This window comes from Muricoccus vinaceus, assembly GCF_042433125.1.
Classification (GTDB): domain Bacteria; phylum Pseudomonadota; class Alphaproteobacteria; order Acetobacterales; family Acetobacteraceae; genus Roseomonas; species Roseomonas vinacea.
The window spans coordinates 1-55,324 of the sequence record NZ_JBHLVZ010000036.1 but is presented as its reverse complement, the minus strand read 5'-3'; the positions used below and the strand labels follow the sequence as shown (position 1 = coordinate 55,324).

Annotated in this window: 54 protein-coding genes and 1 pseudogene (1 of these 55 cut by a window edge); 22 read left to right on the top strand and 33 right to left on the bottom strand. The window is 69.3% G+C overall.

What is annotated here, in order from left to right; all coding sequences use genetic code 11:
- The 5 genes from ACFFIC_RS14035 to fliK form a co-directional block, all read right to left on the bottom strand.
- Nucleotides 1–575, bottom strand: the 5' portion of a protein-coding gene (locus ACFFIC_RS14035; protein ID WP_377051334.1) for a hypothetical protein. The gene continues 157 nt to the left of window position 1, outside the view; 575 of the gene's 732 nt are visible here — the first part of the coding sequence; its start codon is at nucleotides 573–575; the stop codon falls past the left edge of the window.
- Complete coding sequence (gene fliG / locus ACFFIC_RS14030; protein WP_377051332.1) at nucleotides 572–1,591, bottom strand: flagellar motor switch protein FliG; 1,020 nt, start codon at nucleotides 1,589–1,591, stop codon at nucleotides 572–574. Before fliG ends, ACFFIC_RS14035 begins: the two co-directional genes overlap by 4 nt.
- A complete protein-coding gene (gene fliF / locus ACFFIC_RS14025; RefSeq protein WP_377051330.1) occupies nucleotides 1,588–3,261 on the bottom strand; it encodes a flagellar basal-body MS-ring/collar protein FliF in 1,674 nt (557 codons plus the stop codon). The genes fliG and fliF overlap by 4 nt, the downstream gene beginning before the upstream one ends.
- Nucleotides 3,262–3,441: 180 nt before the next feature.
- Nucleotides 3,442–4,125 (bottom strand): flagellar hook assembly protein FlgD, encoded by a 684-nt coding sequence (locus tag ACFFIC_RS14020; protein ID WP_377051328.1) that lies wholly within the window; start codon nucleotides 4,123–4,125, stop codon nucleotides 3,442–3,444.
- Nucleotides 4,126–4,146: 21 nt separating this feature from the next.
- Nucleotides 4,147–5,661 (bottom strand): flagellar hook-length control protein FliK, encoded by a 1,515-nt coding sequence (gene fliK, locus ACFFIC_RS14015; protein ID WP_377051326.1) that lies wholly within the window; start codon nucleotides 5,659–5,661, stop codon nucleotides 4,147–4,149.
- Here fliK and ACFFIC_RS14010 point away from each other — a divergent pair.
- Nucleotides 5,621–6,832 (top strand): flagellar hook protein FlgE, encoded by a 1,212-nt coding sequence (locus ACFFIC_RS14010; RefSeq protein ID WP_377051324.1) that lies wholly within the window; start codon nucleotides 5,621–5,623, stop codon nucleotides 6,830–6,832. The genes fliK and ACFFIC_RS14010 overlap by 41 nt on opposite strands.
- 74 nt (nucleotides 6,833–6,906) lie before the next feature.
- Here ACFFIC_RS14010 and motA read toward each other — a convergent pair whose 3' ends face one another.
- From motA to ACFFIC_RS13990, 4 genes are all read right to left on the bottom strand, one after another.
- Nucleotides 6,907–7,776, bottom strand: coding sequence for a flagellar motor stator protein MotA (motA, locus tag ACFFIC_RS14005; RefSeq protein ID WP_377051322.1), 870 nt, complete (start codon nucleotides 7,774–7,776; stop codon nucleotides 6,907–6,909).
- The gene (locus ACFFIC_RS14000) at nucleotides 7,773–8,816 is read right to left on the bottom strand and encodes a flagellar motor protein MotB (RefSeq protein ID WP_456306935.1); all 1,044 of its coding nucleotides are present in this window, start codon (nucleotides 8,814–8,816) and stop codon (nucleotides 7,773–7,775) included. Before ACFFIC_RS14000 ends, motA begins: the two co-directional genes overlap by 4 nt.
- Nucleotides 8,817–8,904: 88 nt before the next feature.
- Nucleotides 8,905–9,657 carry a response regulator transcription factor gene (locus ACFFIC_RS13995; RefSeq protein ID WP_377051318.1) on the bottom strand — a complete coding sequence of 251 codons (753 nt, stop codon included), beginning with the start codon at nucleotides 9,655–9,657 and terminating at the stop codon, nucleotides 8,905–8,907.
- Between the two features lie 197 nt (nucleotides 9,658–9,854).
- The gene (locus ACFFIC_RS13990; protein ID WP_377051316.1) at nucleotides 9,855–10,271 is read right to left on the bottom strand and encodes a hypothetical protein; all 417 of its coding nucleotides are present in this window, start codon (nucleotides 10,269–10,271) and stop codon (nucleotides 9,855–9,857) included.
- A 202-nt stretch (nucleotides 10,272–10,473) separates the two neighbouring features.
- Here ACFFIC_RS13990 and ACFFIC_RS13985 point away from each other — a divergent pair, with 202 nt between their 5' ends.
- The gene (locus ACFFIC_RS13985; RefSeq protein ID WP_377051314.1) at nucleotides 10,474–11,331 is read left to right on the top strand and encodes a lytic transglycosylase domain-containing protein; all 858 of its coding nucleotides are present in this window, start codon (nucleotides 10,474–10,476) and stop codon (nucleotides 11,329–11,331) included.
- A gap of 195 nt (nucleotides 11,332–11,526) precedes the next feature.
- On the opposite strand, the gene ACFFIC_RS13980 is transcribed toward ACFFIC_RS13985, so the two are convergent.
- From ACFFIC_RS13980 to ACFFIC_RS13955, 6 genes are all read right to left on the bottom strand, one after another.
- Entirely contained in the window at nucleotides 11,527–12,597 is a 1,071-nt protein-coding gene (locus tag ACFFIC_RS13980) for a flagellin (protein ID WP_377051312.1), read from the bottom strand.
- A 12-nt stretch (nucleotides 12,598–12,609) separates the two neighbouring features.
- The gene (locus tag ACFFIC_RS13975; protein ID WP_377051310.1) at nucleotides 12,610–14,115 is read right to left on the bottom strand and encodes a flagellar hook-associated protein FlgK; all 1,506 of its coding nucleotides are present in this window, start codon (nucleotides 14,113–14,115) and stop codon (nucleotides 12,610–12,612) included.
- Nucleotides 14,116–14,224: 109 nt separating this feature from the next.
- On the bottom strand, nucleotides 14,225–14,983 hold the full coding sequence (locus tag ACFFIC_RS13970) for a DUF1217 domain-containing protein (RefSeq protein WP_377051308.1): 759 nt from the start codon (nucleotides 14,981–14,983) through the stop codon (nucleotides 14,225–14,227).
- Nucleotides 14,984–14,995: 12 nt separating this feature from the next.
- Nucleotides 14,996–15,433 (bottom strand): flagellar biosynthesis repressor FlbT, encoded by a 438-nt coding sequence (locus ACFFIC_RS13965; RefSeq protein WP_377051306.1) that lies wholly within the window; start codon nucleotides 15,431–15,433, stop codon nucleotides 14,996–14,998.
- Nucleotides 15,430–15,819, bottom strand: coding sequence for a flagellar biosynthesis regulator FlaF (locus ACFFIC_RS13960; protein ID WP_377051304.1), 390 nt, complete (start codon nucleotides 15,817–15,819; stop codon nucleotides 15,430–15,432). Before ACFFIC_RS13960 ends, ACFFIC_RS13965 begins: the two co-directional genes overlap by 4 nt.
- A 113-nt stretch (nucleotides 15,820–15,932) precedes the next feature.
- The gene (locus tag ACFFIC_RS13955; RefSeq protein WP_377051302.1) at nucleotides 15,933–16,826 is read right to left on the bottom strand and encodes a flagellin; all 894 of its coding nucleotides are present in this window, start codon (nucleotides 16,824–16,826) and stop codon (nucleotides 15,933–15,935) included.
- Between the two features lie 332 nt (nucleotides 16,827–17,158).
- Here ACFFIC_RS13955 and ACFFIC_RS13950 point away from each other — a divergent pair, with 332 nt between their 5' ends.
- Genes ACFFIC_RS13950 through ACFFIC_RS13925 form a run of 6 tightly spaced genes read left to right on the top strand, consistent with a single transcriptional unit; the run spans nucleotide 17,159 to nucleotide 23,956 of the window.
- Nucleotides 17,159–19,732 (top strand): hybrid sensor histidine kinase/response regulator, encoded by a 2,574-nt coding sequence (locus tag ACFFIC_RS13950; protein ID WP_377051301.1) that lies wholly within the window; start codon nucleotides 17,159–17,161, stop codon nucleotides 19,730–19,732.
- Nucleotides 19,729–20,223, top strand: a complete 495-nt coding sequence (locus tag ACFFIC_RS13945) for a chemotaxis protein CheW (protein WP_377051299.1) — start codon at nucleotides 19,729–19,731, stop codon at nucleotides 20,221–20,223. The genes ACFFIC_RS13950 and ACFFIC_RS13945 overlap by 4 nt, the downstream gene beginning before the upstream one ends.
- A complete protein-coding gene (gene cheB / locus ACFFIC_RS13940; protein ID WP_377051297.1) occupies nucleotides 20,220–21,332 on the top strand; it encodes a chemotaxis-specific protein-glutamate methyltransferase CheB in 1,113 nt (370 codons plus the stop codon). The genes ACFFIC_RS13945 and cheB overlap by 4 nt, the downstream gene beginning before the upstream one ends.
- Nucleotides 21,329–22,162, top strand: coding sequence for a CheR family methyltransferase (locus ACFFIC_RS13935; protein WP_377051295.1), 834 nt, complete (start codon nucleotides 21,329–21,331; stop codon nucleotides 22,160–22,162). Before cheB ends, ACFFIC_RS13935 begins: the two co-directional genes overlap by 4 nt.
- The gene (locus ACFFIC_RS13930) at nucleotides 22,159–23,532 is read left to right on the top strand and encodes a FliI/YscN family ATPase (protein ID WP_377051293.1); all 1,374 of its coding nucleotides are present in this window, start codon (nucleotides 22,159–22,161) and stop codon (nucleotides 23,530–23,532) included. The genes ACFFIC_RS13935 and ACFFIC_RS13930 overlap by 4 nt, the downstream gene beginning before the upstream one ends.
- A gap of 58 nt (nucleotides 23,533–23,590) precedes the next feature.
- Nucleotides 23,591–23,956 (top strand): flagellar FliJ family protein, encoded by a 366-nt coding sequence (locus ACFFIC_RS13925; RefSeq protein ID WP_377051289.1) that lies wholly within the window; start codon nucleotides 23,591–23,593, stop codon nucleotides 23,954–23,956.
- Nucleotides 23,957–23,996: 40 nt separating this feature from the next.
- Here the strand turns inward: ACFFIC_RS13925 and ACFFIC_RS13920 are convergent, their stop codons facing one another.
- From ACFFIC_RS13920 to ACFFIC_RS13860, 13 genes are all read right to left on the bottom strand, one after another.
- Nucleotides 23,997–25,058 (bottom strand): EscU/YscU/HrcU family type III secretion system export apparatus switch protein, encoded by a 1,062-nt coding sequence (locus ACFFIC_RS13920; RefSeq protein WP_377051287.1) that lies wholly within the window; start codon nucleotides 25,056–25,058, stop codon nucleotides 23,997–23,999.
- A gap of 3 nt (nucleotides 25,059–25,061) precedes the next feature.
- Complete coding sequence (locus ACFFIC_RS13915) at nucleotides 25,062–25,835, bottom strand: flagellar biosynthetic protein FliR (RefSeq protein WP_377051285.1); 774 nt, start codon at nucleotides 25,833–25,835, stop codon at nucleotides 25,062–25,064.
- Entirely contained in the window at nucleotides 25,835–26,113 is a 279-nt protein-coding gene (locus tag ACFFIC_RS13910) for a flagellar biosynthetic protein FliQ (RefSeq protein WP_377051283.1), read from the bottom strand. Before ACFFIC_RS13910 ends, ACFFIC_RS13915 begins: the two co-directional genes overlap by 1 nt.
- A 57-nt stretch (nucleotides 26,114–26,170) precedes the next feature.
- The gene (locus ACFFIC_RS13905; protein ID WP_377051281.1) at nucleotides 26,171–26,485 is read right to left on the bottom strand and encodes a flagellar hook-basal body complex protein FliE; all 315 of its coding nucleotides are present in this window, start codon (nucleotides 26,483–26,485) and stop codon (nucleotides 26,171–26,173) included.
- Entirely contained in the window at nucleotides 26,482–26,892 is a 411-nt protein-coding gene (flgC, locus tag ACFFIC_RS13900) for a flagellar basal body rod protein FlgC (protein ID WP_377051279.1), read from the bottom strand. The genes ACFFIC_RS13905 and flgC overlap by 4 nt, the downstream gene beginning before the upstream one ends.
- A 14-nt stretch (nucleotides 26,893–26,906) precedes the next feature.
- Complete coding sequence (locus ACFFIC_RS13895) at nucleotides 26,907–27,287, bottom strand: flagellar basal body rod protein FlgB (protein WP_377051277.1); 381 nt, start codon at nucleotides 27,285–27,287, stop codon at nucleotides 26,907–26,909.
- A gap of 68 nt (nucleotides 27,288–27,355) precedes the next feature.
- A complete protein-coding gene (locus ACFFIC_RS13890) occupies nucleotides 27,356–30,544 on the bottom strand; it encodes a hypothetical protein (protein WP_377051275.1) in 3,189 nt (1,062 codons plus the stop codon).
- 13 nt (nucleotides 30,545–30,557) lie between these two features.
- Nucleotides 30,558–31,088, bottom strand: a complete 531-nt coding sequence (locus ACFFIC_RS13885) for a hypothetical protein (protein ID WP_377051273.1) — start codon at nucleotides 31,086–31,088, stop codon at nucleotides 30,558–30,560.
- Complete coding sequence (locus ACFFIC_RS13880; RefSeq protein ID WP_377051271.1) at nucleotides 31,081–31,467, bottom strand: chemotaxis response regulator CheY; 387 nt, start codon at nucleotides 31,465–31,467, stop codon at nucleotides 31,081–31,083. The genes ACFFIC_RS13885 and ACFFIC_RS13880 overlap by 8 nt, the downstream gene beginning before the upstream one ends.
- 38 nt (nucleotides 31,468–31,505) lie before the next feature.
- Complete coding sequence (locus ACFFIC_RS13875; protein ID WP_377051269.1) at nucleotides 31,506–32,030, bottom strand: MotE family protein; 525 nt, start codon at nucleotides 32,028–32,030, stop codon at nucleotides 31,506–31,508.
- A gap of 182 nt (nucleotides 32,031–32,212) precedes the next feature.
- Entirely contained in the window at nucleotides 32,213–32,674 is a 462-nt protein-coding gene (locus tag ACFFIC_RS13870) for a DUF6468 domain-containing protein (protein WP_377051267.1), read from the bottom strand.
- The gene (fliM, locus tag ACFFIC_RS13865) at nucleotides 32,674–33,954 is read right to left on the bottom strand and encodes a flagellar motor switch protein FliM (RefSeq protein ID WP_456306934.1); all 1,281 of its coding nucleotides are present in this window, start codon (nucleotides 33,952–33,954) and stop codon (nucleotides 32,674–32,676) included. The genes ACFFIC_RS13870 and fliM overlap by 1 nt, the downstream gene beginning before the upstream one ends.
- Entirely contained in the window at nucleotides 33,951–34,460 is a 510-nt protein-coding gene (locus ACFFIC_RS13860) for a flagellar basal body-associated FliL family protein (RefSeq protein ID WP_377051265.1), read from the bottom strand. Before ACFFIC_RS13860 ends, fliM begins: the two co-directional genes overlap by 4 nt.
- Before the next feature lie 259 nt (nucleotides 34,461–34,719).
- Between ACFFIC_RS13860 and flgF the strand changes: the two genes are divergently transcribed.
- The 11 genes from flgF (at nucleotide 34,720) to ACFFIC_RS13805 (ending at nucleotide 44,919) form a co-directional block, all read left to right on the top strand.
- On the top strand, nucleotides 34,720–35,457 hold the full coding sequence (gene flgF, locus ACFFIC_RS13855; protein ID WP_377051263.1) for a flagellar basal-body rod protein FlgF: 738 nt from the start codon (nucleotides 34,720–34,722) through the stop codon (nucleotides 35,455–35,457).
- 60 nt (nucleotides 35,458–35,517) lie between these two features.
- Nucleotides 35,518–36,303, top strand: coding sequence for a flagellar basal-body rod protein FlgG (gene flgG, locus ACFFIC_RS13850; protein WP_377051261.1), 786 nt, complete (start codon nucleotides 35,518–35,520; stop codon nucleotides 36,301–36,303).
- A gap of 2 nt (nucleotides 36,304–36,305) precedes the next feature.
- Complete coding sequence (gene flgA / locus ACFFIC_RS13845) at nucleotides 36,306–37,301, top strand: flagellar basal body P-ring formation chaperone FlgA (RefSeq protein WP_377051259.1); 996 nt, start codon at nucleotides 36,306–36,308, stop codon at nucleotides 37,299–37,301.
- A 31-nt stretch (nucleotides 37,302–37,332) separates the two neighbouring features.
- Nucleotides 37,333–38,076, top strand: a complete 744-nt coding sequence (gene flgH, locus ACFFIC_RS13840; RefSeq protein WP_377051257.1) for a flagellar basal body L-ring protein FlgH — start codon at nucleotides 37,333–37,335, stop codon at nucleotides 38,074–38,076.
- Nucleotides 38,077–38,085: 9 nt separating this feature from the next.
- Complete coding sequence (locus ACFFIC_RS13835; protein WP_377051255.1) at nucleotides 38,086–39,219, top strand: flagellar basal body P-ring protein FlgI; 1,134 nt, start codon at nucleotides 38,086–38,088, stop codon at nucleotides 39,217–39,219.
- Between the two features lie 45 nt (nucleotides 39,220–39,264).
- Nucleotides 39,265–39,612, top strand: a complete 348-nt coding sequence (locus tag ACFFIC_RS13830) for a rod-binding protein (protein ID WP_377051253.1) — start codon at nucleotides 39,265–39,267, stop codon at nucleotides 39,610–39,612.
- A complete protein-coding gene (locus tag ACFFIC_RS13825; protein WP_377051251.1) occupies nucleotides 39,609–39,995 on the top strand; it encodes a hypothetical protein in 387 nt (128 codons plus the stop codon). The genes ACFFIC_RS13830 and ACFFIC_RS13825 overlap by 4 nt, the downstream gene beginning before the upstream one ends.
- A 111-nt stretch (nucleotides 39,996–40,106) precedes the next feature.
- Complete coding sequence (locus ACFFIC_RS13820; RefSeq protein WP_377051249.1) at nucleotides 40,107–40,388, top strand: flagellar biosynthetic protein FliO; 282 nt, start codon at nucleotides 40,107–40,109, stop codon at nucleotides 40,386–40,388.
- Nucleotides 40,388–41,131 (top strand): flagellar type III secretion system pore protein FliP, encoded by a 744-nt coding sequence (gene fliP / locus ACFFIC_RS13815; protein ID WP_377051247.1) that lies wholly within the window; start codon nucleotides 40,388–40,390, stop codon nucleotides 41,129–41,131. The genes ACFFIC_RS13820 and fliP overlap by 1 nt, the downstream gene beginning before the upstream one ends.
- Nucleotides 41,132–41,480: 349 nt before the next feature.
- Nucleotides 41,481–43,715 (top strand): PBP1A family penicillin-binding protein, encoded by a 2,235-nt coding sequence (locus tag ACFFIC_RS13810; protein WP_377051245.1) that lies wholly within the window; start codon nucleotides 41,481–41,483, stop codon nucleotides 43,713–43,715.
- 688 nt (nucleotides 43,716–44,403) lie between these two features.
- Entirely contained in the window at nucleotides 44,404–44,919 is a 516-nt protein-coding gene (locus ACFFIC_RS13805; RefSeq protein ID WP_377051243.1) for a DDE-type integrase/transposase/recombinase, read from the top strand.
- A gap of 447 nt (nucleotides 44,920–45,366) precedes the next feature.
- On the opposite strand, the gene ACFFIC_RS13800 is transcribed toward ACFFIC_RS13805, so the two are convergent.
- The 5 genes and pseudogenes from ACFFIC_RS13800 to ACFFIC_RS13780 form a co-directional block, all read right to left on the bottom strand.
- The gene (locus ACFFIC_RS13800; RefSeq protein ID WP_377051241.1) at nucleotides 45,367–47,400 is read right to left on the bottom strand and encodes a methyl-accepting chemotaxis protein; all 2,034 of its coding nucleotides are present in this window, start codon (nucleotides 47,398–47,400) and stop codon (nucleotides 45,367–45,369) included.
- An 851-nt stretch (nucleotides 47,401–48,251) separates the two neighbouring features.
- The gene (locus ACFFIC_RS13795) at nucleotides 48,252–50,153 is read right to left on the bottom strand and encodes a methyl-accepting chemotaxis protein (protein WP_377051239.1); all 1,902 of its coding nucleotides are present in this window, start codon (nucleotides 50,151–50,153) and stop codon (nucleotides 48,252–48,254) included.
- A gap of 509 nt (nucleotides 50,154–50,662) precedes the next feature.
- Complete coding sequence (locus ACFFIC_RS13790) at nucleotides 50,663–51,109, bottom strand: transposase (protein WP_377051237.1); 447 nt, start codon at nucleotides 51,107–51,109, stop codon at nucleotides 50,663–50,665.
- A 74-nt stretch (nucleotides 51,110–51,183) separates the two neighbouring features.
- A pseudogene (locus tag ACFFIC_RS13785) lies at nucleotides 51,184–51,367 on the bottom strand (transposase); the annotation flags it as partial.
- A 233-nt stretch (nucleotides 51,368–51,600) separates the two neighbouring features.
- Entirely contained in the window at nucleotides 51,601–52,398 is a 798-nt protein-coding gene (locus tag ACFFIC_RS13780; RefSeq protein ID WP_377051235.1) for a GntR family transcriptional regulator, read from the bottom strand.
- Between the two features lie 106 nt (nucleotides 52,399–52,504).
- Between ACFFIC_RS13780 and ACFFIC_RS13775 the strand changes: the two genes are divergently transcribed.
- The 3 genes from ACFFIC_RS13775 to ACFFIC_RS13765 all read left to right on the top strand — a co-directional run.
- On the top strand, nucleotides 52,505–53,494 hold the full coding sequence (locus ACFFIC_RS13775; protein WP_377051233.1) for a Bug family tripartite tricarboxylate transporter substrate binding protein: 990 nt from the start codon (nucleotides 52,505–52,507) through the stop codon (nucleotides 53,492–53,494).
- 14 nt (nucleotides 53,495–53,508) lie between these two features.
- Nucleotides 53,509–54,867 carry a 3-carboxy-cis,cis-muconate cycloisomerase gene (pcaB, locus tag ACFFIC_RS13770; protein ID WP_377051231.1) on the top strand — a complete coding sequence of 453 codons (1,359 nt, stop codon included), beginning with the start codon at nucleotides 53,509–53,511 and terminating at the stop codon, nucleotides 54,865–54,867.
- Nucleotides 54,868–54,966: 99 nt separating this feature from the next.
- Nucleotides 54,967–55,324, top strand: a 358-nt coding sequence (locus ACFFIC_RS13765; protein WP_377051229.1) for an alpha/beta fold hydrolase, incomplete at its 3' end; no start/stop codon positions are given.

Here is a 55,324-nt window from a genome sequence, read left to right as displayed (position 1 = left end):
GCCGACAGCGAGGCGAAGCGCGCGGCCAGCGGCGCCACCAGCCCCGGGCAGACGCGCAGCTCGACTCGCGGCTCCTCGACCAGAAAGGGCAGGATGCGCGCGGCGAAGGCGGCCACTTCCTCCTCGGCGAGCTGCGACGCCATCGCGGGCAGGGCCGCGGTCAGCGCGGCAACCATCAGCCCGGCGACCGCCGAGGCGGACTGCTCGGCCACAACACGCGCGGCCGGCGCCGCATCGGCCAGATGCGCGGCGGCAAGGCGAAGCGTCGCCAGCGCCATCTCCTCGCGCTCCGCTGCCGCGGCCGCGCGGCCGGCCGCCTGGCCCTCGGCGAACCCCGCCGCCCTCTCGGCCGCGAGCAGGTCGGGCAGAGGATCGGGCTGGGAAACCAGCGGCGCCGCTGGACGGGGATCGAGGTCGAGCGCGGCGAAGACGTGCCGTTGCGGAACGGCCTGGATCGGCCGGGCGGGGATCGGTGCCGCCGGCATCGGCGCGCCCTGCGGCGGCCGGCGCAGCAGCAGCGCGTGGTGGCGGGGGGGAGCCTGGCTCAGCAGATCCGTGGAGGCCGTCGCGCTCAATAGATCATCTCCTCGGCATCGCCCTCGGCGAGGCGGATCTCGCCCTGGAGCGCGAGTTCCTTGGCCAGCGCCACCATGGCCATCTGAGCCTCTTCCACATCCTTCAGCCGGACCGGGCCGAGCGAGGCGATGTCGTCGCGCAGCATCCTGCTGGCGCGTTCGGACATGCTCTTCATGAAGTAGTCGCGCAGCGTGTCGGAGCTGCCCTTCAGCGCCACGATCAGCCGCTCCTTCTCCACCGCGCGGAGCAGCACGGCCACGCCGGCCGCATCGAGGCGCTTGAGATCCTCGAAGGTGAACATCAGGGAGCGGATACGAGATGCCGACGTTGCAGCGCGCTCCTCCAGGCCTGCCATGATCCGCCCCTCCGCGCCGCGATCGAGATGGTTCATGATTTCCGCCATCATCTCGTGCGAGTCCCGGCGCGTGGAGCGGGCGAGATTGGACATGAACTCGGCCTTGAGCGTCCGCTCCACGCCCTCGAGCGCCTCGGCCTGCGGGCTCTCCATGCGCAGCATGCGCATGACGACCTCCATGGCGAAGCCATCCGGCAGCAGCGTCAGGACGCGGGCCGCGTGATCCGGACGGATCTTGGTCAGCACCACGGCGACCGTCTGCGGGTACTCGTTCTTGAGGTAGTTCGCGAGCACGCCCTCGTTCACGTTGCCCAGCTTGTCCCACATGGTGCGGCCCGCCGGGCCACGCAGCTCCTCCATGATCTGCGCGACCCTGTCCCGGGGAAGGCTGCGGAGGAGCATGCGCTCGGTCGTTTCCCAGCTCCCGACAAGGGAGCCCGCCGTTCCGATCTGCTCGGTGAACTCCTTGCAGAGATCCTCGACCGTGCTGGCGGAGATGTTTCCGAGCTGCGCCATGGCGGCCGAGACGTCGCGCAGTTCGTCCTCGTGCATGCGCGCCAGCAGCCGGCCCGCTCTTTCCTCACCGATGGCCAGCATCAGAGCCGCGGCCTTCTGCGCACCGGTCAGGACGGCCAGAGGCCTGATCTGGGTCATGCTCATGCGCTGGCGTCCTGCGGTGCCAGCCAGCGGCGAAGAACGGCCAGCGTCTCGTCCGGGTTCTTTTCGATGATCTGGGTGATGTTGTGCAGGCTGGAGGCCCGGATCGAGCCGTTGACCATGGCAAGGTCGATCATCGCCTGGTCATCCTCCGCATCGATCACCGCGAGGCTGTTTGCCGGGCCCGCCACGGCTTCCGCCGGCCCCGAGGCGATGAGCGCCGACGCGGTGCCGGCCGGCAGCTTGTTCTGGCGGAGCGCCACGTCGCGCATCAGGGACTTGGACAACGGACGGGCCACCAGCAGCAGGGCGATCAGCGCCACGAGGGCAAAGAGGCTGCTCTCGATCAGCCGGGCCGTCAGGCTCGGGGTCAGCGACGGCATGCCCAGGAAGCCGGCCGCACCCGCCTCGCCCTCCTGGGCCAGGCCGGGATCGACGAAGCGGAGGGAGACGACCTCCAGACGGTCGCCGCGGGCCTCGTTGAAGCCGATGGCGCCCCGCACCAGGGCGGTGATGCGCGCCAGCTCGTCCTGCGTCCGCTCACGGTAGCGGGGGGGGGCGCCGGCCGTCTCGGGAGCTTCGCGCACATCGTCCACCAGCACCGCGACGGAGAGGCGGCGGACCGCCGGCTGCTCGCGCAGGGTATTCCGGGTCGTGCGGCCGATCTCGAAGTTGGTTGTCTCCTCCTGCCGCGATTCCTGGCTCTGCGGCCCATTGTTCTGAGGGGCCGGGGCGCCGGGAAGCTGGTTGGCGACGCTCACGTTCTGGGGTTCGCCCGAGCGGTTGCTGGCGTTGACCGAGTTCTGGCTGCGCGCGACCTGGTTCTCGGGGTCGAAGCGCTCCTCCGTCACCTGGACCCGGTCGTGGTCCATCTCGATGGTGGCCTCGGCCCGCACGCGGCCGGCACCCAGGATGCGCTCCAGCATCTCCTCGATGCTGCGCGACATGCGCATCTCCTGCGCGCGCCGCATCTCCTCCTGGGTCTGGGCCAGCCCGCCCGCACCGCCGGTGGCGGCGCCGCGGGAAAGCAGCTCGCCCCGGCCGTCGACCACCGCGATGTTCTGCGGCTTGAGGCCCGGGACGGCCGAGGCGACGAGGTGCAGGACGGCCTGGACACCCTCGCGGTCGAGCCGCTGCACGCCGCGCATCTGCAGCACCACGCTGGCCTGCGCTTCGCTGCGCTCGCGCGAGAAGGCCTCGCGGCGGGGCATGGCGAGATGAACCCGCGCGGCGGACACGCCGTCGAGGGCGCGGATGCTGCGCGCCAGCTCGCCTTCCATCGCCCGCAGCCGGTTCACGTCCTGCTGGAACGGCGTGGTGGTCAGGCTGTTCTGCCGGTCGAAGATTTCGTAGCCGATGCTGCCGCCGGCGGGCAGCCCGTCCCGCGCCAGCATCAGGCGCAGCCGCGGGATCTGGTCCTCCGCAACCAGGATCTCGCTGCCGCCGCCGCCGAGCCGGTACGGCACGCGGGCGCGGTCCAGCGCCGCGACGACCTGCCCCGCGTCGCGCTGCTCCAGCCCGCCATAAAGCAGCCCCATCGGGACCGAGCTTGTCCGCAGCGCCAGAAAGGAGAGGATACCCAGCGTCAGTGCGCCGATCAGGCCAAGAACAGCCAAGCGGACCGGGCCCAGGGCGCGAAGGGAGGCCACGAGGCGCGCCAAACCGCCGTTCATGCGGGCCGGACCTGGCCCGGGAACCGGAGCATCGTCGCCCGTTCTGGGCTGTTGCGTCGGCGCATTGGTGGGTGTCTCCGCGCGCAGGATCCTCCTGCGCCCCCGGAATTTTTCCGAAGGGCGTTTCCTGAATGTTAACGAAGACGTGATGGGGTCGCTGAGCGGCCCCGGGCGATGGAGCTACAGGCGGCGGAGGTTCCCGAACCCGACGGACAGCGAGCCAAGGCTGAGCCTGGGCTCGTCGCCGCTGCGGCTGACGCTGTCCACCGTGCCCCGCAGCGTGAAGTCCAGCGGGCCGGTGGCCGCGCCAGAGGAGTCGATGCCGGTCACCGCGACCTTGTAGGTGCCGTCCACAACCCGCTTGCCCCGGCTGTCCACCCCGTCCCACCGCCAGGACGTGGCATCGCTCCCGAGCGAGGTGGTGGCCTGCCGAAGGACGGTGCCGCTGGCATCGGTGACGGTGACGAGCGCCTGCCGGGCGGTGCCGGCCTGGCCCAGCGCCGGAAGCTGCATCTGCTGCGCCGTTCCGCTCCGGAGGGTGACGCTGTCCGACGCGACCTCGACCTGCTGCCCCACCAGCGAGGTGGCCGAGAGCATGGAGTTGGCCCGCTGCACGTCCAGCAGCGACTCCATGTTCTTGTTTGTCGCGATCTGCTGCTCAATGGACGAGTACTGGGCGAGCTGCGCCGTGAAGGCGTTGGCGTCCATCGGTGCGAGGGGGTCCTGGTTCTGCAGTTGAGCGGTGAGCAGCTTGAGAAAGCTGTTCATGTCCGCGCCGAGCTTGGCGGCGGCGCCGCTGCTCGTGGCCTGCGACACCGGGGTCGCGGCGGTGGTGCTGGAGAGGAGGTTGGTGGCAAGGGTCACGGGCTGGGTCTCCGCCTTGGATCAGAGCGCAAGATCGATTCGGCCGAGGGGGAGGCTGCGCTCCACCTTGGCGGCGAGGGATTGGCCGAGGGCGTCATCGCGCTGGCCAAGGTGGCGCTGCTGGTGCTGCGGCCTGGACTCCCGCTCGCGCGAGGGCTGGCCATTGCTCCCCCCGTCCGAGAGGCTGAAGCTCAGGTTGCGGCCGTTCTCCGTTCCGACACCGGCCTGCTGCAGCAGGGCCTGGATCGCGTCCGTGTCGCGCATCAGCATTCGAAGCGTTTCGGGCCGGTCCGCCGAAAGACGGATCTCGGCTGGCGCGTCTGGCGCCTGCTCCACGGCGATCTCCACCCGCCCCAGATCGTCCGGGCGGAGGGCCACCACGAGCCGGGACGGAGCGTTCCCCGTCCCCGACTGCGCCGAGAGGGACAGAACGGCGGGCGAGATCTGACGGGCGGGAGGAGGCGGTGCGACGGCACCGGCGTAGCCCCGCAGATCGGCGGGCGGCGCGGCCGGTGCCGCTGCGGCAAGGCCTGCGGCGCCTGGCAGGGGAATGGCCGCATCTGCCGTCGCACCGCCGGTGGAGGGTGCCACCGCTCGGGTGTCATTCACCTCGGGCTTCCGCTCCATGGCGGCATCGGCCGGAAAGGCGGCTTGCACACCCTCAACGGTCGCGCCGGCACCGGCCGCGCCCTTGGCTTCGGGTGTGATCTGTGACGCCGGCACCTCGACCGGGGATTTGGCCTGCGGTTTGGCGCCTGCCTCGGCCACCTCCATGCCATTGGCCTGGACCGGGCCCACCTGCTGGCCTGTTGCGGCAGCTGCCTGAGCGGGAGGAGGAAGCGGCGGTGCGGCGCGCAGATCCACGATCTGCGGAAACACCACGCCATCCGGCGAGGGCTGCTCCTGCTCCGGATCGAGAGGTTCGGCCTGCTCCTCGCCAGCGGGCTCCCCGACCACCATGGTGGAGGTCGGCGCGATCGGACTAGGCACTTCCTGCAGCGCTGCGAGAACCGCAGGCTTGTCCGCCAGCATCGCCGCGTCCCCGTCCTGCTGTGCGGCAACGGCCTGGTTCGCGCCGTGCGGAGCGTGCGGCGCCGTTGCGGCAGCCGTCCCGTTCACCGGCGCAGACATCTGCATCGCGCTATTCAGAGTGTCCGCGAAGGCTCCGTTCTCGCCGCCGCAGGCGGCGCGGCTGTCGGCGGCGCCTTGAGCCGGCGGTGGCGCGGAGGATGGGGCGACGATGTTGGCGAGCATGTCTTTGTCACGGTGATGGAGCTGGTGCGGGACCACACCCACATCGCGCCACGCATGAACTGCGCCACAACAAAACCGAGAAAAATCAAGGAGCGGCCGTGAAGGCTGCAGGATTTGCCGGGTTGGCGATGAGCATGTCTGAAAAAAGGGTGAAAGGCTGGCACGAGCGTTGCTCAACGCATCACATCCGGGGCCAGTTCCGATGCGAGGGCCCTTATCGCTCCACCGAGGACACCCGCCGATGTCGCTCTTCAACTCCATGACAACCGCCATCTCCGGCATGAACGCGCAATCCCGCGCGCTTGGCCACATCTCCGACAACGTGGCCAACAGCCAGACGGTCGGCTTCAAGCGGACGGACACCAACTTCGAGGATCTGCTGACGCAATCCAGCAGCCGCATCCACACGCCCGGCGCCGTTTCCGCGACGCCGGAAGCAACGGTTTCGCTGCAGGGCTCCCTGGAGATGGTGGACAACCCGCTCTCCATCGCGTTGAGCGGCAACGGCCTGCTGAGCGTCGCGCAACCCGCGGGCCGCAATCCCGACGGCTCCGTCGCTTTCGAGAACCAGCAGCTTTTCACCCGCGCGGGCGATTTCCGGAAGGATAGCTCGGGCTATCTCGTCAACGGGTCGGGCTATGCCCTCCAGGGCTGGAGCGCGGACGCCAATGGGGTGGTGAACCAGGGTCCCCTCTCCCCGATCCACGTGGATGAGACGCCGATCGCCGCGCAGCCGACAACCAAGGCGGCGCTCACGGCCAACCTGCCGAAGACGCCTGCCAGCACGGACCCGATCAAAACCCAGTTCCAGATCTACAACCCGGCCGGAGACCTGAAGACGGTTCAGCTCTCCTGGGCAGCCGGCGGGGCTCCCAACACCTGGACCGCCACCGCCAGCGACGGGACCACCAACCTGTCCTCGCAGACCCTGACCTTCGATCCCGTTACGGGTGCCGCGGCGCCCGGGAGCGCCCTGACCTTCACGGGAGACTTCGGCCAGGGCAGCCAGACCGTCACGCTGGACCTGTCGGACGTCACCCAGCATGCCGGCACGGTCTATGAGCAGAGCAAGATCACCGTGGACGGTGAAACGAGCGGGGCCTTCCGCGCCGTCGCCATCCGCGACAGCGGGGACGTGGTTGTCAGCTACGACAACGGCGCCAGCCGCACGATCGCCAAGGTGCCCGTTGTAACCTTCAGCAACCCCGACGCCCTGCAACGGATGGATGGCCAGGCCTTCGGCCTCTCGTCGGAAGCCGGGCCGATGCAGGTGCAGTCCGCCGGGACCAAGGGGGCCGGCACCCTCTCGGCCGGCGCGGTGGAGCATTCGAACGTCGATATCGCGGCGGAGTTCACCAAGCTGATCGTGGCCCAGCGCGCCTACACCGCGAACACCCGCATCGTCACGACCACCGACCAGATGCTGGAGGAGACCATCAACATGCGCCGCTGAGGCGGCGGCAAGCGAAAGGGCGGGGGATGGATCCATCCCCCGCCCTTTCTGTTTCCTGCGGCCGCCGCGCTGCGTCAGGCAGCGGCAGGAGCCTCGTTCAGGACGCCTTCGAGCGACTGGAAGGTCGGCATCAGGTCCGAAGGAACGGTCTTGCGGCCGATCTCCACGGCCACCTGGGGCGCGTTGCCGTGCAGATGCGCGATCAGCACGGCGCGCACGACCTCCAGGTACTTCGCTTCCTCGTCCACGACGGCCTTCAGGCGTGCCGCCAGGGGGCCGACCATGCCATAGGCCAGCAGAACGCCAAGAAAGGTGCCGACGAGCGCACCGCCGATCATGCCGCCGAGAACGGCGGGGGGTTGATCGATCGCGCCCATGGTCTTGATGACGCCGAGCACGGCCGCGACGATCCCGAGCGCCGGCAGGGCATCGGCGACGCTCTGCAACGCATGGGCCGAATGCATCTCCTCGTCACGGACCTTCCGGAGCTCGCGCAGCATCACGTCCTCGAGCTGGTGCGGATCGTCGGCGTTCATGCCGATCATGCGCAGGTAGTCGCAGATCAGCAGCACCACGTGGTGGTCGGCGAGGATCTTCGGGAAGGCGAGGAAGATGGTGCTTTCCTCCGACCGCTCGATATGCGGCTCCAGACCGATGGCCCCCTTGGACTGCGCGACGCGGAGCAGCCGGTGCAGGAGGGTGCAAAGGTCGACGTAATCCTGCTCCTTGTAGCGCGATCCCGTGAAGGCCTTCTTGATCGCGCCCAGCGTGTGCTTCACATGCGACATCGAGTTCGCCATCAGGAAGGTTCCGATGGCGGAGCCGCCGATGATCAGCATCTCGAAGGGCAGCGAGTGCAGGATCGGCCCGAGATGGCCGCCGGCGGCAAGGTAGCCGCCGAACACGCAGGCGAGCATGAAAACGAAGCCGCCGATCAGGATCACGGTGAGCCTCCTTCGGCACCGGTCCGGCCCGCGCGACCTTCCGGCATGATGACGAGAATGGAAGTGCGTCGGTTGGCCGCATCCGCCGGGCGTTCCGGCACGAGCAGTTCACGATCCGCTCGCCCGGCGACGCCGCGAACGCGATCTTCGTTGACGCCCGATTCGACCAGCAAGCGCCGCGTGGCGCCGGCGCGGTCCGAGGAAAGGTCCCAGTTCGAGCGATCCGTCGCGCCTCTGAACGGGGTGGAGTCGGTGTGGCCGGAAATCTCGACGGCATTCGGAAGCTTGGCGACCACATTGGCCACCCTCATCAGAAGGGCCCGGCCACGTCCGTTCGGTGCCGCCTGGCCGGCCGCAAAAACCGGCTGGCGCTCCGCATCGACGATCTGGATGCGCAGTCCCTCGGGAACCTGGTCCAGGATCAGTTGCCGGGCGAGATCCGCCAGCTGCGGATCGTTGCCGACGGAGGAGCGTATTTCCTCCGCGGCCTGCATCAGGGTGGTGCGAGCCGCCTGCGCGCGGGCGGCGGCGTCCTCGGCGGATGCGGATTGCCGCTGGCCCGCCATCGCCGCCGCTGCCTGCTGGTCGACGCTGGACTGGCCAGCCAGCTGCGCCTGCGAGACGAGGTAGCGGAGCGTCGCCGTGGTCCGCGGCGCTGCCTCCTCGGTGTCGAGGTCGTCGTCCTTCTCGGAGGATCTCTGAGGGGCCGCGGCCAGGCCATTCTGCAGCCCGCTGGAGGGAGGGCTCTCGCCAGCCAGGTTGCGGCTGCTGTTCATCGTACGGCCGCCGAAGGGCTCGCCCGAGCCGGAGGCCGCGCGCCCCAGGATGTTGGTTGGCGCGAAGTAGTCGGCGAGGCCGCGGCGCTGCGCGTCGGTTGTCGCGTTGATCAGCCACATCAGAAGGAAGAAGGCCATCATCGCCGTGACGAAGTCCGCATAAGCGATCTTCCACGCGCCGCCGTGATGCCCCTCCTCCCCGGCCTCCTCGCGCCGGATCACGATCACGGGCCGTTCGTTGGACTTGCCCTTCTGCTTGCTCATTCAGCCTGTCTTCCTAGGGCCACGGAGGGAAGGTGACGGCCTTGCCTCCAGTGCCGGGCGCAGGCGGACTGGGAGGCCTCGGGCGGTCTCAGGCGGCGATGGCGAGGTGCGCGCGCTGCTTGCGGGGCTTGCCCGTGCTGAGATGCTGGCGAGCGAGGGCGACCTCGGCCTCGGACGGCTCACGAAGGCTGTAGCCGCTGCCCCAGACCGTCCGGACGATTTCGGCGGCACCGGCAGCGGCAAGCTTGCGGCGCAGCTTGCAAACAAAGACATCGAGGATGCGTGCGTTCGGGCCGTCGTTCTCGTTGTAGGCGCGGCTCATGAACAGTTCCTTCGTCAGCAGCACCCCGCGCCGAAGCATGAGCGTTTCCAGCACGTCGAACTCACGCGTTGTCAGGCGCACCGCGTTCCCGTCGACGGCCACCCTGCGGCAGCTCTGGTCGAGGGTGACGTTGCCGCAGCCCAGGACCGCAGTCTTATGGCCGAGGATCCGGCGCTGAATTGCCTGAAGACGCACAACCACGAGTTGCAGGCTGATCGGCGTGGTGAGGACATCGTCGGCACCGAGATTGAAGGCTTCCTGCTCCTCTTCCATCCGAAGTTTGCCGCAGAGGATCACCACGGGCACCGAGAGCCCGCGGGCGCGGATCTCACGGATGACAGGAAGGGCTTCGGTGATGGACCCCGCTGCCTGCAACAGCACGGCATCATAAGATCCATCGAATACAGCAACTTCCGGAGCTTCCCGGAATGGCGTCACTTCGTCACAGATGTGACCGAGCTGGGAAACCGAGTTGCACAGCTTCTGTGCGTCTGCGGTGGAGGCAATGAGGATGCGCATGGGCGGCCTTGCGATGTTCCCTGGATGCCAAACTTTCTGGCCGTTCCGCCCTGTCCGCGGCACCGACCTCACAGTTCCGTGTGTTAATAACCTCGATGCGCCGCCGCAAGCATAGGTTGAGGGGACTGACTTTTCTCTACGTTAACGCCTCATTTGTAATGATACATATTCCTATTGTAGGGGCTGCTTTTCTGATCTCAGGAAGGGAGTTTCTCCCGCTCTATCCGCAGGCGGAGGGCAATGCCCCGGCATGCGCCTGACGTGTCGGCCACCGCTTCGAGCTCCGAAGCCAGCCGCTCAAGCTCTGCCGGATCCAGCCCGCTCCCTCCCCCATCCATGAGCAAGACCTGCAAGCGCTTTACCAGGGCCAAGGCATCGTCAATGACGGCGCGTGACGAACGGGGGGAGCGCGGCCGGTCCTCCGGGCGAGCCGAAACCGCCAGGAGGCCGAGAGATTCGACGCCCGTGGCCGTTTCTGGCTGTGTGTTCGCGCCCACCGGCTGATCCGCCGCAAGAAGGGCGCCGAACTCGCCGGAACTGGAAGCGCGCCGCTTTGCCGCCACCTGGCCGGTCAGAGAGGCGGGAACGATAAAGGACAGCGGAAACGAATTCATTGGCTCAGCCCTGCTGAGGTAAGGCTTGCTTATTCGCGGCCTCTGTTGCCGCCTTATGAATGTATCTCAGAGATATTCATTTTGTTTTCGATACATTATCGTTTGGCCCATCGGATGTGCTGCGGCCAGCGCCCTCATCCCTTGTGCCACCAAGCCCGGGCTCGCTGCCGTCGAATGGCATGGCACTTGCGCAAACGGCAATATGTGCCTGCCATTTCTCTCCCGCACCCGCCTCACCGTGCTTGCCGCGCTCCTGTTCGCGCCAGCCGGCGCGATGGCTCAATCGGCGCTGAGTTGCCGCCAGGCGATCGAGGTAGCAGAGCGAGAATTCAACCTTCCCCCGCGTCTGCTCGCGGCGATCGCGCGCGTCGAGTCCGGCCGCCGGGATTCGGCAACGGGCCAGGTCGATCCCTATCCCTGGACGATCAACGCGGAGGGGCGCGGCAGCACCTACCCATCCAAGGCGGCAGGAATTGCCGCCGTGCGGGAAATGCAGGCCGGCGGAATGCGCTCGATCGACGTGGGCTGCATGCAGATCAACATGCGGCACCACCCGAATGCCTTCAGCAGCCTGGAGGAAGCCTTCGAGCCACTGACGAACGTCCGCTATGCCGCCAGCTTCCTGCGCAACCTGATGGCGGAAAAGCAGGACTGGCAGCAGGCGGCCGCGAGCTACCACTCGCGCAACCCGGAGTTCGCCGTGCCTTATCTCAACCGGGTGCTCGCCGCCTGGGAGCAGGAGAAACGGGCGCCCCAGGCCACCCCCATCGAGATCGCCGCGGCCGCCGCACCCGCCCCCGCGCCGGCGGCGCCTCCGCCCGCCCTGCCCGCCGGCTTCGGCGCGATCGGCGGGGGGTTCTTCCTCTCCAATGGCGCGGAGCGCGCTCAGGTGCTTCCCCTGGTCGCACCTTCCGCCGCTGCCGCGCCAGCCGCTGCCGGCAGCGGATCCGGCCGCGGGCTCGATGCCTACCGTGCGGCCCCCATCACCGTGGCCGGCCGCGCGTCGGCAGGGGCGATCGCCTCGATCGCCGTGCCGCCCCAGAGCCGGCGCCTGTTCTGAGATGGTGGAGCAGGCAGACCATCAGTGTCGGGATGACCCTGCGCACAGTGGCGATAAGGGCGCCTCGCGGCCAGGCGCCACCTGACGCCCCGGGGTCCGCCCCACCAGCCCTGCTGGCCACGCCGCGTCCCTCGTGCTCCGGATACAACGCCGCCCAGGCTCGCAACCCCGTGCCGCCCTGGAGGGCGCCCGAGGTCAGCGCAGGTAGCTGGTAAGGGTCAGGTCGCCGAGCATGGCCAGGCTCTTGTAGCTGGCCTGCAACTGCGTCTGTGTGGCCTGGAGGCGAATAAAGGCCTCAGCGGGGTCGACCGCTTCCAGGTCGCCCAGCTGCTGTTCCAGCTGGTTCCCGATCTCGGTGTTCTCGGCACGCGCCGAGTCCAGCCGCTTCTGAGCGTAGCCCAGCGCCCCGGCTTCGTTGTCCACGCGCTCCCTGGCCGAGCGAAGAACACCGATGACGCCCTGCAGCACGGCCGAAACGTCGCTCTCGGCCGGGGCTGCATCCAGGTTGGCGAGCACGCTCAGCCCGTGCAGCAGGTCGCGCGACCAGGACCCGGTGCTGTCCTTGCCAGGGGGAAGCGCCGCCGCGTCCCGGTTCGGGTAGAGGCCGATATCGACCCGCACGCCGTCCGCCACGGTCACGTTGCGCCGGGGATCGTCGATCTCCCCGCGCGCGGCCGCGGCGGCGTGGGCGGAGAAGGGCGTGATGGCCGGATCGTTGCTACCCGCCAGGGCACGCGTGTTCGCCAGAACCGCCGCTGCGCCGCTTGTGCCGAGTTGGGCCATCTGATCGCGGATGCCCGTGTACAGGCCGGAGCCGAAAATCTCCTCGGGGCTCATGATCGGGTCGGCCTGGAGGTCGCTTCCGCCGAACACCGCCTCACCCTGGTAACGCTCGCGAAGCAGGCCCGTCACCTCGCTCAGAGCCTTGCGGGCGTTCTCCGCGATCAGGCTCCGGTTCGTGCTCATGGCTCCCAGCCCGTCGGCCGCGGACGCGGAGATGGAGCTCGCGATGTCCGAGAACCGGCCGAGGATGGTCTGCGCGAATGAGGCGCGTCCCTCGGCCTGGCCGGCATTGGTGGCCAGGACCTCCCGGCGGGAAAGCTCGCTCCGGAGATTGACGGATCGCCGGGCATCGGCGCCGAGGCCGGCATAGCTGTCCGCCCGCATGCCGCTGGCGGCCTGCCGTGTCTCCTCGTTGAACCGGGCGCGAAGCTGCACCGCGGCCTGCATGGTGCTGTCCAGCCCTCGGAAGCCACTGATGGCCATAACAGGCTCTCCTTACCGCACTGATGCCAGCAAAGCGTCCCACATGTCCTGAACGGCGGACATGACGCGCGCATTCGCCGCGTAGGCGTTCTGAAGCTGCACCATGGATGCCATCTCGGCATCCACGTCCACGCCCTCGCGCTGCTGGACCAGGGTGCCGAGCTGGGCACGGACGGCGGTGGCCTGCCCGGCGTCACCCTTGGCCGCGGCCGCTTCCGCGCTCTGCCGCCCCGTCACGGTCGCCGCGAAGTCCGTGATCCGGCCGGATGTCGGTGCGCCCGTGCTGATGGTTCCGCCGGGCCCGAGGCCGGTTCCGGGAATGGGCGGATGCGCCACGCCTGCGGCCGACTGCGCGCCGAAGGCGTAGTCGTTGACGCGGTCCAGAAGGGCCGTGAAGCCGCTCGGGCCATTGGCGGGATTAGGCGTAAATCCGCCGGACGCCGCGGTGCCGTCGCGGAGCAGGCGGGGCTGGCCTGCCACCTCAGGGTTGATCTGGATGCGGCTGGCGAAGCCCGCCATGGCCGGGCCCGCACCGGGGGCGGACGGGTCGGGCGCGGGGCTGCCGCCGGCATCGGTGAACAGCCGGAGTCCCTGCTTCTCCAGCCGTCCCGCCAGTGTGGCGGCGGTTACGTCGAGCTCCGCCTGCATGCGCGGTATGGTTTCGTCGCGCAGCTTGAAGCCTTCGCCGATGCGGCCGCCCAGCCCACTCGTCGCGGAAAGCGGCACACCGTTGACGGCCAGCCCCGGCAGCCGCCCGTCGGGCTTCCCGTGGTAGTCGTGGTCACTCACGGTGACGTCGGCGAGACTGAGCGGGCTGGCCTCCGGATCCAGCGGCAAGGTGGCGCCGCTGGGCAGCATCAGGGTGATGCCGCTGTTGCTGGCCGGCACCGGCGTGATGTCGAGAAGGCCGGACAGGCTCGAGACGGCCGCGTCCCGCTGGTCCAGCAGCTCGGCGGCGCTCCGGCCGGCGGCGACCTCGTTGCGGACCAGGCGGTCCAGGCGGGAAACGTCGCGCAGCAGCCCGTTGGCGCTGTCCACATCGTCACGCAGCCCGTCCTGCACGCCCTGCCGAGCCTGGCTCATGCTGGAGCCGATGGTGTTCATCCGCCCAGCCAGGGACCGGGCCGCCTCCAGCGAGGCCGTCTGCTTGCCGCCATTGGCGGGATCGTCGGACAGGCTGGTGAAGCTATCCCGCAGCGCGCCCATGAGGCCGCCGATGCTGGAGCCGTCCGAAGGGTCTCCCTGCAGCTGGGACAGGCGGGCCAGGGTGTCGTTGCGCAGCCCCGCGGCCGCTTCCTGTCCTGTCGCCCGGCGCATCTCGGACCGCATGACCGGGTCGATGTCGCGCTGCGGGTCGAGCGTGCGCACGCCGCCCATGGTGAGCGACAGGCCGTCCACCTGCTTGCGCGAATAGCCCACCGTCGCCGCGTTGGCGACGTTGTTCGAGGCGTTGGCGAGCTGCCGCGAGGCGAGCCGCAGTCCGCTGCCGGCGTTCAGGAGAGCGGTGTCGAGGCTCATGGCGACATACCCCTCGTGAATCGTTAACCAGCTGTTAACGCCCCGCGTGATCGCCGAAGATAGGCGGCCCGGCCCCGGGGCAAGCGTCGCGGGGCGCGCAGGACCCGTCTCAGGCCGTGAAGGAAAGGCCTGAGTTGGATGCCGTGATCAGGTAGCGCTGGATGACCTTCTCGCGCTTCTTCGGATCACTGAACTGATCGACATTGAAGCGGGCCGAGAGACTGCGCGCCTGCGCCTCGACCGACTGCAGCGCCAGCTCATCCGGAAGCCCGGCGATGGTGGTGGCGACACGGCGCATCACCTTGTTGCCCAGAACCGTGTAGATGTCGGTCTTGGTGTCCGACAGGCCCTGGATGGTGAGCGCATCCGAGACGACCCGGCTTTTCTCGGAAATCGCCGAAAGGCGCTTGTACTCGACAAGTCCGTCCGAGATGACCTGGCGGAAAGCGGGGTCCTTGAGCTTCTTCAGGCCCGAGGCGGTGAAGTCCAGCTGAACGGCGGCTGCGGACCAGCGCTGATCCGAAAGCTGCTTCGTCAGGCTGGTCGCCTTGGACGGATCCGAGGTCAGCGCCTTGATGGCCAGGCCCGCGTTGTCGACCTGATCGGCCAGGCCGATCCCCTGAAGCAGAACCCGCCGCGCTTCGGGGTTGCGCAGCAGATCCTCCGGCGTCCTGGCCTTGTCGACTGCCTTGAACAGTGATGCGAGATCACGCTTGACGGTCGGATCCGCGCGCAGGCGCTCCGTTTCCTTGCCCGCGTTCTTCAGCGATTGGTTGTAGAGAGCCACCGTGTCGGCGGAGGACAGGGATGCCGTCGGGGCCGCACCCGATCCGCCGAACAGAGTCAACAGGTACGGGTTGGCGGCCATGCTTCTCGCGCCCTATGGATGGCCGGCGTAGGCCAGCACCGCGTCGTCATGGGCGAAAAGCCGGCGCACGCTGCGCATGGCTTCCCAGCAATCGCCGCGTTCCAGCGCCGCGATGGCGGTAACCAGGATCGTTCGGGCGATCTCGGAGGTGGTGGCGGCGGAATAGTCGTCGGCGAGTTCGCGTGCGGCCGCGATGTAGTCGGGCCGTCCGGCCTCCTCCGCGACATAGGCTGCCTGGATCGCGAAATAGACGCGCCGTGCGGGGGTGCGGGCTTCCTCCTGCGTCATGATCTGCTTGCCGAAGAGGAATTGCGCGCGGTTGCCGAGCATGACGCTGGTTCGCGTCCGGAACTGCAGGGCTGCGCCGTTCACCAGCATGCGGTCGCCCGCGCGCAGGTCCAGCACCAATCGCCCGGAACCAGGAGGGCGAACTTCGGATTTCTGGGTCATGCGGCCGCCGCCTCGGCATGGGTCTTGGCCGTTACCGGCCGGGTGCGCAGCCCTGCGGCGAAATCGTCGCAGATGCCGGCGAGGAAGGAAAAATCGGGCGCTTCGCCCTCGATGTCCGCCAGGGCCACCCGGGTCACGGAGGCAATGGCGCCGCGCAGCCCTTCGGGCAGGGCGCAGGATGGGTGAAGCACCAGGGCATACAGGGCCGTGAAGAGCCGGCTCGCATCGGCGCGGGCACGAACCCGGTCCATGCTGGAGCCGCTGAGCACGGCTGCGCGAAGGCGGCCGGAAAGGGTCGCGTAGACCTCCGCCTCCTGCTCGCGCAGGGATCGCGTGGCCTGAACCGCGCCATAGGCGCGCAGTGCCTGGGAAGGGGATGGGTGCACGATGCCAGCCTCTCGTTTTGACGGCGATGGGCCCTTGGACCCAGTGGCAGTGGGACCGGGGGCTGCGGGCAGCCCCCGGTCGGTCTAGGCGCAAGCGGCAGAACCGCCTTCCATCAGCGGAAGAGGCTCAGCAGCGAGGACGGCGCCTGGTTGGCGGTGCTCAGCGAGGTGGTGCCCAGCTGCTGACGGATCGTCAGCGACTGCATCCGCGCCGATTCCTTGGCCAGGTCCGCGTCGATCAGCGCGCCGAGGCCGGACTCGAGCGCCTCCATCTTCCCCTTGTTGAAGGAGATCTGGTTGCTGATCGCCTTGCTGTCGTTACCGTACTTGTTCAGAGCGTCGTTGGTGTTCTTCTCGACGTTCTTGAAGTTGCCCGTCGCGGCGTCCGCCGTAAGCGCCGTCTTCCAGGCAGCGGCCTTGGCAGCATCGTTCGCGGCGCCGGTGTTGACGGTGGTGACGTCGGTGATGTTGAACGCGCCCGCAGTCTGACCGGAAATGTCGTAGGTGTTGCCGGTCTCGCTGCGGATCACCTTGAAGCCGGCGCCGGCGGTTCCGCCGGTGGCGACACCGTCCGCCATGTCGGAGGTCCCGAGCAGCGACAGGCCGTTGTACGTGGAGTCGTTGACATAGCTGCCCACCTGCTGGCGCAGTTGGGTGTACTGGGACTCGTAGTTCGAGCGCTCCTCGCCCACGACCTTGTCGTCAGCGAGCTTGGTCATGACGCCCTTCATCGACGTGAGGGTCGTCGAGATGTTCTTCAGACCCTCCATCGTCGTATCGAGCAGGCCGGTGGCACCGCCGAGCTGCTCGTTGGCGCTGGTGATGCCGGCGATGTCGCCGCGGACCTTCTGGGCGACGGCGAAGGCGGCGCCGTCATCCTTGGCGTCCGAGACGCGATAACCGGTGGAGATGCGCTTCTGCGTGACGTCCATCATGTCGTTGGTCTTGTTCAACGACTGAAGGGCCACCATCGCGCCGGCGTTGGTGATGACAGAGTTGAGGGCCATAGTGCGGATCCTTTTTACCGTGGATCGCCAGCTTTTCTGGCGATGCGGCGGGCGCTCCCGGCTTTGTTGGGGAGCAGCCCGACCAACGGACGGTCACCGCACGGATCATCCGCCGTACCACCCTTTTCCGCCCTCTTCTCGGGCGGCATGCAGCGGAGGTAGGAGCCTATTACTAACGGTATGTTTACGGTTTAGGCATTTCTCAACCACTGCCTTGTCACGGGCTGCGGGAACAAGGCTGCACCTTCGCGCGGCATTAAATAGCAACAGGTTAACAGAATGGTCGGAAATGGGCTGTTCCTTGCTCTGGGGCAGCAGACGGAAGTGTTGACGTGGACGACCTCATCTCGGAGTTCCTGACGGAAACCAACGAGGCCTTGGCCGAGCTGGATACGGCGCTCGTCGAGCTGGAACGCGCTTCGGACGATGCGGAGATCCTGGCCCGGATCTTTCGCCTGGTGCACACGGTGAAGGGCACCTGCGGGTTCCTGGGGCTCCCGCGGCTGGAGACGGTGGCTCATGCCGCCGAATCCCTGCTGGGCCTTTACCGCGACGGCGAGCGGCAGGTCACGCCGGAAGGCGTCACCGCCGTGCTGGGCGCCATCGACACGATCCGCCTGATCCTGACCGGCCTCGCCGAAGCGGGCGAGGAGCCCAGAGGCGACGACTCGCCGTTGCTGGCGCGGCTTGAGACGCTGGTGCATGGGAACGGCGAGGCCGCCCCCGGCGCCAGCGCCTCCGTCGAAGCCGAGCAGCCCGAGGCCTTCGGTGCGGACGAAACCGGGCACGAGCCCGCGGTGGCGCCATTCACCCCCCTCGCGCGCACGCTGCCGGAGGAGGCGCCTGGGCCGCAGGCCGCCGCTCCCGGCGCGTCTGAGGCCGGCCTGCCGGTGCAGGCGATCCGCGTATCCCTGCCGGTGCTGGACGAGTTGATGACGCTGGCGTCGGAGCTGGTGCTCGTGCGCAACCAGCTTCTCCAGGTGGCCCGCAGCCAGGGCAGCACGCCGTTCTCCGCCCCGCTGCAGCGCCTCTCGCGGATCACGACCGACATGCAGGAAGGGGTGATGAAGACCCGGATGCAGCCGGTCTCCGCCGCCTGGTCGAAGCTGCCGCGCCTGGTCCGAGACCTCGGGCAGGAACTCAACAAGAAGATCGACCTGGTGATGACGGGAGGGGAGACGGAGCTGGACCGCCAGGTTCTGGAGCTGATCCGCGACCCGCTGACCCACATGGTCCGCAACTCGGCCGACCACGGCCTCGAATCCTCCGACCAGCGGCTGCGCGCCGGCAAGCCGGAAACGGGCCGCATCCTGCTCTCCGCCCGCCAGGAAGGCGGGCGCATCGTCATCCAGATTGCGGACGACGGCCGCGGCCTGGACCTTGCCCGCGTGCGCGAGCGTGCGGTGGAGCGCGGTCTGGCCACGGAGGCTGCGGTCGCCGCCATGGAGGACGCGGATGTGGCCCGCTTCGTCTTCCGCCCGGGCTTCTCGACCGCCGAGAAGGTGACCTCGGTGTCCGGCCGCGGCGTGGGCATGGACGTGGTGCGCAGCAACATCGAGCGCATCGGCGGAAACGTGGACCTTCAGACCACCGCGGGCCGCGGCACGGTGCTGACCATCCGCATTCCCCTGACCCTCGCCATCATCTCCGGGCTTGTGGTGGAGTCCTTCGGTGAGCGGTTCGCGGTTCCCCAGTCCGCCGTGGTCGAGCTTGTGCGCGTCGGCAGCAACACGCAGGTGGAATGGCTGGACTCCGCCCCGGTGCTGCGCCTGCGCGGCCAGTTGCTGCCGCTGGTGCAGCTCGGTCCCCTGCTCGGCCTCGCACCCTATCTGGAGGGCGGCGCCCCGGTTGAGGGCTTCATTGCCGTGCTTCAGGCCGACACGGCCCGCTTCGGCCTCCTGGTGAACGGCATCTTCGACACCGAGGAGATCGTGGTCAAACCGGTCGCGCCCATCCTTCGCGACCTTCAGGCCTTTTCCGGCAACACCATCCTGGGCGACGGCGGGGTCATCATGATCATCGATCCCGCCGGCATCGCGCGCATCGCCGGGATCGGCAGCAACCGGGTTGCTCAGGCCCATGGCGAGGCCGCGGCGAAGGAGGACGGGGGCGCCCAGCTCCTCCTGTTCCGGGCCGGAGGCAGCCCCACGCCCAAGGCGGTGCCGCTCGGCCTCGTCGCGCGGCTGGAGGCTCTGCCCGCCGCGAGCATCGAGATGGCGGGGGGCCGGCCGGTCGTGCAGTATCGTGACCGCCTGATGCCGCTCATACCGCTCGGTGCCTGGGCGCAGCCCACCGGGGACGCGCATCAGCAGCTCCTGGTCTTCCAGGACGGCGAGCGGATGCTCGGCCTGATGGTGGACGAGATCCTCGACGTGATCGAGACGCGGGTCGCGCTGCGTCCCTCGGCCGAGCATGCCGGCTTCCTCGGCAGTGCCATCGTCAACGGCCGGGCGACCGACGTCCTCGACTGCGCCTACTGGCTGCGTCACGGTGACCCCGCCTGGTTCGGCAAGACCGAGCAGATGATCCCGCGCCTGCTGGTGGTGGAGGACAGCGGGTTCTTCCGCCAGATCGTCGTGCCCGCGCTCTCGACGGCCGGCTACGAGGTCACGGCCTGCGTCGATGCGGCCGCCGCGCTGCGGCTCCGCGACAGCGGAGCGATGTTCGATGCCATTCTTTCCGACATCGAGATGCCGGGCATGGATGGCTTCGGGCTGGTGGCCGAGATCCGCCGCGAGGGGGCCTGGTCGGCACTGCCGGTGGTGGCGCTGAGCAGCCGCGCGAGCCCGAAGGACGTGATGCGGGGCCGCGTCGCCGGCTTCACCGATCACGTCGCGAAGTTCGACCGCGACCGCGTGCTGGCCGCGCTTACCCGAGCCCTGTCCAACATGAGTGAAGCCGCATGAACGCCCAGCTGCTGGAAATGCCTTCGCGCCACGCGGCGGTGGATGACTCCCGCCTGCTGCTCACGATCCAGATCGGTGGCCGGCTCTGCGGCATTCCCGTCCCCTGCGTGCGCGACGTGCTGCGCGCCGAGGCGATCACCCGGGTGCCCCTGGCGCCGGCGGGGGTGGCGGGGGTGCTGAACCTGCGTGGCCGCATCGTGACCGCGGTGGAGCTGCGCAGCCGCCTCGGACTTCCCCCGGCGGAAAAGGGCGCCCCGCGGATGAGCATCATCGTCGAGCACGACGCCGAGCTGTACAGCCTGGTGGTGGACGGCGTGCGCGAGGTGATCAGCATCTCCTCCGAGCGGCGCGAGGAGGCGCCGGCCACCCTGGCCGAAACCTGGCGCGCCCACACGACGGCGGTCTACCAGCTCGACGGCGATCTTCTGATCGAGCTCGACCCCGCTCGCCTCCTGGCCTTCGGGCGGGGTGCCGAGGGGAGCATGTCTTGAACCAAGCTCTGGGATCCACCATCCGGAGCGTCAGCCCAGGGGCGGACCAGGAACGCCTGCGTGTTCTGATATGTGATGACAGCGCCGTCGTTCGCGCCGCGACGACCCGCATCCTGGAGGCGGATCCGGACCTGCACGTCGTGGCCCGTGCACGCAACGGGGAGGAAGCCGTCTCCGCGGTGCGGCGCGGCGGGATCGACGTGGCTGTTCTCGATCTCGAGATGCCCGTGATGGATGGGCTGACCGCCCTGCCCCTGATGATGCACTGCGATCCGCGCCTGCGCGTCATCGTCGCCTCCACCCTGACGACGCGTGGAGCCTCCGCGGCCATGGAAGCGCTCCGCCGGGGCGCGGCCGACTGCATCCCCAAGCCCGGCTCCGGCGAGGAGAAATCCTTCGCGCAGGAGCTGATCGCACGCGTGAAGGGCCATGGCGCCCTGCGCCGGCGCGCGCCCGCCCGAAGCCCTGCCGGTCCCGCCGCGCCGGTCGCCCCGCCAGCCCCGCTCCTCGCGGCGCGGCCCCGCCATGCGCCCGCACAGGCCGGCATCCTCGCCATCGGTTCCTCGACCGGCGGCCCGCAGGCCCTGGCCGAGATCTTCCGCGCCTTCCGGAGCCGGCCAAGCATTCCCGTGGTGCTGACGCAGCACATGCCGGCGACCTTTATCCCCATGCTGGCCGAACATCTCAATCGCGTTGGCGCCGCGCGCGTCGTGGTCGCCGAGGCCGGAACCGTGCTCCAGGCGGGTTGCGCCTATCTGGCACCGGGCGGGCAGCACCTGCTGATCTCCGCCGGCAAGCCGCCGGTGCTGCAGCTTTCCGATGGCCCGGAGGAGCATTTCTGCCGTCCCGCGGTGGATCCCATGTTCCGCAGCCTGGTGGCGGCCTACGGGGAGCGCTGCGTCGCGGCGGTGCTGACCGGCATGGGCCATGATGGAGGAGCCGGTGCCGCCGCCGTCGCGGCCGCGGGCGGGCACGTGCTGGTGCAGGACGCGCAGAGCAGCGTGGTCTGGGGCATGCCCGGCGCCGTGGTGGAACGCCGCGCCGCCCATGAGGTGCTGCCGCTCCCCGAGCTGGCCCGCAGGCTGGCACAGCTGGCGGGTGCCGCATGATCGATCCCGGGCATCGCCAGATCGCCAGGGCCGTTCAGGAGGTGTCGGGCCTCGTCCTGGGGCCAGACCATGGCTACCTCCTCGCAAGCCGGCTCGGGCCCGTGCTGTGCCAGAACGGGCTGGCAGACCTGACGGCGCTCGCGCAGCGCCTGGCCCTGCCGGGCGCGGCCTCCCTCGCCCGGCAGGTCGCCGAGGCCCTGACCACGAACGAGACGAGTTTCTTCCGCGATCGCCTGCCCTTTGACCACCTCGCCACCTCGGTCTTGCCGAAAATCGCCACCGAGCGTCCGCGCGGCACGCCCATCCGGGTCTGGTCCGCAGCCTGTTCAACCGGGCAGGAGGCCTATTCCGTGGCGATGCTGGCACGGGAGATCCAGGCATCTCTCGGTGGCCGGCGCGTGACGATCCTTGGCACCGATATCTGCAGCAAGGTGGTGAGCCGGGCCCGGGAGGGGCTTTTCAGCAAGTTCGAGGTACACCGCGGGCTCTCGCACGAGCGCCTGGAGCGCTGGTTCACGCCGGAGGGACCGGACTGGCGCGTGCGACCCGAACTGCGGGAGGATTGCAGCTTCGAGGTGGGCAACCTCATCGGCCAGGTTCCGGCCACCGCTGCCTTCGACGTGATCCTGCTGCGGAACATCCTCATCTATCTGGACAAGCCGACAAAGGAGCAGGTCGTGGAGACCTGCCTGCGGCGTCTGGCGCCCGGTGGCGTGCTGTACCTGGGCGCGTCGGAGACGCTGCTGGGCCTGTCCGCCCGTCTGGTGCCGCTTCCGGACTACCGCGGGGCCTACGGCCATGCCGGCAGCATGCGGGGCATGGTGGCATGAGCGGCGAGACGGTTCGGGCAGGCGACCTGGCCGGTCGCGCGGCGGCGGCGGCGGCGGCGTTGCGCGTCATGCCGGATGGCCGGATCCAGGGCCGTGTCGCGACCGCCGGCGCGCTTTCCGTCGAGATCACGGGGTTGCAGAGCTTCCTGTCCTGCGGCTCACGGGTGGAGGTCATGGGCGCGGGCGGCCCGGTTCCCGCCGAGATCGTCGCCCTGTCCCCGGACCGGGCCCGCGCCATGCCCTTCGGCCCGCTGGACGGGGTGCGCCTCGGCGCCACGGTCCTCTTTCGGGGCGATGCCGTGCTCCGCCCCGGTGCGGGCTGGCTGGGGCGCGTGGTGGACCCGCTGGGCCGGCCGATGGACGGGCTTGGCCCCCTCCCTCCCGGCCCGGTCGCCCACGCGGTTCGCCGCCCGCCGCCGGAGGCCGGCCTGCGTGCCCGGCTCGGCCCGCGCCTGCACCTTGGCGTCCGGGCGCTGGACGCCTTCTGCACCATGCGCCGCGGACAGCGCCTCGGCCTTTTCGCCGCCTCGGGCGTCGGCAAGTCGACCCTCCTGTCCATGCTCGCACGCGGTGCCGAATGCGACGCCATCGTGCTCTGCCTCGTCGGGGAGCGCGGGCGGGAGCTGCGGGAGTTCCTGGAGGACGACCTGGGACCCGAAGGGCTGGCGCGCAGCGTCGTGGTTTGCGCGACCTCCGACGCACCGCCGCTGATGCGGCGCGAGGCCGCCTATGCCGCCATGACCGTGGCCGAGGCGCTCGCCGCCGAGGGCCGGCAGGTGCTGCTGATGATGGACAGCCTGACCCGCTTCGCGCTGGCCTGCCGCGAGATCGGCCTCGCGGCCGGCGAGCCGCCGGCGACGCGGGGCTACACGCCCGGCGTCTTCGCGGAGCTGCCGCGGCTGCTGGAGCGCGCGGGACCCGGCGCCGAGCAGAATGGCGGCGGCGCCATCACCGGCCTGTTCACCGTGCTGGTGGAGGGCGACGACCATGACGAGCCCGTGGCCGATGCCGTCCGCGGAATCCTGGACGGGCACGTCGTGCTCGACCGCCGGATCGGCGAGCGCGGCCGCTGGCCGGCCATCGACATCCTCCGGAGCCTTTCGCGCACCGTGCCCGGCTGCCTCGAGCCGCACGAGCGCACATTGATGACGCGCGCCCGTGCCGTCCTCTCGCTGCAGGGCGACATGGCGGAGCTGGTGCGGCTTGGCGCCTACAAGGCCGGCACGGACCCGGCAGTGGACGAGGCGCTTCGCCTCGGCCCGCGCATCGAGGCCTTTCTCCACCAGCGCAAGGACGAGCCGATGCTGACGGTGGATGGCGCCTTCTCGGCCCTGGCCAGCACGATGGAGCAGCCCCCTGCCCCGACATGATCCCCTTGCCGTTCTGCAGCGCCTTCGTGGGCTGGAGGCCCTGGAGGCGCAGCGCGCCATGACCGCGCGGCGGGCCAGCGCGGCCGAAGCGGCCCGGCAGGCCGAAGCCGCGGCGGCCGTCATCCCGCGCGAAGTCACCGGCGCCACCCTGCGGGCACCGGAGCCGATGCTGAGCCTGCACGCGACATCCGACCTGGTCGCCTGGCTGCCGCGCGGCGAATCCATGCGCCAGCGCACCGCCACCGAGGCGCGGCTGGCCGAGAGCGCGGCCGAGACGGCCCGCGAGGCGCTGGCCGCCGCCCGCGCCGCCGAGCGGGCCGTGGAGCTTCTGCGCGAGAACCAGGCGGCGGAGATGGCGCGCAAGGCGGCCCGCCGCAGCCAGGCTGCGCTGGACGAGATGGGCGCCCGTCAGGCGACGCGCTGAGGGCCGCGCGCTTGCGGCCGAGGGCCGTGGGCCCGCCGCGCTAGGCGGGGGACCGCCGCGCCCGCATGCGCCAGACGAGCGCAATCAGTTCCGCGACCGCCTTGAAGTGTTCGGGCGGGATCTGCGCATCGTCGTCAAGCTTGTACAGGGCGCGGGCCAGCGGCGGGTTCGGGATCAGCGGCACGCCATGCTCCTCGGCGAGGCGCCGGATGCGCGCAGCCATCGCATCCACGCCGCGCGCCACCACGCGGGGCGCGGCATCCACCCCGCGCTCATAGGCGAGCGCCACCGCGTAATGCGTGGGGTTCGTGACCACCACGGTGGCGGTCGGCACGGCGTCCAGCATGCGCCTGCGGCTGCGGCTTCGCATCTTGGCCTTGCGGACCGCGCGGAAATGCGGGTCTCCCTCGCTCTCCTTCATTTCGTCCTTCACCTCCTGAAGGCTCATGCGCAGGCGGCGGTTGAACCGCAGGCGCACCCACAGGAAGTCGGCGGCGGCCAGAACCGCGAGGGCGACCAGCGCCGCGATCACCAGCCGCCCGAGAAGCTCGCACAGCACGCCCACCATCATCTCCGCGGGCTCGGACAGCACGTCCCGCAGAACCGGCACCAGCCCGCTGGTGGCCCACCAGAGCGCGGCGCCGGTGGCCACGAGCTTGACGATCGCGCGCGCCAGCTCCTGCAGGCCGTGCGGGCCGAACAGGCGCTTGGCGCCCGCAAGAGGGCTCAGCTTGGAAGGCTTGGGCACCAGGGCCTTGGCGGAAACCAGCAGGCGCGTCTGAAACAGCGTCGCCGCCACGCCACCCAGGGCCGCGGCACCGGCCACGCCGAGGCTGACCGGCAGGGCGGTCCTCAGCAGCGCCACGAGCGCACCCTCCGGCGTGGAGGCATGGCTGAGCGCGAGCAGCGCGCGTGCGTCGTTCAGAAGGTCGCGGCCGAGCTGTGGCCCGAGGATGCCGAGCGCGACGGCGCCGCCGGCGAAGCTTGCCAGCTGGACGGTCTCGCGCGACAGCGGGACGTCGCCGCGCTCCCGCGCCTGGTCCAGCCGGCGCTGCGAGGCTTCGTGTTGCCGGTCCTCGGCGTCGCCCTGCTCCTCGGACACGGGTCAGTTCAGCCCCGGCAGCCGCGCGAAGCTCTCGCCCGCCGCATCCGTCCAGTGGGTCAGGATGACGGGCAGCAGGACCGCCAGCAGGAGCAAGCCCACCAGGGTCTGCGCCGGGGCCGCGAGGATGAAGATCTGCACCTGCGGCGCCACGCGCGAGAGCAGGCCGCTGCCCACCTGCAGGAGCACCGCCAGCAGCACCATCGGCGCCGCGAGCCGCATCGCCAGCGCGAAGCTTTCGGCCGTGGCGGCGACCACCGACTCCACCACCATTCCCGCCGGCAGGGCCCCGCCGGGCGGCAGCACCGTGTAGCTTTCGGCCAGCGCGCGGAGCGGCAGCGTGTAGAGGCCCGTGCTCAGGGTCAGCGCCGCCGCGGCGAGGCCCAGCAGGCGGCCGGTGGCAAGCGCCTGGGAGCCCTGCATCGCGTCCTGGGTCAGCACGCTCGCGAGGCCGATCAGGAACCCGATCGCCTGGCCCGCGATCACCAGGGCAAAGCTCACCAGCCGCGCCAGCCAACCGAGCCAGAGCCCGATGGCGACCTCCAGGGCGACGAGCAAGGCGAGGGCGGCGGCAGAAGACGGCTCGGCCGGAAGCTGCGGCGCCAGCGGAGGCAGCAACAGGGCCACCACGGCGATCGAAAGGCCGAGCCGCACGCGCACCGGCACATCCGTTTCGCCGAGGCCCGGCAGAACCATGCCGCAGGCGCCGATGCGGGCTATCAGCAGCGCCGCCTGGAAGGCCAGGAGAGGGAGGCGGTCCAGCCAGACCGCATCCATCAGCGGAGCCCGCCGACGCTGACCATCTGCGCGAAGATGTCCTCCGTGAAGGTGCGCAGGACACTCATGGCCATCGGGCCGCCGAACATCAGTGCCAGACCGAGCACCACCATCTTGGGCACGAAGGCCAGGGCAGCCTCCTGCACCTGGGTCAGCGCCTGCAGGATCGCGACCACGACGCCAACGGCGAGCAGGAGCCCCAGCAAGGGGCCGCCCACCATGAGGCAGGCCCAGATGGCCTGCTGCCCGGCCACGGCCAGGACTTCGGTTTCCGTCATGCCAGGCCGCCTCCTGCGGCTTTCATCCCGGGCGTCTTGCCCGTGATCCGGATGCCCCTAGATCGGCATCCTCATGATGTCCTGATAGGCGGACACCACGCGGTCGCGCAGCGCGACGGTTGTCTGAAGGGCCAGTTCGGCGCGTGACACGGCCAGCACCACGTCGGTCACGCCCGCCTGCCCGGTCATCGCCTGCACGCTCGTGGTGTCGGCGTTGCGGGCCGCATCCACCGCGCCCTCCATGGCGCGTTCAAGCATGGCGCCGAAGCCGTCGGTGGAATTGACGGCCGCTGCGGTGCCGCCCGGCTGGCCCTGCGCCGCGGCGCGGTAGGCGTTGAGCGCCGCATTGGCGCCGGTCAGGGCGGCGGTCATGCGCGCAGGGAGTCGATCGCGCGCTGCAGCATGCCGCGCGTGGTTTCCAGCACAGAAAGGTTCGCGCTGTAGCTGCGCTGCGCCTCCCGCATGTCCATCACCTCGATCAGGCTGTCGACGTTCGGGGTGCGCACATACCCGCGTTCGTCGGCGGCGGGGTGGTTCGGCTCGTAATGGGCGGGAAATTCGCCGGGCGCGGTGCCGACGCGGCCGGGCCGCAGCGATTCCGCGCCGGTGGCACGGTCCACGTGGCGCTCAAAGGTGACGGTCTTGCGGCGGTAAGGATCGGCGCCCGGCGCCGTGCCGGTGGAGTCCTGATTCGCCAGGTTTTCGGCCACAACCCGCAGGCGGGAGGATTGCGCCGTCATTCCTGAGGCCGAGATCGTCAATGCGCGGTCGAGATCCATGCTGCCGTCTCCCTTTAGCCGCGCCCGAGCGCGGTGCGGAACATGCCAACCCAGCTCCGGTGAAGGTTGAGCGCCAGCGCATGCGCCTGGTCGGTCTCGGCCACCTTCAGGGCCTGCACGTCCAGCGCCACGCCGTTTCCGTCCGGGCTCCGCTCGGCGTTGCGGCGCTCTCGCACCGCACCGTCGCTTCCGGCGCTGGCCAGGTGCTTCGGGTCGGTGCGCATGACACCCGCCGCCGCGCCGGCGCGCTGAAGCTGCCGCTCGAAGGGCGGCAGGTCGCTCGGCTGGAAGCCCGGCGTGTTGGCATTGGCGATGTTCTTCGCCAGCACCTGCTGCCGCTGCTCCAGCCACTGCAATCTTTGCCCGGCCAAGGCCTGCGGATCGGGTCGGTTCACGCTCATTCCCGACACTTCGGGCCGAGTTGCAACCATCATGTTAACCGAACCGTGATCCACCGCAGGGCTCAGCGCAGGCTGCGAAGCTGCTCCGAAAGCTTGTCACCCATGGCAACCTCTCTCCGCAGCCTGTCCAGGTCGGGCACGCCCTGTCGTGGCGCCTCGGCCACCAGGGCGGCGAAGGCTTCGGCCATGGAGCCGCGGGCCATGCGGGGGCCGTAGGAGGCACGGAGTTCCGCCACGCGGGGCTCGTCCCCGGCCAGCGCGCTGAAGGCGGCCAGCCTCAGAAGAAGCTGGCGCTGCGGCTCGTCCAGCGGGGCAGGTGCCGCGGGCAGCACGCCGCCGGCATGCTGCGCCAGGGCCTGTGCTGCGCCGGCCCAGTCCTGGCGAGAGGCCAGCAGCTCCGCCAGGGGCGCCGCACCGGTGGCTCCGAGGCGGCGCAGGACCTCCTCGGCGCGTCCCACATCGCCCGCCAGCACCAGGGCCCGTGCTTCCACCAGTTCCCGCCGCGCGGGCCGTGCCGCGCCCGACGGAGCGGTGGCCTGGAGGATGTCCAGCGCGGTCCGCCCCTGGCCGCCGGCCACCAGCAGCTCGGCCTGGCGCAGCCGCAGGGCGGCGGGCGCCTCGCTCCGCTCCGCGGCGCGCTGCAACAGCGCGGCGCCCTGGGCATGCAGGTCCAGCTCGGCCAGGCGGTTCGCCACGCGCAGGGCGGCGGCATCCAGCGCCGGCCCGGCCGGCAGGCTGCTCATGCCCTCGGTGAGACGCCGCGCCGCCTCCAGCGGCGGAAGGTGGGGATCGGTCACGCGCCCGAAGACCGCAGCTTGGCGAACCGGCGCGATCTGCGGCGCTGCCTCGGGAAAGATGCTCTCGGTTTCATCCAGCAGATCGACGGCCAGTTCCGCACGGCCGGCCTGTTGGTAGAGGGTCGCCGCACGCAGGCGGCGGTCGAGTTCGCGGGCGTCGCCGCGCCATGCGGTGATGCCTGCGGCCAGCGCCGCCGCCGTGGTCGCCGCATCGGCGCCACCGCCTGCGAGGCGCAGCTCCGCGGCGCGCCCGAGCGCCCGGGCGCGCATGTCGCTGTCCCGGGCCTGCGACAGGGCATCGTAGTCCGAGAGCGCGGCCTCCGTGTCGCCGCGTGCCTCCGCCAGCCGGGCGCGGGCATAGGCCATCGCGGGCAAGGCCGCATCCTCGGCGGGGGCGGCATCCAGGAGGGACGCGGCCGCATCCGGCGCTCCGTTTGCCGCAAGGGCGCGCGCCGCCATCGGAAGCAGCCGTTGCCGCACTGCCGCCGGATAGCTGCGCAGCATCGGGGCCGTGGCCGCCAGCTCGGCGATGGATTCGACGGGCTCGCGGTCGAGCCCGGTGTCGGCCAGGGAGGCGAGGGCGCGCCAAAGGCGCGTCTCCTCCAGGGCAGGCAGGCGAGGATCGGTCAGCGGCGGCTTCGCTTCGTCCCGGCGGCCCGCCACGAGGGCGCTGGCGCCGGCAACCATCAGGGCCCGCGGAAGGCCAGCCAGGCGTGGATCCTCCGAGACGGCCATCTGGGCCAGGCCCTGTGCCTCCGCAGCCAGTCCGAGCGCGAGCATGTCCTGCGCGAGGTTGATGCGGAGTTCGCCCCGTGCCTGCGGCTCGGCCATGATCAGCTTGCCCAGGGTGGCGCGCCGCCGCTGGTCCAGCGCCTGCAGGGGCTCGTTCGGCAGGTCCATCAGGCGCTGGGCCACCGACGGCGTGGGGAGCGGCGCAATCGCCAGCGGCCCGCTATGGGCCAGAGGCACTGCGAACCCACCGCGCGTCGGGCGCAGCGTCACCGCGTCGGACCGCACGGCGAGCGCAACACCCAGTTCGGTCGGCAATACGTCGAACGGCTCGAAGGGGCGGGGAGCCGGGCTGCCGGCCCCCGGCCCGGAAACCAGGCCGACGAGCAGCAGCCCCTCCCCGGCCGGATCAGGGATCGCGACAACACGCCCTGCGCCCTCCGCCGGAAGCAGCAGGCGCGGCGCCGCACCGCCGGGGCCCGCCTGCCCCGCCTCATAGGAAGGCGTGATGGCGGCAAGTGGTGCGCCGGGCCCCGAGCCCGCCGGCCACAAGGCCCAGGCATCCCCCGTAACGCGCAGCTTGGGCAGCCCCCGCGCGGGCACACGCTGGCGCAGCACCGTACTGCCGGGAACCTCCAGAACCTCAAAGGAGCCGAAGGCTTCGGAGAGCTGGCGAAGTGTCTCGGGCCTCATCCTTTGCGGATCGTCGAACACCAGGATGAGCGAGTCGGCGCGCACCAGCGCCGCAACATGCGAATCCGCCGCGAAGGGCAGCACAAAGGGTCCCGACTGCGCCGCCGTTGGACGTCCGCGCGGCGGATCTGCAGCCTGGGACGGGGCTGGAATGGGGGTGGAGGGCAACGGCACGGGGGAAACAGCGGCCGGGGACGGCTCGGGAAGCGGAGCCGGCACTGCGACCGCCGGTCGGGGCTCCACCGGCGCAGGCTGCTCCGTCCGCCCGGCGACCTCGCGCCGTGCGGGAGTCTCCCCTCGCGCGGCTATGGGTGGGGGGGCCACGGGAACCGCGACGCCAGCCTCCTGTGGGGCGGCTCCGGGTGCCGCAGGGGAGGCCGCCACCGATGCCGCCGCAGGGGACGATGCTGCGGCAGGCGGCTGGAGGCCCTCCGCTGGCCGTGCCGCACCCAGCGCGGCGATGGCGGCCAGCACGGACTCCTCCCGCCGTGCCAGGGCAGGCGCCCCTGACCCGGGGGCTGCCTGCCCGGAGGCTGCCTGTCCGGAGGCCGCCTGTCCGGGGGCCGCCTGTCCGGGGCCCCGTTCGGGGACCGGCGGGGCGGACGGACCGCGCGCGACCGGCGCCGGCCTTCCCGGGCGGCGCGGGGCGGAAAAGCCCTGCGGCCCCGCGATCTCGACCACCACCTGCGAGCCCTGAAGGAAGTGGCGCAGCTGCGCACCGTCCTGCAGGTGCAGCCGCAATCCACCCCGCACCTCCTCCACGCGGACAACATTCGGCGGCGGCCGTGCGATCACCGCATCGAGCGCAAGCGTGCCCAACGCGCCGAAGCGGAGGTCCACCACGGTGCCATCCTGCAGGAGGCTGTAGCCCGGCGCGTCCGGCCACTCGAACACCAGCCGGCCGATGCCGGCCTGCCCACCCGCCCGCACCGCCACGGAGGACGGCTCGGCGGCGCGCAGCGGATCCGCTGGCAGCACGCCGCCAGCCAGAAGCAGCAAAGGCAGGAGCAGAATGGCACGGGGCCGGAACATGGGCAGGTCTGACCTAGTCGAACAAGGCGTCGATGGCGGACTGGGAGATGGCGTTGCCCGGCAGTTGCGGGCCGTTCAGCAGCATCGCGGGTGCTGTCGGCTCCGGGACCGACGCGGCCACCACCGGCGCGAAGCTGGCCTTTGCCTTGCCGATCCGCGCCTCGATCAGCTGCAGCGCCGAAACCACCTTGGCGATCCGCTGCCCGGTGATGTCCTGGAAAGCGCAGGCCTCGTAGATCCGGGTGGTCGCGGCCACCAGCGCTTCCGAGCCGTCCGGGGTCGCCGCCTGGAGGGTTTCGAGCTGCTCGCAGGCATCCAGGATGTCGTGCGTCGCCTGGGCGGTGTGGTTCACGATCTCAGCCAGCTCGTCGGTTGCCGAGGGAATGAGATCCTCGTCCAGCCCCTCCGCGCGGAGCGCCACCACCTCTGCCCTCGCGGTCGAGACGATGCGCCCCAGGCTGTCCAGCTCCTGAAGGAGCGAAGCGGCCGTTGCCGTCAGGTCCCCGCGCAGATGCGCGATGGAGACGCTGGAGTTATCAGGCATGCGCCATCACCTTCTCGATCTTCTCGCGCAGCGTTTCGGCGTTGAACGGCTTGACGATGTAGTTGGACACCCCGGCCTGCTTCGCGGCCACGACGTTCTCCGTCTTGCTCTCGGCCGTAACCATGATGAAGGGAAGGTGCTTCAGGCGCGCGTCGGCGCGCACTTCCTTGAGCAGGTCCAGGCCGGTCATCGGCACCATGTTCCAGTCGCTGATCACCAGGCCGAAGTTTCCGCTGCGGAGCTTCGCGAGCGCCTCATGGCCGTCGGCGGCCTCGTCGGCGTCATGGAAGTCGATCTGCTTGAGCAGGTTGCGGATGATGCGGGTCATCGTCTTGTAGTCATCGACGACGAGAACCTTGATGCTGCGGTCGAGGGTCATGGGATCGGGCCTGCTTCGTTGGGGCTGCGGTGACGTATTCAGAGTGCCGGCCGGCTGGCCCGCATGCGCGCGAGCTCCGCCGTCAGTGCCCGCACCCGCTCCGGCTCCATGGAGCTGAAGACGGTAGCGGCCTTCTGTTCACGCATGCGGTTCACGATCTGCGCCAGCATCGGCAGATCGAGTTCGTTGAAGACCACCGCCGCCTCTCGCGGGCGCATGGCTTCGTAAAGGCGCGCGAGATTGGCCCAGTGCGCCTCCTCGCGGGACTTGGCGGCGCGCTCGTTCGCGTCGATCCGCGCCTGCAGTTCCACCAGCGAGTCGATCCGCGCCTGGAGACGCTTCTCGGTTGCGGCCAGCACGGCCTCGCGGGTCGCAACCGACTGTTCGCGTTCGTCCAGCTGCTGGCGACGGCCGCGCAGCGCCAGGGCAAGAGCCTCGTCGGCCTGGCTTGCGGCCGCCGGCGCGTTTCCAGCGGCGGCCGGGAGCGGCGGCGGCGCGGCCGGAGCTGGTTGAGCGCCGTTCGGGGGAGTGGCCTGCGTTCGGCGCGGCGGCGGCGGATCCATGGTGCCCGAGGCTTGCGCCGCGCGGACCGGAACCACGGCGGGATTGCGGACCGGTGCCTCCGCCACAGCCTGGCGGCTGGCCGCCTGCGCGGCGCCCGGCCACTCGCCGATCAGCCATGCCCCCTTGAGGGCAAGGAGAACCCCACATCCCGTCATAAGGCAACGGAGCGCGAAAACGGCCTTCATGGCGCACGCTTCCGGATCAGCGCCTGAAGCAGGTCCTGCTCGGCACGCGGACGCAGCGCGTCGGCCGGCTCCGGTGCGGGCGGAGCGGCGGCGGGCATGGGGTTGAGGGTCCCGGACTGCGCGGGAGGCGCGCCACGGACGGCACGGATCACGTTGTCGAGCCGGTCCGCCAGTCCTTCGGCGCGCTCCGTCAGGAAGCGCAGGTCGTCGCTCAGCGTCTTGGCGGCAACGGTCTGCCCGCCGATGCTCCGCCCGATGCTGTCCGCGGCGGCCCGCAGGCGCAGGATGGCGCCGTCGGCCTCCCGCGTGGCTTCGGCGAAGGCCTTCATGCTGCTCGCCATGGCCTCGCGGTCCTGGCGCAGGGCGCTCAGGGCGCGCTCCAGCCGAAGTGCCATGGGAAGCGCGACCAGAAGGCCCAGCACCAGCGCCGCCTGGATCGCCCATTCCAGCAGGCCCATCAGACGGCCTCCATCGCCGACACGTCCGGCTCCTGGGCATGGCGCCCAAAGCCGCGCTCGATGCGCACGGCCAGGCGGCCCTTGCGCCCGCCCACCTTGCCCTCGAACAGAGCGGTGTCGCCGCAACGCAGCCGGACCGGTGCGCCGGGGCCCACGCCCAGGGTGATGCGGTCGCCCACCCGCAGCGAGAGCACATCCGCGAGGTCCATCGTCTGCTCGTCCAGCACCACGTCCAGAGCCACCTCGGTCTGGCGCAGTTCCTCGGCCAGGTGGGTTTCCCAGATGGAGTCGCGGCCGAACTTCTCGCCCATGAACTGCTGCAGCAGCAGCTCGCGCACGGGCTCCAGCGTGGAGTAGGGCAGGAGCAGCTGGATCTGACCGCCGCGGCTTTCCATGTCGATGCGCATGCGCGTCAGCACGGCGGCGTTGCTGGCACGGCTGATCGCCGCGAAACGTGGGTTCACCTCCAGGCGGTCGAAGCTGAAATGCACCTCGGCCAGCGGGCTGAAAGCCTCGGTGAGGTCTTGCAGCACCACGGCGCAGAGGCGTTCGATCAGCCCACGCTCGATGGTGGTGTAGGGTCGTCCCTCGACCCGCATGGGCGAGGTGCCGCGGCGGCCACCGAGCAGCACGTCCACAACCGAGTAGATCAGGGCGGAATCCACGACAACCAGACCGAAATTGTCCCATTCCTCGGCCTTGAAGACGACCAGCATGGCCGGAAGGGGAATGGAGTTCAGGTAGTCGCCGAAGCGGAGGCTGTTGATGCTCTCGATCGAGACCTCGACATTGTCCTGCGTGAAGTTGCGCAGGCTGGTCGACATGATGCGAACGAGACGGTCGAAAACGATCTCGAGCATCGGCAGGCGCTCGTAGGAGACGAGCCCCCGCGCGATCACCCTTTCCATGCCGGAGGAGGTGTTGTCCTCCCCGCCGTCCCCGGCATCGAAGCCGAGCAGGCTGTCGATCTCCGCCTGGCTCAACACCCGGGTCGGCTCAGGCGCGGGCGCGGCGACGGCGGGCGCCACGGCGTCGGCCAGCGCCTCGCCCCAGCCATCCTCCTCGGCGGGTGCGGCAGGGCCGCCCATGCCCTCATCCCCGCCCTTGCCGGCCTCTGCCAGGGCCTCGCCCCACCCCTCCAGGTCCTCCGCGGGGGCCTTGGGCGCTGCCCCGGCCGGGGCCTCCTGCACGCCGCCGGCCGCTGCCTCGGCCAGGGCGTCGCCCCAGCCCTCATCCGCCTCGGGCGCGGCCTCGCCGACGGTTGCGGGCGCGTCGCTCATTGCATGACCAGTTCGACGAACAGCACGTCGGAGATCCGGGCGGGCGCGACGGCCAGATTGGCCCGGGTCACAATCTCCTCGCGCAGGCGCTGCGTGCCGGCGCTGCCCCGCAGCTCTTCCGGCCGGGTCTCGCGCAGGTAGCCTCCGAACAGATCCAGCAGCCTCGGCATGGCCGCCTGCACGATCTTGCCCTGGGCCTCGTCGGCCACTTCAAGCCGGGCCCGCACCTTGATGAAGGTCTGGCGCCGGGCAGTGCTGTTGAGGTTGGCGATGATGTCCGGGATCTCGATGAACACCGGCGGCTTCGCGGCGGCCTTTGCCACGGCGTCCGCCGCCTCGTGCGTGTCGTGGTTGCCGCCGAAGCCCGGCAGCAGCCCGGCGTACCAGGCCCCAGCCCCGCCGCCGGCAAGCAGCAGCACGAGCACAGCCGCGATCAGCGGCAGCTTGCCTCGCTTCTTGGTCCCCGCTTCAGTCTGGGCTGCTTTGCCCTGCGCGCCGCCACTCATGGCGCCCACTCCATCCTGGAATGTGAGCGGCTCTAGAAGGTAGCTGTTAACGGATTCTTTACCGGTGCTCCGCGGATCGGCGGGCATCAGCGGCGGATAAACGGCGCCTTAACGACCGCGCACTTCCTCAACGTTCTGTCAACAATTGCCTCCTACGCACCACGACATGGCCCGAGGAACGGTCCGGACGGTTTCGCCCCGCCGGCTTCCTCTTCGCGGGCTGCCGCCGGAAGGCGGGGTGGTGAGGAGCGGTGCAACGATGGATCTGCCGGGCTATGTCGTGCTCTCGCGCCTCGTCGCGCAGCGGCGGGCCACCGATGTGCTGGCCACCAACATGGCCAATGCGGACACTCCAGCCTTCAAGGCGAGCCAGACCATCTTCGCCACCCAGATGGCCGGCCAGGACGGCATGGGCATCGTCGGCGGCAAGCCCCTCGCCTACAGCCAGGACCGCGCCACCTGGCGCGACTTTTCCCCGGGAGCCCTGCAGCGCACCGGGAACCCGCTGGATGTCGCGCTGAGCAACGAAGGCTTCTTTGCCGTCCAGACCCCTAATGGGGAACGCTACACGCGGGCGGGCCGCTTTGCCCTGTCACCGGAGAACGGCGTTGTTGATTCCGACGGCAACCCGGTGCTCACGGATGCCGGCCCCCTGGTCCTGCCGCCCAACAGCACGCGCATCGAGATCACGGGCGATGGCACCGTGAGCACCGAGGCCGGCCCGGCCGGGCGGCTGAAGGTCGTGAACTTCGAGCGCACGCAGGACCTCCAGGCCGAGGGCTCGCGCCTTTATGCCGCCCCGCCGGAGGCGCGGCCCGAGCCCGTGCAGCGCCCGGCCGTGGTGCAGGGCTCCGTGGAGGGCAGCAACGTCAAGCCCGTGCTGGAAATGGTGCGGCTGACGGCGGAGATGCGCGAGTTCCAGTTCGCCGCCCAGTTCATCGAGAAGGATGGCGAGCGGCTTCAGACCGCCGTTGATCGCATCCTGAAGCGCCGCTGATACCCCTCCCCTTCCCGATCAGCCCCTTGTTCCCACAGCCTCATCCGGAGACCCAGGACCATGCGTAGCCTTCACGTCGCCGGAACCGGCATGCTCGCGCAGCAGACCAACGTCGAGGTCATCTCAAACAACATCGCGAACATGAGCACGACCGGCTACAAGCGCCGCCGCGCCGAGTTCCAGGACCTCATCTACCAGAACCTCCGCCGCGGCGGTTCCCAGAGCTCCGAGCAGGGCACCATCCTGCCTTCGGGGGCGCAGGTGGGCCTCGGCGTGAAGACCGGCGCCATCTACCGCATCTCCGAGCAGGGCAACCTTTCCCAGACGGAGAACCGCTTCGACCTCGCGATCCGCGGCAACGGCTACTTCCCCGTCCAGCTTCCCTCGGGCGAGACGGCCTATACCCGCGCCGGCACCTTCGCCCTCTCGCCCGAGGGCGTGATCGTCACCGCGGACGGCTTCCCGGTGAGCGGCGGCATCACGGTGCCATCCACCGCGCGCGACGTGACCATCAACGCGGCCGGCGAGGTCCTGGCCAAGATCGATGGCCAGGTGGCGCCGCAGAACGTCGGCCAGGTCCAGCTTGCCATCTTCGCGAACGAAGGGGGCCTGGAAGCGGTCGGCGATAACATGTTCCTCGCCACTCCGGGCTCCGGCGCGGCACAGCAGGGCGCGCCGGGCGCACCGGGCTTCGGCCAGGTCCTGCAGGGCTTCGTGGAGACGTCCAACGTCAACGTCGTCCAGGAGATCACCAACCTCATCACGGCGCAGCGCGCCTACGAGATGAACAGCAAGGTGATCACGACAAGCGACGAGATGCTCTCGACCCTGACCAGGCTGAGGTAACCGTGCTCCGGCCCCGCCACCTCATCGCCGCCCTGCTCGCGACAATCGCCCCGGCCGCGGCCCAGGACTTCGTCACCGCGCGGCCGCACGCGGTGATCGAGGGCGGCCTGGTGACGCTGGGCGACCTGTTCGAGAATGCCGGGCCACGGGCGATCCAGCCGCTGGGCCCCTCCCCCGCACCGGGACGCCGCTTCGTCGTGGAGGCACCGCAGCTCGCGCTCATCGCGCGCGACAACCTGCTCTCCTGGGCACCTCTGGCGGGCGACGAACGGGTGATCGTGGAGCGCCCCGGCCGCCCGCTCTCGCGGGAAGAGCTGGACGAGGCCCTGCAGCGCGAGTTGGTCGGCCTGGGCGCCGATCCGGGACTGGATGTCGATCTCTTCGGCTATCAGCCGCCCTTCGTACCCTCCACCGGCCCGGCCCCGCGCCTCTCCTTTGAAGCGCTGGAATACGACGCGGGCACGCGGCGTTTCTCCGGCACGCTCCTGGTGCTGGCCGACGGCATGGCCACCCTGCGGCAGCGGCTCTCCGGCCGGGTGATCGCGATGCGGGAGGTCGTGGTGGCCGCCCGCCCGCTGCGACCGGGCGAGTTGCTGACCGCGGGCGACCTGCGGGCCCAGCGCCTGCCCGCCGAACGGGTACGGCCGGGCATGGCGGACCGCATCGAGCGCGTTGTCGGGCAGCGCCTGGGCCGGGCGGTGCAGACCGGCCAGTCCCTCCCGCTCGCGGATCTCACTTCCCCGCCGACCCTGCTGCGGAACATGCCCGTGCAGCTGCAGTACTCCGCCCCGGGCCTGACCATCACGGCCCAGGGACGCGCGATGGAGGATGGTGCGCTCGGTGCCATCGTTCCGGTGATGAACCTTGCCACCGGCGGCACCGTGCTGGCCGAGGTTCTGTCGCCGGACCGGGTGCGCCCGCTCCGGCCTGTGGGCACCGGACGCGAGGGCACGCCCAACAGCCGCGGCGCCGGGCAGAGAGCCGGCCTGCAACCCTGAACCCCCATCCAGAACCGGAAAAACACTGGTCATGCGCCCCGCCCCCTTCCTGCTCCTTCTCCCGCTTCTCGGCCTTGCTGCCTGTGACAACGCCAGGCGGATCTCCGAGATCGGGCGCGCGCCCGAGATGGCGCCGATCGCCGATCCGACCCGCAGCCCGGAATACCGCCCGGTTTCCATGCCGATGCCCTTGGCGCAGGACATGCGGGACCAGACCAACAACAGTCTCTGGCGTCAGGGCAGCCGCACCTTCCTGCGCGACCAGCGCGCCGCCGCCATCGGCGACATCATCACCATCCTGGTTTCCATCAAGGACACGGCCGACCTCTCGAACAGCACGGACCGCAGCCGGGACAATTCCGAGAACCTCGGCATCCCCCGGGTTCTCGGCCTGGACGCCTCCTACGCACGCTTCCTCCCGAACGGAATCGATCCCACCAAGATGATCGAGGCCACTTCGGCCAACACATCAAAGGGCAACGGCCGAATCCAGCGGAACGAGGAGGTCAAGATGCGGGTCGCGGCGACCGTCACGCAGGTTCTGCCGAACGGGAACCTCGTCGTCGGCGGGCGGCAGCAGGTGCGGGTGAACCACGAGATGCGCGATCTCAACATCGCCGGCATCATCCGTCCGCAGGACATCGCCAGCGACAACACCGTCCAGCACGACCGGCTGGCGGAGGCACGGATCGCCTATGGCGGACGCGGCACGGTCAGCGACGTGCAGCAGCCGCGCTACGGCCAGCAGCTCCTCGACGCCATTCTGCCCTTCTGATCCATGGCCATGCGATCATCCAGGCTCCTGCTGGCGCTGCTCGCGCCGCTGCTGCTCGCGCCGGTCCAGCCGGCGGAGGCGCAGCGCGGCGGTGCATCGACCAATGGCGTCCGCATCAAGGACATCGCCGACATCGAGGGCGTGCGCGACAACCAGCTCGTCGGCTACGGCCTGGTTGTCGGGCTGAACGGCACCGGCGACCGCCTGCGCAGCGCCATCTTCACGCGCCAGTCGCTCATCGGCATGCTGGAGCGGCTGGGGGTGAACACCCGGGACCAGGAGCGGCAGCTCGACACCCGGAACGTCGCCGCCGTGATGGTCACGGCCAACCTGCCGGCCTTCATGCGGACGGGAAGCCGCATGGACATCGCCGTTTCCGCGCTTGGAGACGCCACCAACCTCACCGGCGGCACGCTGGTGGTGACCCCCCTGCTCGGCGCCGATGGCGAGGTCTATGCCGTGGCGCAGGGCGCGCTCGCCACCGGCGCGATCGCCGCCCGGGGAGCTGCGAGTTCCGTGACGAGGGGCGTGCCAACCTCCGGGAAGATCGCCAACGGCGCCATCGTGGAGCGTGAGGTCCCCTTCACCTTTGGCAGCCGGAACCAGGTGCGGCTTTCCTTGCGCAATCCGGATCTGACAACCGCCAGGCGCATCGCCGCCGCGATCAACCGCCTGACCTCCAACCAGACAGCCTCCGCCACGGATCCGCGCACGGTGGTGGTCGCCCTTGCGGGCCGCGATCCGGTGGGCTTGGTGAGCGAGATCGAGCAGCTCCGCATCGAGCCGGACCAGGTGGCGCGCGTGGTGGTGGAGGAAGCCTCCGGCACCATCGTGGTTGGGGCCAATGTGCGGATCAGCACCGTGGCCATCGCCCAAGGCAACCTGGTGATCCGGGTCACCGAAACCCCGCAGGTGAGCCAGCCTGCGCCGCTTTCCAACGGGCAGACCGCCATCGTGCCGAGAACAGATGTCAGCATCGACGACCAGTCGGAGCGGCGCATGGCCGTGCTCCAGGGCGGCGTTTCGTTGGATGAGCTCGTGCGCGGGCTCAACAGCCTCGGTATCGGGCCACGCGACATGATCTCCATCCTTCAGACGATCAAGGCCGCAGGGGCGCTGCAGGCGGAGCTTGAGATGCGATGAGACACCCACATCCGTCCTCCAAGGGCTGCAAGGAGAGCTAAGACCTTGACTTCCTCCGTCATCCCACAGGCTCCCCAGGCCTCAAGGTCCGAACGCCCGCTGAGCACGCCGCAGGGCACGACCCCCAAGGCGCAGCTCCGCGCCTCCCAGGACTTCGAGGCGCAGATGCTCGGGGCCCTCCTCCAACCGATGTTCGACACCTTGCCGACCAATGGCCCTTTCGGCGGCGGGTCGGCGGAGGCGCAATGGCGGCCGATGCTGGTCGAGAACTTCGGCCGTGCCATGGCACGTGCCGGCGGCGTTGGAATCGGCGGCGCCGTGCTGGCTCAGATGCAGCGCCTTCAGGCGCAAGCCAGCCAGCACGCGTCTCCCGCCCCGGAAGGATCGTCATGAGCGGACTGCACGAGCTGGAGCGCACCATTCTGGCACTCACCGGAGTGATGGCGGCTGAAACCAAGGCCTTCCAGGCCCAGGACCTGGTCGGCGCGGCCGCCCTGGCTCCGGCGAAGCAAGCGGCCGTGACGGCCTTCCTCATGGCGCGCGGCGCTCTGACGGCCGAGGAGTTGCGCCCCATCGCATCCCAACTGGCCGTTGTCGTGGACCGCCTGAGGGACGGCGTGCGCGAGAACCGTGCTTTGCTGGAGCAGGCCATCGCCGTCCAGGGAAGGGTCGTCCAGACACTCGCGGTGGCCGCAAAGCGCTCCACCCCGGCCGCTGGCAATTACGGGCGGAGCGCGGGAGCTTTCTCCCCGCTTGCGATCTCCGTCCGAGCTTAACGGTTCCGTTAACACAGCGGCAACGGCTGCACGCTCGAAACCTCCGGCGACCACTCCGAGCAAAATGCACGGAGACCAACAAGGCAGGAGGCCTGCGCCATGAGTTCCGGAATGGCGATCACCGTTCCCGCAACCCTGGCCGTGGTGCTGGCTCTGATCGTGCTGGCCGGCCAGGTGCCCAGGCGGATGGGCTTCTCGGCAGGGTTTGGCCGCTCGCTGAAGAACGGGCCCGATCGCCGCATAGCGCTACTGGAAACCCTTTCGCTCGACGCTCGCCGCCGCCTCCTGCTGGTGCGCTGCAACGGGCATGACCTGCTCTTGCTGATCGGCGGGCCACAGGATCTCGTTATCCACCCTCCCTCGGCAACCACCGCCAACGGAGATGAGAGCTGATGCGCAGGCTTGCCTGGCTGCCCGCGCTTGGTCTGGTCCTTGTCCTCCTTCCCGGCCTCGCCGTGGCACAGAGCGTCAGCATCGACATGGGAGCGGCCGGCCAGTCCGGCGCCACGACGCGGTTGGTGCAGCTCACGGCACTGATCGGCCTTCTCTCACTTGCTCCTTCCCTGCTGGTCATGGCGACCGCATTCGCGCGGATCACCATTGTTCTGTCTCTGCTGCGCAGCGCCATCGGGGCTGCGGGAACGCCACCGAATCCGGTTCTGGTAGGCCTCGCGTTGTTCCTCAGCTTCTTTGTGATGCAGCCCACCTTGGAGAAAGCCTGGAACGATGGCTTGCAGCCCATGGCGGCTGGGCAGATCGGGGAACTGGAAGGACTGCGCGCCGCCGCCGAGCCATTCCGCACATTTATGACAACCAATGCGCGGGACAGCGACATCGCGTTGTTCCGGGAACTGGCGCAGCTGCCCGCCGAGGAGGAGGCCGCGCAGACGCCGTGGCGCGTCCTGGTTCCCGCCTTCATGGTTGGCGAACTCCGCCGCGCCTTCGAGATCGGGTTCCTTGTTTATCTTCCTTTCCTGGTGATCGATCTCGTTATCGCGAGCGTGTTGATGGGGCTTGGCATGATGATGCTGCCGCCACCAACGGTTGCCCTGCCATTCAAGCTCATGTTCTTCGTCATGGTGGATGGATGGCGCCTGGTGTCCGGCAGCCTCGTCCAGGGCTTCATGCCGAATTAGCACGCTCGCAACACAAGGCAGACGCATCCGGCTTGGGCAAGCCGCCACCCGAGCGGGCCAAACCAGTCTGTCCTTCGGGGCGGCCGCTGCCGCAGCAACAGAGAACCCGGGAACATCGCAGCACCACGAGTGGCCTGCCGCCCATGAAGGCGCTGCGCACACACCTGCAGGCAAAGCCGGCCATCGGCCTCAACTCGCATGCAGCCGCCCTTTCTCGAACGGGAGTGCCCCTGAACAGAGATCATGCTTGTTTGCATGACGATGCATTTCTGAAAAGCTTAGAAATGTGTTCCCTTGGCTTGCCCTTTGGCTGATGTAGAATTCTGACCTGCTGATTCAGGAGAGACGCGTGGAGCGGCAGGGCAGCTTGCGTGTTGTGTCGATCCTCACCGCGGCGTTCAGGCCCGGTCCGATCGCGGCCCTTCTTCTGAGCGGCCTCCTGATTGTAGCAGCCCTGGCGGGCTGGCTGCTTCTACGCCTGCCCCTCGACGGAGGCATGATCGAGGAGGCGCCCTCAGCATCGGTTGTACTGGAGGCGACGGATGGCGAGCCGTTCGCGTCCAGGGGCGTCTTTCGTGGAACCGCCCTCACCCCAGACAATATGCCCCGATGGTTGAAGGATGCGGTGATCTCGATAGAAGATCAGCGCTTCTACGAACACGGCGGCATCGATTTACGAGGCCTGCTGCGAGCTGCCCTTCGTAACGCGGTCGCAGGGCGTGCCCGTGAAGGCGGCAGCACCATCACGCAGCAACTCGCACGCCTGCTTTACCTTTCACAGGAGCGCAGCCTCACCCGGAAAGGTCAGGAGCTTCTCATCGCCTTGTGGCTTGAGCACCAGCTCTCCAAAGACCAGATCGTCGCGCGCTACCTTTCCAGCGCATACTTCGGGGCCGGAGCCTGGGGTGCTGATGCCGCGGCCCGGCGTTACTTCGGCAAAGAGCCGGGCACGCTGACGCTCGCCGAGGCCGCGATGCTGGCCGGCCTCGTCCAGGCCCCTTCCCATTTTGCGCCAACACGAAACCTGAGCGGCGCACAGCGGCGGGCCGGAACCGTCCTGGACGCGATGCTGAATGCGGGCCGACTTACTGCCGAAGAAGCGGCAGCGGCCCGCGCGGCACCCGCAGAGCTTCGGACTCCCCCCGAGGCGATGCCAGGGCGCGGCTACTTCGCCGACTGGGCCGAAGGAGAAACGAGGCGCCTGGCTGGCTCTCTGCCGGCCGATGCGAGGGCACGCACGACCCTGGACCTATCACTTCAGGACATTGCCGAGCGCGTGGTAATGCAGGCGCTCGACCGTGAGGGAGAACACGCGAAGGTTGGGCAGGCCGCGCTCGTCGCGATGTCGCACGACGGCGCCATACTTGCAGTCGTTGGTGGCCGTGACTACCAGGCAAGCCAGTTCAATCGCGTAAATCAGGCAAGACGGCAACCAGGTTCGCTTTTCAAGCTCTTTGTCTATGGGGCGGCACTTGAGGCAGGCTGGGCACCCAGCACATCTGTCGTCGATCGGCCCGTGCGGGTTGGTGCCTGGGAACCAGTGAACTTTGACCGGACCTACCGCGGCCAGATGACCTTACGCGATGCCTTCTCTCGTTCGGTCAACACGGTTGCCGTCCAACTTTCGGAAGCAGTCGGCCGCGACCGGGTCATCGAATTTGCACAGCGCCTTGGTGTCCGATCAGATCTGCTGAATGTACCCAGTATTGCGCTAGGTAGCGTGGAAACCACTCTCCTTGACATGACCACCGCCTTTGCTTCTGTGGCGGCAGGACGGCGCGTAGAGCCTTACCTTGTGCGCGAAGTGCGAGCGCGGGACCGTTCGCTGTTCACACACCTGCCCCCAACGGCAGCCTCGGTGCTGCAGCCATCCACACAGGCGGCGCTGCTCGAACTTCTTCTCTCTTCGGTTCGCGAAGGCACGGGGCGCGCGGCGCAACTGGCCCGCCCTGTGGCCGGAAAGACTGGAACGACCCAGGACAGTCGTGATGCATGGTTCATCGGGTTCACCGCGGATGTCGTCGTCGGCGTGTGGGTCGGAAATGACAACAGCTCACCGACCAACGGGGTTGCTGGTGGAGGCATGCCGGCCGTGATGTGGCGCTCCTTTGTCGCCGAGGCCGACCGGGTGAAGACGGCGAATGTGCGGGCATCGGCGGGTGCGCACGCGTCTTCGTCCGCTTCTGTTCCACCGGCACCCGCTCCAGCCTTGTCGCTACCTTCCGCCAGCAGGCCGGATCATGCCCGGATGCGTGAGCCGATCGTCGTGCTGGACACGGCAACGCTCCGCATCGGCCAGGACCTCGTTCGACTCGCAGGGGTTGAAGGCTTCACCGGGCAGGCGGCAGACCAGATGGCACGTTATCTGGTTGGGCGGGATGTGATCTGCGAGGCGCCGGATGCATCGGGACACCGTTGCCGCGTCGGAGATCGCGACCTCGCCGAAGTCGTTCTTTCCAACGGCGGTGGACGTGCGGCAGCCACGGCGCCCCCCCTTCTTCGGCGGGCCGAGAACGATGCCCGCCGCGCAAGGCTGGGCATCTGGGCAGCACCTGGTCGGTCCGTAAGTGGCACGCCGCCTTAAACATTGCGGCCCCCGCCTGAATTTGCATTGTGTCACGACCAGAATGTTCTTCGGAAATCGTCAGGGCCCCGATCCGATCATCCAGACCGAAGGAGGCGAATTTGGTCAAACTTTCACTGCTTCAAGTCGGCAAGCTCGGATGCGGGCACGGCAAGGCCGAAGTGGTCTGTTTCTTCGCGCTTGTGATGCTTCCACTCTGGTCATCACAAGCGTTCGGGTCCGATGGGACCGGTGCGTCGCAGCGGCCGATGCCGATCAGTTCTACGCCGGGGCCAGCCTGCACCTCTGACCATGACGGAATGGCAGCTTGCCTGGCTGGCCGGCAATGCGTGTGTCGTTTCGAGCGGGGGGGCAGCTTGACCGGGCGCAGGGACGGTTACCGTTGGGACTGCAGCCTTTTGCGTTCGTCCTGCACCGACACTCCCGTCGAAACAAACGGAAATTCCGCTTCGAATTCCGGTTTGCCACCGACCAACTCACAAGAGTCCGGCGCAGTTGGGGTTGTGCCAGGCTCAAACATCTTAGGCGATCAATCCTGGCGCTAGATCCCTCTGCCACGCGAGCCTGACACCACTGCGTATCATAGTTCTCTGCCTTCTTCGACGGCGCTGCCAAAGTGTGCGAGGCACTGGCAAGCTGTCCGTTTCCGAGTTCACCCGGGCAGTTCATCTCTGGTTGGCCGGCTGGTATGACAGCACCTGCCTGCCCCAGCTTCGTCGGCCATTCCTTCCCGCCTGAAGTTATCCGCCGGGCCTTCTGGCCTTTGTTCAAGCTCTCCCTCATCTTGCGCATCGTGGAGGCGCCGCTCGCCTCGCGAGGCATCCTGATTTGCCAGGGGGCGCTGCGGCATCGGAGCCGCAAGTTCTGCCATGCATTCGTCAGGGAGATCCGCCCCTGGCTGCCCAGGACCATCGACAGATGGCACTTGGATGAGGCCGCGCTCAAGACCAACGGTGCGACGCACTGGCTATGGCGCGCCATAGGTCGCGCAGGCCTGATACCGGACATGCTGGCGCAGGGCCGCCAGGATCAGCAAGCCTCCAGGCGATCACTGAGGAAGCTGCTGAAATGGCGGATGTGGCCATCGCGCGTCATGGTCATTGACAAGCTGGCAAGCCAGGGCGCCGCAAGGAAGAGGGTGACGCCGCCCCGCGATCGCAGATCAACGAAAAGGGTTGAACAACCAAACAGAGAGCTCGTATGAGCGAAGCCGGGGGCTGAAGCGCTTCAAGTCCGCCGGACAAGCGCACCACCTTCTCTCTGCTCATGACCGGATCTGCAACTTACCCTCTGCCGCCCGGCCAGCCCTGCTGCCCCGAGTCGGCAGGCGGACCGTGCCGCCGCACGACTTCGTTCTGCCATTGCAGCCACGCCGATGCCTGCTCTGCGTCGGCTGAAGGCAGACCAGTGGCTCCACTTGCTGCAGGGGGCACTGCCACTGCCTCAACCTCGACCTGCCCATCTGGAGGTCGGCCAACACTCCGCTCACTGTCCGCTCGCGCATCGGCAGCAGTCAAACCGCATCCCGCTTGAGATGCTCTGTCCGGCATCGCTGGTGTGGATCCCACATCAGCTTCTCCAGACCCTTCTCAATCCATTGGAGCGCTCACCCCCTTCTCCGTGACTGGTTCAAAAGGGGTGAACGCCTGCCTCAGGCGGCTCGCTTGGTAGCGCGGGTGATGGTTTCCACGGCGCGGGTGACACGCGCCAGGTTCGCCGGTTCCTGCCGGAAAGCGACGGCGAGCGTGCCATCTCGCGAGTCAACGATGCGCGCGGAAGCCATGTCGCCTTCTCCCGGCAACCGCAAAAGAACCTCGGCCCCGATGTCGCAGGGCCACTCGCAGGCGAGCGTTGCGCCGCCCAGCGAGATGTCACGGAGGGCCGCAGAACCCGTGCCATGGGTGCCACAAAGAAGCTGGACGGATGTGCCGCCCCCAGCCACGCGCTCATAGCGGCGGCGTTCCTCGTCGCCTTGTCTCATCCGCACGGCATTGAGGAAGTGGTCGACCTCCTGGCGCAGTCCGTCGGACTGGCTGGCAACCTGGTCCGCCGCTGACAGGACAGTATGGCTGATGGTGCCTGACTGCTCGGCGGTGCTGCACACGTCGCGCATGGCATGAGTGGCCTTGTCCGTCACCTGGGCAATCCCTTGCACCTGAACGGCGATTTCACGCGTGGCCGCTCCCTGCTGCTCGACCGCGGCTGCGATGGCACTTGCCACCTCGCTCACCTGGCTAATGGCCGCGACCACGCCCCGCACCGCCTCCACCGCCTCGCCCGTGACCGATTGGATGGCGGCCACCTGGGCACCGATGCGGCTTGTGGCCTGGGCGGTCTGGCTGGCGAGCTGCTTCACCTCGGCAGCCACCACGGCGAAGCCCTTGCCGGCGTCGCCCGCCCGTGCCGCCTCGATGGTGGCGTTCAGCGCCAGCAGATTCGTCTGCCCTGCAATGTCCGAGATAAGCCGCACCACCTCGCTGATCTGACCAGCCGCGTCGCTCAAGCTGGCCACGGTCGTGTTTGTGGTTTGCGCCAGTTGGACCGCCTGCTGGGCAGAACCTGCGGCTTGTTCGACTTGGTGGGAGATCTCGCCCACGCTGGCCGTCAGCTGCTCCGTGGCCGCGGCAACCGTGGCCAGGTTCTGCGATGACCCGCTGGCCTCGACCGCGGTACTTTCCATCTCTCCCCTGGTCTTCTCCGCCGCCTGCGCCATGCCCCCGGCAGCGGAGCGCATGCCATCGGCGGAAGTCGTGAGCTTGACGAGCACGCCGGACACGGTGGTGCCGAAGTCGGTGGTCAGCCGGTCCATCGCCTCCTGCCGGCGGTCCTTGGCGGCTCGCTCGACCGCCATCTGCTGTTCCGCTTCCCGCGCCCGGAGCGCGCCGTCGCGCAGCACCTCAATCGCGCGTCCGATCTGGCCGAGCTGGTCGGTGCGGTCAGCACAGGGTGCGGGCCGGTCGAGCTGACCTTCGGCGATGGCACGCACGCTGGCGGCGAGCTCACCGAGGGGGCGCATGGAACGGTGCAGGGCGAACCAGCGGACAGCACCCACCACCACGATGACCAGCAGCCCCGCCAGCAACCCCTCGCGCACCATCTTGTTGATGGCCGCCTCGGCTTCGGCCAGCGGCACGCCGACGAAGAGGATGCCTGCGGGCCGGCCGGTCACGCCTGCGATCGGCTCGTAGATCGTCAGGTAGGAGGAACCGAGAATGTCGGCGGTGCCCTGGTACCGATCGCCGCGACCGATCACGGCATCACGCGCCGGTCCAGCCGCCAGCTTGGTGCCAACAGCCCGCGTGCCGTCTGGGCGGAGGACGTTGGTGGCCACGCGCGTCTCGCCCGCGAAGATCGTGGCAACGCCGCCGGTGATGCGGCCCAGCTTGTCCACCAGGTCATCACGCCCGTTCAGCAGCTGCCCGTTCAGGGTCAGCCTGCCATCCTCGCCCAGGCGCCACTCGGTACCGATGGCACCCAGTTCGCTCCGCAGCATCGCCAGGTTGATCTGCAACGCCTTCTGAGCCCCCTGCATCTCAGCTTCATGGGCAACTTGCAGCGTCCACGCCTGCACGGCGACCACAGCCACCACAACAGCCAGGAGGGAGGAGACAAGAAGGCGTGTTACGATCCCGATGCGACGCGCGCGGCCGCGGACCTCTAGCGCCAGCGTAGCCAAGACATTCATGCAAAGGTGCTTTCAGTTCGACGAGGCGCGCATCTTTCGGCGCATGCCGGGCCGGCATGTTCGCCAGCTTTTCGACCTGCCCTTAACGGCGAGTTAACGGCCCCGTATTTAGAGCGCCCAACAGTGCCACCTGATCTGACCGAGGCAGATGAGCACGGTGGCCCGGGTAGTTTAGGCCAAGCTGAGGCGCTCTACCCCATTCAGGCGCATGACCGACCCCGGTTGTTTTGCGCGGGTCGGCGTGACGGTTTGGCTGGGTTGGGATCCTGAGGAGGCGAGGACTCGTCGTCCTCCGGGTGAGCGCAGTTTGCTGTTCAAGGCCAGCGCCGAGCATCACCAGCGCATTCCGAGGCACCGCTTCCGGGCGACGGGCGCAGGGTGCACATCTGTGTGGACGCCCGCATCCGGCGGACCGTCGCCTCCACCCTGATGACAAATGGCGTCGATGGCGGCTCGTAGGCTGGTTCCTTGCCCGATCAGGGCGCCGACCCGGGTGAGGTCGCCGCGCAGCCCCCGATGCTGCCGTGGTCGTCCCACCCTGCTCCAGTGCCGTGCCAAGCCCCGTGGCCGTGACGGCGCCAACCCGGCGCGACGAGCACCGCAGGTGCCATCGCCGAGCGCGCGCACGGGCTTCAAGCTGCCCGTCGGCGGCGCGCTGCCTGCGCCCACCGACGAGCACTGGGCCACCGAGGCGGCAGTTGCCGCCTGCGTGCCGGATCGCGTGCTTGCGCCTGGGCGTCCGGCTGACCCGGGCAGCGCCCTTCCCGGCTGCGATGCCGGCACTGGGCGGACTGATCTACCGCCACCCTTTTCTCGCCGGTCCTCCGCCGAGCCGCCGAACTGGCAAGTCGCTATGCCGCGCGGACAGCCCGGAGGAAGCCGGTCGACTGCTCCTGCAGAACCGCGGTCTGGGTGGTCAGGGTTTCCGTTGCCGCGAGCATCCGACTGGCTGCGCTTCCCGTCTCCTCCGCAGCGGCGCGGACACCGGCGATGTTGCGACTCACGCGATCGGTGCTGCCGGCAACTTCGGAAGCGCTGCGGGCGATCTCCTGCGTCGTGGCGCCCTGCTGCTCCACGGCGGCGGCGATGGCCGTCGCGATGCCGCTGGTGCGCTCCACCGTGGCACCGATGCCGCGGATCGCTCCCACGGCGCTGGAGGTCGCGGCCTGCATCTGCTGGATCTGGGCGGAAATGTCCTCGGTGGCCTTGGCGGTCTGGGCCGCCAGGGTCTTCACCTCGCTCGCCACAACCGCGAAGCCGCGCCCGGCCTCGCCCGCCCGCGCCGCCTCGATCGTGGCGTTCAGCGCCAGCAGGTTGGTCTGGCCCGCGATCTCGCCGATCAGTCGCACCACGTCTCCGATCCGGGCGGCGCTGTCGGCAAGCCCGCGCACCGTCACATCTGTTTCGCGCGCTTCCAGAACAGCTTGGGCAGCGACCTCCGCAGCCTCAGCCACGCGCCGCGTGATCTCACTGATGCTGGCAGCCATTTCCTCCGCGGCGGCGGCAACGGCGCCCACCTCGCCGCTCGTGCTGGAAGCGGCATCCGCCGCCTGCGCGGTTTCCCGCCCCGAGCGGCCGGCGCTGTCATGCACCGCGCTGGCGGCAAGGCGCAGCTGTTCCGCCTCGCGCGCCAAGTTCTCCACCACCGCGCCGACCTCAGCCTCGAAGGTATCGGCCAGGCGAGCCTCCTCCGTCGCCAGCCTCCAGGTGAGCATCGGACCGGCGTAAGCCCCCGTGCTGTCGGTGATCGCAGAAGCCTGCAGATCAATCACCTCGCTCCCAATCCGCAGGCGCGCACGATGGGGCAGGAGGGACGTATCGGAGAGCACGGTGTGAAGCTGCGCCATTCCCTCCAGCGGCAGGGCATCGAGGCTGCGGCCCACCACCGGCTCGTTCAACCCCAGACGGGCGAGCACTGCGCCCATCTCGACGTTGGTGTGCGTGACCCGCAGATCACGGTCCGCCGCCATCAGGCCGAGTGGCATCTGCTCGATCATCTGAGCCTGGGCGAAGGCCCGGCCGACGGTGCCGCGCAGTTCCTCCAGTGCTGCGGCGATCCGGCCGGTCTCGTCGGTTGCCACGCGGTCGCTCGCTTCGTCCGCGCCGCCAGCGGTGGTATCGCCGGACGCAATGGCGCGCACCCGGGCGGCAGCGCGGCGCAACGGGCCGCCGATCGCACGGGCGCTCACCCAGGACGAAAGGAGCAGGATGAGCGCCACCGATACGCCGATCCAGACGGTGAAGGTCCGCATGCCCCGAAGGGCGTGCTCGACGGCCTTACGGCGCTGATCGGCGTCGGCCTGGAGCAGGCTCGTCGCTTCAGCCAGGGCGGTCTGCAGGGATGTTGCTGCCGCTTCCACTTCCTCGGCGCGAATCTTCGCCAGTTCTGCGAGCACCGTCAGGATGGTTTCCGAAGCTTCGGTGATGGCCGTGGAGATCGTGCCAGCACGGGCGACGTCCTCGCGTAGTCGGTTGGAGAGCGGGTAGGATTGCACGCCCCGCAGATGCACCCGCTGCTGGGCCAGGGCGCGGCGCACGCGGCGGGCCTGTGCATCCTCACCGGTGACGAGGAAACGCTGAATGGAAAGACGCACTTCGTTCAGGGCGTTGCTGAAGGCCATGAGGCGTCCGCGCACCTCCTCAACCTGACTGCGGTCTGGCAACTCGAAGTCGAGGGCGCCGAGCACCGCTTCCATCGCCTGATCAAATTCACCGTTCATGCGATAGAGGCGATCGTCACGCGCCTCGATCATACGGAGGCGAGCGTCCAGCATCCGGCCGATCGCTGCCTCATAGGCGACGGTGGCAGGGCCGGCGGCCCGCACGGCGCTTGCGGCGGCGGGCAGGGCAATGTTGCTGGCCGCGGCGTCCACGAGCGAGCGGGCGGCGGCGAGGGATTCACGTGCCCGGCTCGCGGCGGCCTGCGCGGCCGGAATATCCTGTGCCATGCCGAGCTCGGCCGCAGCCGCTGGCGCCTGCCCAGCTCTCGTCCCCGCCCGTTCCACCACCGTCAGCACTTTGGCCGCGTCCCGCAACCTATCCTGCTGCTGCTCCACCTCCTGCGCCTCAAACCAGACGAGGCTGACCAAACCTGTGAGAAGGGTCAAGGCGAGGCCGGCGGTGGCACCGAGCTTACGGGCCACCGAAAGATTGTTGAACGCACGCATGGCCTCAAGCAGCTCCCCATTGACAGTGCGGGGGGGTATTTGCTGGTCGATTGCTAACCGGATGTTAAGTCTCGGCATCAACCGTCTATGGTTCTTTACGCCAAACGCACCAAGTGCCTTGCCAAAATCAGCGCGGTACCTGCCTCGGCGAGGGGGTGCGACGAGTGGTCAAGCGCCTCCTGCCAGCCCGTGCGCCCGAGCTCGGCGATGACACCTGCGGTGCTCGTCGTGCCGGATTGGCGCCGCCACGGCCATGAGGCTTCGCACGGCACTGGAGCGGGGCGGGACGACCACGACAGCATCGGGAGCCGCGCGGCGGCCTCACCCTGCGTCGGCGACCTGGTCAGGCAGGAACCAGCCTGCGCGACGTTATCCACGCCATTCATCGTCAGGGTGGAGGCGACGATCCGCCGGGTGTCGGCGTCCACACAGACGTGCAACCTGCTCCACGGCCGCCGTTCCCTGTTCCTGTGCTTCTCGGTCGGCCACGCCTCGCCCGGGCCGCATAACCGCCGCCCCGTGCTGTCCACGAGCAGGTGCACGGGACGCGTGCCAGGGCAAGCCCGCGGCACCTTCGGCGTCTCCGCTCGGCGGCTGGAGCGGCACGCCGCGGGTTGTTGCCGCAGCGGCCCAGCTCGGTCGGCACCTCATGCCACTGAATGCCCGTCCGCAGGACGAACAAGATACCAGCCAGCGCCGCCCGGTCGGGCGCGCGGCCGACCACCTCTCGGCTTCGGCCGATCCTGCGGCAACAGCACTTCCACCACCGGCCAGAGGTCATCAGGAACGAGAAGAGCCACCCCTCCTCAACGACTCAGCGCAGGTTTTTCCCAAGCTTTGCGACAGCACCGGACAGGTTGCACCCGGCCCGCCGCCGGAATCCCACGTGGGGAAAGGCATCGGGCAAGGGGGGCGACGCATCCCGGCTTCCGCAAGCGAACCGTGCATCGGCACCGCCATGGCCGGACCCACGAACCACCCTCCCGGTTTTGCGGAATATTGCATCAGAGGGCGTTCACCCCCTCCGGCGACCCTACTGGCTCCCGGCGTCATCCGTCCGGCGCCGCGTGGCGGGCTCCGCGGCGCGGCGCAGGCGGCTGACGGAGGTGAACCGCCCCGCCGGATGCAGGCTGACGCTGACGGAAAGCGGCAGGCCGGACGGATCGAGGTAGCGGCGGGTGATTTCGAGCGCGTGCTCCCCCGCCCTAGCGCCGAGCGCCCTGGCGACCGGCCCTGCTGGGATCCCCGCCGCGTCGATCTCCTGCACCACTTCCGCGATCGGCCGCCCGGACCATGCCGCCAGCACCGTCGCGATCAGTTCCGCCGCCTCCGCCCCTCTCAGGCGCTGCTCCAAATCAGGAGGGGCTGCGGCCGCATCCGCGTAGGTCTCCGTCCAGCACAGCGCGGCGCCGCCATCCGCCGGAACGCGAAGGCTGGTGATCCGCAGCCAGCGCTGTTTCGCCCGCAGCCCGAGGTCGCGCTCCATGGTCTCGTCCGAAACCACGGGCCTGATGCTGTTGATCTCACGCCGGGTTTGCGCGGCGTATTGCAGCAGGTCGCCGATCCCCGCGAGGGACTGCTGATAGGCGCCCTGATCCGCGGGGCGCAGAGCAGCCACGCGGGTACCCGCGCGACGACGGCGGGAGATCAGGCCCAGGCTTTCCAACCTGTCCAGCGCGGCCCGCATCGTCGCCCGGCTGACACCGCGCTCCGCCGCCATCTCGACCTCGGGCAGCATCTGGGAGCCGAGCGGGTGCCGCCCCTCCGCGATCTCCGCGGCGATCTGGCGGGCAAGCGTGACGTAGCGCGGCGTGGAGGCGATCGATGGCATCACGGTATTGGTGCGGTCTCATTGAGCGTTGACAAGCCATCCCGTGGGTCGATAGGACCGGACCAATAGAAAGGATCGAACCTTTCGGGATCGGGAGTGATCGTCCATGCAGCGCCGCGCCGTTGTTGCCATTTCCCTCGCCGCCGCGGCGAGCCTTACCGCCCCGCGCCTGGTCCGCGCCCAAGGCTCCTATCCCGACAAGCCGGTGCGGCTGATCCTCCCCTTCTCGGCCGGTGGACCGACCGACACGCTGGGCCGCGTCTTTGCCGAGCAGCTATCCCGGCAGATGAACGCGCGCGTCCTGGTCGAGAACCGCACCGGCGCGGGATCCACCATCGGGGCGGACGTCGTCGCCAAGGCCGCGCCGGACGGCTACACGCTGCTGTTCAACAATCTCTCCCACTCGATCAACTCGAGCCTCTACCGCCGCCTTTCCTACGACACGGTCGCCGACTTCGTGCCAGTCAGCGTGCTGATGGAAGGGCCGGTGGTGGTGCTGGTCGGCGCCAACTCGGCCCACCGCACGCTGAAGGAACTTATCGACGCGGCCCGCACCCGGCCGGACGCGCTGGACTACGGATCGGCCGGCAACGGCTCGGCGGCCCATGTGTCCATGGTCCAGATCCTCGCGAAGACTGGGGCCCGCATGAACCACGTCGTCTATCGCGGTGTGGCGAACGCGATGACGGATCTTCTCTCGGGCGCGATCGTCTCCGTCAACGACACCTCCACCACGGCGCTGGGCAGCATCCGCGGCGGTCTGGTGCGCCCGCTCGCCGTCACCTCTCCCACGCGCGTGCCCTTCCTGCCGGACCTGCCGACGGTGCGCGAGAGCGGCATCCCGGAGCTTGCGGACTTCCAGATGTCCACCTGGAACATGCTCCTCGCTCCGGCTGCGACACCGCGGCCGATCCTGGAACGCCTGCACGAGGATGTGCGAACCGTGATGAAGGACCCCACCTTTGTCGCGAAGCTGATCGAACTGGGAAACGTGCCGATGCCCGAGGCGGACATGGCGGGAACGCGGGCTTTCCTGGTGTCCGAGGTGGAGCGCTGGCGCGGTGTCATGAGCCAGGCGGGCGTGCAACCGGAATAACAGGAGATCCACTCATGCCCAGCACCCCGCTCGACTCCGCCCTTTTCCGGGACATGTTCGGCACGCCGGAGATGCGCGCCGTCTTCTCCGACGAGGCCCTGGTCGGCCGCTACGTCGAGGTGGAGGTCGCGCTTGCCCGCGCCGAGGCCCGGTGCGGCATCATCCCGGCCGAGGCCGCGAAAGCCATCGCCGCCGCCGGCGCCAGCCCGGCGTTCGATTGGGCGCGCCTGAAGGCTGAAACAGACAATGTCGGCTATCCCATCCTCGCCATTGTCCACCAGCTGGCGGAGATGGCGGGAGAGGCCGGACGCTATGTCCACTGGGGCGCCACAACCCAGGACATCATGGACACCGCAAGCATTCTGCAGGTCCGCGCCGCGCTCGACCTCGTGGAAGCGGATATCGGTGCACTGCGCGGCATCCTGGCCGATCTCGCCGCGCGCCACCGGGACACGCCGATGGCCGGGCGCACGCACCTGCAACAGGCCTTGCCCGTCACCTTCGGCTACAAGGTCGCGATCTGGTTGGCGGCGATGGACCGCCATGCCGAGCGGCTGGCGCAGCTACGGCCCCGCGTGCTGCTGGGGCAGTTCGCGGGCGCCGCGGGCACCCTCGCCTCTCTCGGAGGGGACGGCTTCCGGGTCCAGGAGGCATTCTGCGAGGAACTGGGGCTGGGCCAGCCTGTGATCACCTGGCATGTGGCGCGCGACGGCCTGGCCGAGACGGTGGCCTTCCTCGGCCTCGTCACGGGCACGCTCGCCAAGATCGCGACCGACATCATGCTGATGATGTCCACCGAATTCGGTGGTGAGGTGATGGAGCCGTTCGTGAAGGGGCGTGGTGCCTCCTCCACCATGCCGCAGAAGCGCAACCCGATCTCATCCGAGATCATGCTGGCCACTGCCAAGGCGGTGCGGCAGCAGGTCGCACTGGTACTGGACGCGATGGTGCAGGACTTCGAGCGGGCCACCGGTCCGTGGCATCTGGAGTGGCTGGCCCTACCGGAAACGTTTCTCCTCACCGCCTCCTGTTTGCACCAGGCGCGGTTCGCTCTCTCGGGCCTGACAGTGGACGAAGCACGAATGCGAGCGAACCTCGGGATGTCCGGCGGCCTCATCGTGGCGGAGGCGGTGATGATGGCGGCCGCCCCGGCACTCGGGCGGCAGCACGCGCATGACGTGGTCTACGATGCCTGCCGTGCTGCCATCACCTCTGGCCGGACGCTCGCCGAGGCGCTGGCCGAGGTGCCGGAGGTCGTCAGCGCGCTGGGAGGGACTGAGGGCGTGCACCGGCACTGCGACCCGGCGAACTATCTCGGGCTTGCGCCCGCTATGGTGGACCGGGTGCTGGAGCGGCGCCGGGCGGCGGATTGAAGCAGATTGCCGCAACGGATGCGGCTTCATCGCGCGAGCATGGCGGGCCATGCACAGCCCGGCGTTTTGCTCAGCAACTCCCTTTCTGAAGGCTTGGAGATGAAAGCGCATCCGGCAGGTCGGCGGCACGCGATGGGATGGGGAGCGGCCGCCATCGGCCTCGGTCTGATGCCCGTGGCGGCCGCCCGGGCACAGCAGGCGCCCGCGCCGGCGGAACGGGCGGCCTATGTCCCGCGCTTCGTCACCTCGCCCGACGGCTTGCGGCTTGCGACCTACGAGTTCGGCAATCCGCAGGGCCCCGCGATCCTGTTCCTGCACGGCTTCGCCCAGGCCGCCCTCTCCTGGGACCGGCAGTTGCGGGACCCGGAACTGGCCCGCGAGTTCCGCATGGTGTCGATCGACCTGCGCGGCCATGGCATGAGCGCCAAGCCGGAGGGTGACGCCTTCTACAAGCCGG

Excerpts from the sequence above, each read along its gene's own strand:
- fliG (WP_377051332.1), bottom strand. The coding sequence starts at position 1,591 with ATGAGCATGACCCAGATCAGGCCTCTGGCCGTCCTGACCGGTGCGCAG.
- fliF (WP_377051330.1), bottom strand. The coding sequence starts at position 3,261 with ATGAACGGCGGTTTGGCGCGCCTCGTGGCCTCCCTTCGCGCCCTGGGC.
- ACFFIC_RS14010 (WP_377051324.1), top strand. The coding sequence starts at position 5,621 with ATGTCGCTCTTCAACTCCATGACAACCGCCATCTCCGGCATGAACGCG.
- fliK (WP_377051326.1), bottom strand. The coding sequence starts at position 5,661 with ATGCCGGAGATGGCGGTTGTCATGGAGTTGAAGAGCGACATCGGCGGG.
- ACFFIC_RS14000 (WP_456306935.1), bottom strand. The coding sequence starts at position 8,816 with ATGAGCAAGCAGAAGGGCAAGTCCAACGAACGGCCCGTGATCGTGATC.
- ACFFIC_RS13995 (WP_377051318.1), bottom strand. The coding sequence starts at position 9,657 with ATGCGCATCCTCATTGCCTCCACCGCAGACGCACAGAAGCTGTGCAAC.
- ACFFIC_RS13990 (WP_377051316.1), bottom strand. The coding sequence starts at position 10,271 with ATGAATTCGTTTCCGCTGTCCTTTATCGTTCCCGCCTCTCTGACCGGC.
- ACFFIC_RS13985 (WP_377051314.1), top strand. The coding sequence starts at position 10,474 with ATGTGCCTGCCATTTCTCTCCCGCACCCGCCTCACCGTGCTTGCCGCG.
- ACFFIC_RS13980 (WP_377051312.1), bottom strand. The coding sequence starts at position 12,597 with ATGGCCATCAGTGGCTTCCGAGGGCTGGACAGCACCATGCAGGCCGCG.
- ACFFIC_RS13975 (WP_377051310.1), bottom strand. The coding sequence starts at position 14,115 with ATGAGCCTCGACACCGCTCTCCTGAACGCCGGCAGCGGACTGCGGCTC.
- ACFFIC_RS13970 (WP_377051308.1), bottom strand. The coding sequence starts at position 14,983 with ATGGCCGCCAACCCGTACCTGTTGACTCTGTTCGGCGGATCGGGTGCG.
- ACFFIC_RS13965 (WP_377051306.1), bottom strand. The coding sequence starts at position 15,433 with ATGACCCAGAAATCCGAAGTTCGCCCTCCTGGTTCCGGGCGATTGGTG.
- ACFFIC_RS13955 (WP_377051302.1), bottom strand. The coding sequence starts at position 16,826 with ATGGCCCTCAACTCTGTCATCACCAACGCCGGCGCGATGGTGGCCCTT.
- ACFFIC_RS13945 (WP_377051299.1), top strand. The coding sequence starts at position 19,729 with ATGAACGCCCAGCTGCTGGAAATGCCTTCGCGCCACGCGGCGGTGGAT.
- ACFFIC_RS13935 (WP_377051295.1), top strand. The coding sequence starts at position 21,329 with ATGATCGATCCCGGGCATCGCCAGATCGCCAGGGCCGTTCAGGAGGTG.
- ACFFIC_RS13930 (WP_377051293.1), top strand. The coding sequence starts at position 22,159 with ATGAGCGGCGAGACGGTTCGGGCAGGCGACCTGGCCGGTCGCGCGGCG.
- ACFFIC_RS13925 (WP_377051289.1), top strand. The coding sequence starts at position 23,591 with ATGACCGCGCGGCGGGCCAGCGCGGCCGAAGCGGCCCGGCAGGCCGAA.
- ACFFIC_RS13915 (WP_377051285.1), bottom strand. The coding sequence starts at position 25,835 with ATGGATGCGGTCTGGCTGGACCGCCTCCCTCTCCTGGCCTTCCAGGCG.
- ACFFIC_RS13910 (WP_377051283.1), bottom strand. The coding sequence starts at position 26,113 with ATGACGGAAACCGAAGTCCTGGCCGTGGCCGGGCAGCAGGCCATCTGG.
- ACFFIC_RS13905 (WP_377051281.1), bottom strand. The coding sequence starts at position 26,485 with ATGACCGCCGCCCTGACCGGCGCCAATGCGGCGCTCAACGCCTACCGC.
- flgC (WP_377051279.1), bottom strand. The coding sequence starts at position 26,892 with ATGGATCTCGACCGCGCATTGACGATCTCGGCCTCAGGAATGACGGCG.
- ACFFIC_RS13890 (WP_377051275.1), bottom strand. The coding sequence starts at position 30,544 with ATGTTCCGGCCCCGTGCCATTCTGCTCCTGCCTTTGCTGCTTCTGGCT.
- ACFFIC_RS13885 (WP_377051273.1), bottom strand. The coding sequence starts at position 31,088 with ATGCCTGATAACTCCAGCGTCTCCATCGCGCATCTGCGCGGGGACCTG.
- ACFFIC_RS13880 (WP_377051271.1), bottom strand. The coding sequence starts at position 31,467 with ATGACCCTCGACCGCAGCATCAAGGTTCTCGTCGTCGATGACTACAAG.
- ACFFIC_RS13875 (WP_377051269.1), bottom strand. The coding sequence starts at position 32,030 with ATGGATCCGCCGCCGCCGCGCCGAACGCAGGCCACTCCCCCGAACGGC.
- ACFFIC_RS13870 (WP_377051267.1), bottom strand. The coding sequence starts at position 32,674 with ATGGGCCTGCTGGAATGGGCGATCCAGGCGGCGCTGGTGCTGGGCCTT.
- fliM (WP_456306934.1), bottom strand. The coding sequence starts at position 33,954 with ATGAGCGACGCGCCCGCAACCGTCGGCGAGGCCGCGCCCGAGGCGGAT.
- ACFFIC_RS13860 (WP_377051265.1), bottom strand. The coding sequence starts at position 34,460 with ATGAGTGGCGGCGCGCAGGGCAAAGCAGCCCAGACTGAAGCGGGGACC.
- flgF (WP_377051263.1), top strand. The coding sequence starts at position 34,720 with ATGGATCTGCCGGGCTATGTCGTGCTCTCGCGCCTCGTCGCGCAGCGG.
- flgG (WP_377051261.1), top strand. The coding sequence starts at position 35,518 with ATGCGTAGCCTTCACGTCGCCGGAACCGGCATGCTCGCGCAGCAGACC.
- flgH (WP_377051257.1), top strand. The coding sequence starts at position 37,333 with ATGCGCCCCGCCCCCTTCCTGCTCCTTCTCCCGCTTCTCGGCCTTGCT.
- ACFFIC_RS13835 (WP_377051255.1), top strand. The coding sequence starts at position 38,086 with ATGCGATCATCCAGGCTCCTGCTGGCGCTGCTCGCGCCGCTGCTGCTC.
- ACFFIC_RS13825 (WP_377051251.1), top strand. The coding sequence starts at position 39,609 with ATGAGCGGACTGCACGAGCTGGAGCGCACCATTCTGGCACTCACCGGA.
- ACFFIC_RS13820 (WP_377051249.1), top strand. The coding sequence starts at position 40,107 with ATGGCGATCACCGTTCCCGCAACCCTGGCCGTGGTGCTGGCTCTGATC.
- fliP (WP_377051247.1), top strand. The coding sequence starts at position 40,388 with ATGCGCAGGCTTGCCTGGCTGCCCGCGCTTGGTCTGGTCCTTGTCCTC.
- ACFFIC_RS13805 (WP_377051243.1), top strand. The coding sequence starts at position 44,404 with ATGACAGCACCTGCCTGCCCCAGCTTCGTCGGCCATTCCTTCCCGCCT.
- ACFFIC_RS13800 (WP_377051241.1), bottom strand. The coding sequence starts at position 47,400 with ATGAATGTCTTGGCTACGCTGGCGCTAGAGGTCCGCGGCCGCGCGCGT.
- ACFFIC_RS13795 (WP_377051239.1), bottom strand. The coding sequence starts at position 50,153 with ATGATCGAGGCGCGTGACGATCGCCTCTATCGCATGAACGGTGAATTT.
- ACFFIC_RS13780 (WP_377051235.1), bottom strand. The coding sequence starts at position 52,398 with ATGCCATCGATCGCCTCCACGCCGCGCTACGTCACGCTTGCCCGCCAG.
- ACFFIC_RS13775 (WP_377051233.1), top strand. The coding sequence starts at position 52,505 with ATGCAGCGCCGCGCCGTTGTTGCCATTTCCCTCGCCGCCGCGGCGAGC.
- pcaB (WP_377051231.1), top strand. The coding sequence starts at position 53,509 with ATGCCCAGCACCCCGCTCGACTCCGCCCTTTTCCGGGACATGTTCGGC.